This is a genomic window from Escherichia sp. E2586 (assembly GCF_005781105.1).
Classification (GTDB): Bacteria; Pseudomonadota; Gammaproteobacteria; order Enterobacterales; family Enterobacteriaceae; genus Escherichia.
The window spans coordinates 54,889-98,645 of the sequence record NZ_VATN01000014.1 but is presented as its reverse complement, the minus strand read 5'-3'; the positions used below and the strand labels follow the sequence as shown (position 1 = coordinate 98,645).

Sequence of the window (43,757 nt, the reverse complement as noted above, 5' to 3'; positions counted from 1 at the left end):
GCGCCGCCAGCTTGAGTACAAAAAGCTCTGGCGTGGCGGTCAGGTGCTTGCGGTTCCGCCAGCGTACACAAGCCAGCGTTGCGCGTGCTGTGGTCATACAGCGAAAGAAAATCGCCTGTCACAAAGTAAATTCAGATGCCAGGTATGTGGATATACAGCGAACGCCGATGTAAACGGCGCTCGTAACATTTTAGCGGCGGGGCGCGCCGTTCTTGCCTGTGGAGGGATGGGGCAGTCAGGCCGCCCGTTGAAGCAGGAACCCACCGAAATGATTCAGGCGACAGGCTGAACGTAGCAGGGATCCTCGTCATTCAGGGCGTGGAGGATGTCAAGGCGAGGAATTATTGATCAGTGCACTGACCGGGCTGTCGAAGTGTGATTTCATGGCTTGAGTCGCCGTTTCGACATCTCTGGCACACACCGCGTCGCAGATTTTCTGGTGTAGTGTGATGATGTGATTGCCATACTCTTTTTGATCGCTTTGGGCGTTTAACCCCTCCTGGATGGATTGCCGCAACTGCTGATGTAATGCCTGCAATAACATCATAAAAAGCGGATTTTTTGAGGCAACGGCGAGTAACTGATGGAAGCGGATATCATGGGTGATAAAGCTTTCGACATCATCGAACTGTTCGCGGATTTTTGCCATTTCAGCCCGTAGGTTAGCAAAATCTTCCTCTTCGCCATTACGGGCAGCCGCTTCCACAACGCCCAACTCCAGCCAGCGGCGTACTTGAAGAATTTGCTCTGTTGTCACTTGTTCGGTCGCCAGGGCAAATCCAAACACCACGCGCAGCACTTCATCATCAAATTTTTTGATTCGTGGCACTTTACCGCTATGCGTTTCCAGAATCCCCAGGGCGGCAAGTGAACGATAGGCCTCACGCACAATACCCCGACTGACGCCCAATTTCTGAATCAACTGAACTTCACTGGGAACTGGCATCCCCGGTGTCAATTTTTGTTCGGCGATCAGATTAAGAATATGATTTTTGACCTGTGACGATAACGTTACGCTGGTCAATAACGCACTCTCACTCATTTTTACTCCTGTTGTACTTTTTCCTGGTCGGTAAAATCCAGAATACCGGGACTGTATCCTTCATATTTTCCTCCAGAACCCTTGATTATCAATAGACTACTGCGCCTGTGCGCCCGCCATGCAGTGCGAATCAAAGACATATTGCGTCAAAGCGTGGCGAAGAAATAGTAAATCCCCAATTTTTTCGTGACGCCCATCGCAGTATTGTGCGCTTTTTCTCCTTACCCTGTAAACCTGTTAAACAGGCTTATAGGTAAATATGATGTGGAAGAGTGATAACGAACTTTTTGCGTTGATGAAAACCCGGCTATTTACCGCCGTGGTTGGCGATATTCTCGACACGCTGGGCTATATGCACCAGTTTGTTTCTCCGGCAATCAAGCCGCTGGAGGTGAATATGGTGGTGGCAGGCCGGGCAATGCCGGTGCTGGAGTCCGACGTTTACGAAACCAAATCGACGTCGGGTAAGACGGCGATCGGCGAAAAACCGTTTGGCATCATGTTTGAAGCGCTGGATGCCCTCAAAGAGAATGATGTTTACATCACTACGGGCAGCTCTCTGCGCTATGCGTTGTGGGGCGGGTTGATGTCGACCCGTGCCATGCATCTGAAAGCAGCAGGTGCGGTACTTGATGGTTACGCCCGTGACTCTGCTGAAATTCTTGAACTTAAATTTCCCACCTTTTGTCATGGCACTTACGCACAGGATCAAGGTCCGCGCGGCAAAGTTATCGATTTCGGCGTACCCATCGAATTTCACGGTGTGCGGGTGAATCCGGGCGATATCGTGTTTGGCGATCGTGACGGATTACTGATTATTCCTCAGACCGTTGAGAAAGAAGTTATTAGCCAGGCCCTGGAAAAAGTGGCAACTGAAAGTGAAGTGCGCAAAGCCATCAGTGATGGCATGAGCACGGTACAGGCCTTTGAAACCTTCGGCGTAATGTAAGGAGAGCAACGAATGAAGGCATTAACCATTGAGCAGGGAAGTCAGGCGCGATTTGTTGATATCCCCGAACCGGTCTGCGGGAAAGGAGAAGTGCTTATCAATGTTGAGCGTGTTGGGCTGTGTGGCTCTGACCTCAATACCTGGCGGGGGCTGAATCCGCTGGTTAATTATCCCTGTATTCCGGGGCATGAAATTGGCGGCACGGTGCTGGCAACTGGCGATATGGCGGGGGCGATCAAGCCTGGTGACCGGGTGGTCGTACTGCCGTGCACTGAGTGTGGCGTGTGCAGCTCCTGTCTGAGCGGTCGTCCTAACGCCTGTAAGAACAACCAGACTCTCGGTGTACAGCGTCAGGGGGGGATGGCGCAACAACTGACGATGCCTGCACATAAGGTCATTGTTTGTAATGCCTTAAGTGTTGATGAGTTAGCGCTGGTAGAACCGCTGGCGGTGGGACTACATGCAGCCAGACGTGCGCAAATTAATGTCGGTGAATGGGTCGCAGTTATCGGTTGTGGGGTAATTGGCCTTGGCGCTATCGCCGCGGCATCCGCGATGGGCGCGCGCGTAATTGCTATCGATATTGATGATCGCAAGCAGAACATTGCCCAGGAGTGCGGCGCGCAACGTTTTCTTAATTCGCAGCAATGTGACGTGGCGGCAGAACTGGCGCTGTTAAATGACGGTCGCGGCCCGGAAGTGGTGATTGAAGCGGTGGGTAATCAACAAACCATTGAACAGGCTACAGGGCTGGTGGCGTTTAGCGGTCGTGTGGTTTATGTCGGTTACGCCAAACAGCCAGTGAGTTATCAGAGTGCGCAGTTCCTGATGAAAGAACTGGATATCCATGGTTCGCGCAATGCCACCGTGGCGGATTTTCGTGCCGTGCTGGCATTGATGGAGTCCGGGCGTTATCCGGTCAGCAATCTGGTGAGTGCTCACTACCCGCTGGAACAGGCTGATCACGCTTTTAGCGACTGGGCAAGTGATCCCGGCGCGTATACCAAAATCCTCATTGACCTTTAAGGAGACACTTCATGAATGCTTTTTCTTTACATAACAAAACCGCGCTGATTACAGGGGCGGCCAGTGGACTGGGGCTGGCAATGGCCAAATGCATGATAGTCAGCGGGGCGAAGGTCATTATTGCTGACCTGAACGGCGAACTGGCGCAAGCGACCGCCGGAACATTAGGTTCGCAGGCCAGTTGGATACAAATGGATGTCGGCGATACCGCAGCCGCGCAGGAAAAAGTTGATGTGCTTATTAACGAACACGGGGCGATCGATATCCTGGTTAATAACGCAGGCAATCACTGCAAAAAACCGATTGAAGAGATGAGTGTCAGTGATTTTGAGTCAGTGCTCGACGTTCACGTGGTCGGTGCATTTGCGTTAACCAAAGCCCTTGTGCCGCATATGAAACAACGCGGTCAAGGTTGTGTTCTGTTTACCGCCTCTATGACCTCATTTCTTGGGCAGCCTCTGGTTACTGGCTACAGCGCTGCGAAGTCAGCCTATCTCGGCATGATTCGCGGTATGACCACGGAGCTTGCCGGACACGGGATTCGCGTCAATGGTATTGCGCCTGGCTGGATTGATACGCCGATGCTGCGTAAGGCCATTGAGGGTGATGACGAACGCCGTAACAAAATCCTTGGTCGTACACCGATGAAAAAATTCGGTAAGCCGGAAGATATCGGTTGGGCAGCGGTTTACCTGGCTTCAGACGCAGCGGCATTTGTCAGTGGTCAGGTGCTGGTGGTCGATGGCGGCGCATTGATCGGCTTCTGATGTACGGAGGAATTATGCGCAAACGTGCGTTAAAGCTACATGCCAAAGATAACTGTGTAGTCGCGCTGAATGACATCGCCAGTGGCGATATTGTCTGGTGGGATGAGGGGGAAATGGTGGCCTGTAGTTCCGTTACCCTGGGTCACAAACTGGCCTGCGAAGCGCTGAACAATGGTGATTCGATTCTGAAATATGGCGCCATTATCGGACATGCCACTCGTGATATTGCCATGGGTGAACATGTGCATTCCCATAATCTTGCCAGCAATGCCATCGCCATTTTTCATCATGATGATGCCGGCTATCAGCCAGAGGAAAAAGCATAATGGAAGGTTATGTACGGCAAAATGGCCGACCGGGTATTCGTAATACTGTGCAGGTAATCTTTATGGTGGAGTGTGCCAGCCACGTCGCTAAAAAGATTGCCGAGGGATTTCCTTGTCACGATGTGCAGTATTTTGGTTTTTCAGGTTGTTATCCCAGCGATTACGGCTATCGGCTGGTGAAAAATCTGGCGACGCATAGCAACGTTGGCGGCGTACTGATTATTTCGCTGGGATGCGAGAATTTCGATCGCCGTCGGCTGGAGCAAGAAGTTCGCGAAAGCGGGCGACCGTGTCATACGCTGGTGATTCAGGAAAATAAAGGTACGACCAACACCATTACTCAGGGTAAGCAGTTGGTCGCTGAAATGCTGGAACAGCTTGCGGATACACCGCGTTGTACTCTGAACTGGAGCGACCTGGTGGTTGGCACTATCTGCGGTGGTTCCGATGGCACCAGTGGTATCACGGGCAATCCGGCAGTAGGGCGTGCCTTTGACCAGTTGCTGGAGAAAGGGGCTACCTGCATTTTTGAAGAAAGCGGTGAGTTGCTTGGTTGTGAGCAACATATGATGTCGCGAGCGGGCAGTCCGCAGGCACGTGATGCCATCGAAGCGGCAATGACAAAAGCAGAGCGTTATTACAGTTTGATGGGGCTGGGGAGTTTTTCCAATGGTAATGCCGAAGGTGGCTTAACCACGCAGGAAGAAAAATCCCTCGGGGCATATACCAAATCGGGTGATGCGCATATTGCTGGTGTTATTTTACCGACACAACAAACACCTTTTCCCGGACTTTGGTTGATGGACGTTGTGCCTGATGGTGAGCCACGTTTTGGTTATCCGAATATTAATGACTCATCAGAAGCGCTGGAACTTATCGCCTCTGGCTGTCATATGGTGTTATTTACCACGGGGCGCGGTTCGGTTATTGGTTCTGTGATCGCACCGATTATTAAAGTGTGTAATAACCCGCAGACGTGGGAGCATTTATCTGACGATATGGACGTAAATGCCGGACGAGTTATTAGCGAAGGCGCAACGCTCGACGACATTGCGGACGATATTATGCAGGTGATTGAAAATGTCGCCAACGGTCAACATTGTGCCGCAGAACGGCTGGAACATCAGGAGTTTGTTTTAACGTATAAAGCATTTGATTACAACAAAAACGCAGTCTGTCGGGCAGATCCCCGTTAATCAATAAAGCTCTCACAGGTAATAATAATGAAGAAATTACTGACGTCATTTTTATTTCTTTTCGCTATATTAAGTCCGATGCTGAATGCCGCACCGGTAACTATCAAAATCGCCTATGAAAGTAACCCTGGCGAACCCGCGGATACAGTAGTGAAGTACTGGGCAGATCTTGTGAAGAAAAAAAGCAATGGAGATATTGTTTTCGAGCTTTACCCAAGTTCACAGTTAGGTTCTAAACAAGATATTACAGAGCAAGCGTTGATGGGGATGAATATTATCACCATCAGTGATGTTGGTTTTTTAACTGACTATGATGCAGACCTGGGAATATTATTTGGGCCTTATTTAACCGACGATCCGCAGAAACTGTTTGCGATTTATGCCAGCGACTGGTTTAAACAGAAAGAACAAAAGCTGCGGGAAAAAGGTGTGCATATTGTCATGAGCAACTATCTGTACGGTACCCGGCAGATCATTGCTAAAAAACCAATTCGTACACCGGAAGACCTGAAAGGAATGAAGATTCGCGTACCGAATAACGTCATGCAGATTAAGGCCATTGAAGCAATGGGCGCAACGCCAACGCCGATGCCGCTGGGAGACGTTTATCCGGCGCTGACGCAGGGGATGATCGACGGCGTGGAAAACCCAGTTTCTGTTCTCTATGGGCAAAAACTGCATGAGCAGGCGAAATATCTGTCAATGGTGAACTATCTGACCAATACATCATTATGGTTGGGTGGCGAAGCATTTTTCAGTACCCTGACACCTGCGCAGTTAGATATTATTCACCAGACAGCATATGAAGCTGGTTTATATAGCCAGAAAATTACCACCGAGCAGGACGCTGCAATGTTGAAAACCATGCAGGAGCAGGGCGTAGAAATTATCTATCCTGACGTGGCTCCTTTCAAAGAAAAAGCCTTAAAAGTGTACCAACAATTCCCGGAATGGACCCCGGGGTTATATGACACTATTCAGCAACAGCTGAAATAACTTCATGGCACAAGGACAGGTCGGTGTTTCGGCACCGACCGTTAAGAGCAGAGGTGTGTATGCGTCTTTTAGGGAAAGTAATTGAAGTTGCCGCAGTATTAACGCTCTTTTTATTAGTGATAATAACCATTGGCGCGGTAATCATGCGCTACGTATTTAATATGCCATTACAATGGACAGAAGAAATCTCCGGTTTATTAATGGTTTGGGTGGTGATGTTCGGTGCCGTTGTTGCTGAAAGAGATAATACTCATTTATCGATTCCATTTTTAGCTGATGCACTTACACCTCGCTGGCAACGCGTATTAACCTTATTTGTCTCTCTGATATCTATTATTTTGCTGGTTGTTATGGCCTGGTCTGCATGGAAATTAGCTGCCGGGACAGCGTTTAAAACAACACAAATATTAAAAATATCCTGGTTCTGGATCGATATTGCAGTCACGGTTGGCGCTATCGGCATTGCCTGTTTTACCGCCTTACACCTGATAAAGAAAACACCCAACAAGGAAGGTGAATAATGACCGCATTGAGTGAATTACTGGCGGGAAGTTGGCTGGATAACTGGCTGATGATCATTCCGCTGATGTTCATCTGTTTATTTATTAATATGCCGGTATGGCTGGCGATGTTTTGCGGCATTCTGACCTACTTCCTTTGCTATTCAAACGTACCGTTAATGGTGGCAATTCAGCGTTTGATTGCCACGACGCAAACTCCTTCGCTGTTAGCTATTCCGTTTTTTATCTTATTAGGTACGCTAATGAGCTATACCGGTATTGCCGCGCGTATTTTGCAAATTGCCAACGTGTTGGTTGGTAGAATGCGCGGTGGCCTGGGCGGGGCTAACATTCTGGTGAGTACCATGATGGGCGGCGTCAGTGCTTCTAACCTGGCGGATGCTGCGATGTTGTCGCGCATGATGGTGCCGGAAATGGAACAGAAAGGTTATTCCCGTGGCTTTGCCGCTGCGATAACTGCCAGCGGCTCGCTGATCACGCCTATTATCCCACCGGGTATTGCACTGATCCTTTACGGACTGGTGGCGGATGTCTCCATCGGTTCCATGTTTATGGCCGGGATCCTTCCGGGACTGCTGTGCGCCGCGATGTTGATTGTCACCGTCTGGCTGGTGGCTATTCGTCGCGATTTAAAGCCTTCCAGCGAACACTGGCCAAAACCGAAAGAAGTGTCGGTGGCTCTGGTGCAGGCTTGGCCAGCATTGTTTTTAATCGTTGCGGTTATCGGCGGCATTCGGGCAAATATCTTCACGCCAACGGAAGCCGGAGCAGTGGCGGTATTGTTGGTGATGTTTATTGGTTTTGTCATTTATCGCGAACTGAAAATCAGCCATGTATTTACTGCGCTCTCTGAGACGGCGCGTTCCACGGCTTCAGTCATGTTAATCATTATGGCGAGTGCCGCGCTGGGCTGGATATTTTCCCTTGAGCGGGCCGGTATAACAGTTGCGGAGTTTGTGACCTCTCTGACTGACAATAAATACGTCTTTTTATTGATTATTAATCTATTGCTGCTGGTGCTTGGCATGTTCCTTGAAGGCAGCGCCATCCTGCTGATATTAGTGCCGTTGCTCAAACCTGTGGTGGCGCATTTTGGCATTGATCCGGTGCATTTTGGCATCATCATGATCCTCAACTTATCGTTAGGAACGTTATCACCGCCTGTCGGAACGGTGATGCTGCTGGTGTGTAATACCGTACAGGTTTCTGTCGGGCAATTTATGCGAGAAGCGGTACCACTACTGATAAGTCTGATTTTACTTCTGTTGGTCATTACCTATATTCCGATAATATCTTTGCTGCTGGTTTAAACAATAAATGTAATACCCTTTGATTGAGTATGACCCCCGTGATTTTTTCGGGGGTATTTTACCCATAGGCTTTTGCACTATTTTCTTTCTATGGTTAACCGATGGGGTGTTTTTTAAAATAATTTAGAGTATATGCTGGTTAGAAAACGTTCTGACCAGAAGGCCAGAACGTTGATAACAATATAACGACAGTGATACACACAACGTTCTATCCGCGTGAATAGAATTTAGTTGTAGTTAATTTTGAACAGCACCACGGTATCAAAGGGGCCGGGATCAATTGGCGTGCCGCTTATAGATGACAGTTCTGCCGTAAAGTTTTTTTCGTATACCAGCATGTCGCTGGTAAAGTCGGCGTATTCAGAATATTTATTGAATGTATAGGGTGAAGAATTTTCATCCAGCACACGTAGCCGCAATCCATTCCCCACGAGCAGCGCCTGATCGCCTTCCACCAATGTTTCTTCGGTATAAAACGAAGAACTGACTTTGAAGCCATCGGTGCATTCACCATTTTGGGTTTTGGTCGTTTTGATGGAAAACGTTTTTGTTATATTGTGACGGCGAATATCCAGCACGTTAAATTTGCCAAAATCGATGACCTGATTATCAGGGGTAATGGCGAAGTCGACACTGCAGTCAAGAACGCGAATATTTTCCAGCCCATAGATGTGATATTTCAGGTTCTTGGCCGAGGGATCTTCGTTGACGCTGCCAGCGCCATCAAATTGTACGATAGTGTAATCGCTAAGGGTGCTTTGGTAATCGTGCGGCGGCATTTCGCGTAGTTTGACGTAAAGTCGCATACGCGCCATAAATGTTCGCGATTTACGGATATTTGCAGGATCACCAGAGCAAATTTTATTTTGCCATCCCATTGCGATTATTTGCTCTGGCGTATACATGTCAATTTTTTTACTGTCGATGCATTGGTTAGTATCGATACGGCTTTTTCCGAGGCTGGCGTCATAATCAGCGCCGTTATAGGTTACACCGAGTTGATAGTAGCGATCCTGCATACCGGGGTAGGGGTTTACCCACGCGTATACATGCTCACTTTCGAAATCACCGTTGGTATTGTTATCACAATAGACGGGGATTTTAATATCATCGGATTCCCAGATTTTATCTCCCGTTTTGGCGTTAGCCGGGACGGCGAATGGCATAATCGTTTCTGCTTTTTCCACCGAGCCGCCTGAGGCGCCAAAATAACAGTCCAGCGCCAACGCGTTTTTTAAGGGCAGAAATAACAAACAGGCAATGAGTAACAGTCCTTTGCTTATACTCATTGTTTATCCTCCACCACGCGCTGCATTTTGCATGGCCCCTGACAGTTGAGCGTCGTCATACGCAACGCGCCATAGTCATCCATATAACCAAGATAAAACTGGTTGCCGTTATAGTTACCCGTACTGGCGATTGCCGAAGCAAAAGGCGCTATGAGCGTACTTTTAAAGCCGGGCAGAATGCCTTTTTTATCGCGGCCAAGATAGGCGATGGTCAGGTAATAAGGGGTCGGGTTTTTCAGGGTAAGCTGATTATTCTGCTGGCTGACCTGTAACTGTAATTCCACATGCTCGCCCGATTTTTTGCGTAATCCGGCGGGCCGCCAGAACAACTTTATACGGCTCTGGATAGCAACTTGAAGAATGGCATGACCGGTTGCTTTTTCCGGAGCGGGGGGGATCTCGCGCAGATTATAGTAAAACAGCGACTCACGATCGGTCGGCAATTGGCTGGTTGAAGATTGCTTGACGATACGCGCCTGCGAGGTCGCTTTCGCTTCCAGACGTTGGATTGGCGGCAAGGCTACGAGGAAATCATCGCTTTTATCCCCTTTGTCATTTTCTATCCATGAGTATGCGAGATAGGGAAGTTTATCGCTGCGATTTTCTATCCGCAGGCTGGTCGCTTTATCTTTGGCGTTAAACACGATGCGAGTGCGATCGGGCTGTAACGCAGCATGGCTGCATAAGCTCACGATCAGCAGAATAAGGGGCATTCCTTTAAAAATTGTCATTGTCTTTTCCTTAATTAATGACAGGGGAGAATCAGACGTTTAGTCATATCTTCCAGGTGCTGAGGAAGCTGAATTAAACAACGCTGTTTATCACCCCAAAGTATTGTGAATCGCTGACTTTCACCCACACCACTTAACCAGGCGTGGCCATCTTCCCCCACCATTCCGACGCTGATTCCGCTTCCTTCTTGCCGGATATCAGCGCCGAGTGGTGGGAAATGACCGCTGGAGTCGCGGATGATGACGTTGACATCTTTTCCAGAACGTGAAGCCAGCGCTTTATAGCCGATCGCACCTTCCGTCCAGGTTTCTTTGACCACGTTTTCGGATACCGTGACGCCGTCGGGCAAGTCGTTCATATTGACCGCGACAGTCGAGGGTTGGTAACTGGAGACAAACGGTACGACCGCAATGCCAAAACGGTTGGTGTAGTCGAGATTACCCTGAATCGGAATGTCGGCTACACCGTCTGTACTAACCATAAGACGAGGTTCGTTGGTGGAGCTACGGCGATGAAACGCAGCGCCATAGCGTGTAGCAGTAAAGGAGCCACTCCAGCTGGTGCTGGCAGAGCTGTAATCATTAGCGGCGTACGTGCCAGACAGATCCCACTCGCCCGCAGAACTAAGATGCTGATAATTGCCGCTAACCTGCGCGCCATTGTCAGGGCGGTCAGATTGCAGGCCGGTCGATATTCCCCAACTGTTACGGTCATCCAGGGTATCGTTCCACGACATGCGGTGCGAGGTACTATTTTTACTGTCCTGCATGTCATAACCAATGCGGCCACCGTCACCAATAGGCAATGAAATGGACAGGTAAATCTGGTTATCACGAGCTTTGTCTTCGTAATGTGTGGTGTTAAATGAGGTTGAGACGGAAATATCTTTCCAGTCACCGATATCAACGTTAAAGCCAGCGGTAATATTGGCGGTTGTGGAGGACTCCGCATTCCACCAGGTTTGACGCAACACGTTGACGTACAGGTTGAGATTCAGCGGCGTAATGGGTTGCCCGGCGGAAAGGCTGATTGTCCTTTTTTCATCCTGAGCATCAGCGTCATTGTATTTATGATCGATATAATTGGCGTAGCTATGGAAATGGCGGTCGGAGAAACGATATGCCGCTATCGAAAGAAGACTGTCGGTGGCATCTATCCGTTTACTGTAGTTGAAGCGATAACTGTAACCTTTCTCGTCCGGTTGATTATCAAAACGACTTTTAGCCCAGGTGACGTCGAAGGAGAGCGCCCCCAGCCACAGCATATTTTGCCCTATACCCAGCGCGCCAGAATGATAATCGTCCCCGGCGAGAATCAACCCGCCATACAGTGAAGTATTGGAGAGCACCCCCCAGGAAGCTTCATTACTTAAAAACGTTTCGTTTTCAGTATGATGAGACAACGAAGGACGCGGACGACCCGCTGCAAGTTTATAACGCACCTGCCCCTGGCGGGTCAGAAAAGGCGTTGATGCTGCGGATACCTGGAAATTATTAACCCGACCATCTTCCTCCGTCACTTTGACATCCAGTGTGCCTTGAACTGACTGATTCAGGTCATCAATGATAAACGGGCCAGGCGGGACTTTTTTCTGATAAATGACGCGTCCGGTATGGCTTATGGTGACGGTAGCGTTAGTTTGCGCCACACCGCTAATTTGCGGTGCGTATCCGCGTAATTCCCAGGGAAGCATTCGGTCATCGCTGGTCAGGGAGGCACCGGTATACGAAAAACCGTCAAAAATATTGGAGCTGAGATCGGTTTCGCCAAGCGTTAATCTGGAGCCTTGTTGTGGTAGCGGGCGAAACAGATAGGTTCGGGAAATGGCCCCGGATTGATTATGCACATCACCATTGTCGGACTGGTTGAGCTGGTAATCGCTACGCAAACGCCATGCTCCGGCGTTAATACCCGTTGTACCGTAAGCATTCAGATTGGTATTACTGCTTCCTTCCTGCGGACGATAAGTGCTGGCAAACAGGTTGTAGTCCAGCAAGATACCCGAAACTCCGGCATCCCATGTTTCAGGCGGCGCCCAGTTGTCTGAATGCCATGCCAGCCAGGCTTGTGGAATCGTGATATTAAGTTGTTGGTTGGTCTGATCAAACGTAAAGACGATTTCCGGCAGGCCGCTAAAATCAAAACACTGATTAACCTGCGGCAATGTCTGGCGGATTTTTTCTTTAAGGCCAAATTTACTCAACAGGGAATCATTGATACAGGGAATTGTTTTGTCGTTGGCTTTTTGCCAGTGAATAGATTGCCCACTGCTGATTTGAATATTATTAACAACGACGCTAACAAAATAATCACCGGGGACGATAGCGCCTTTTTCATTGAGCAGAGAAATATCAACGCTATCGCGCATCGATTTATCAAGGACGTTAAGGTTAAACTCCACTGCCAATGCAGAGGGGATAGCCATTGTCAGGCAGGATAAAACAGAAACTCGGTAAATATTCACGGCATCCATACCTGATAAATATTTGAAGAAAGGCGGCTAACTTGCCGCCGTAATACGTCGCTGTCATATGTATAGATTAATCAATGACGACGCGGTGATTATTTATAATCCAGCACATAGGTCGCGTTGGCAGTGACTTCACCCGCCGTCACGGGAGTGCCGTTATCAATCTGCTCCATCCAGGCGAAGAAGTTTAGTGTTTGTTCTGTGGCTGTTGGTTCCAGCCCAATATCTGGACTTTCTGAACCCAGAGTGATGTTGGACTGGTCTTTGTTCATTAAGCGCACGCCAACACCAGTGGCTTCACCAGCGCTGGTGTTACTGAGCATTGGTGAGGCTCCCGTGGTTTTCGCCGAACTGTCAAAGGTTACTGAGACTTTTGATACTACGGAACCAGAACCGTTATCGGAATTTGGCAGGTCACAGTTAACTAAATGAATATCGACAGGCGTTAATGCACTGTGATGATCCTGGTTGATGCGGGTCTTGGTCACCTCACCAAGATTTACTTGTTTATCAATGTCTTCTTGCTTAATTTCACAAGGCGCTTCAATAACTTCACCTTTAAAGTGAATTTCACCAGAGCCTTCATTTGCAGCATAAACAGGGGCTGAAATTAACAGAGATACGGCCAGCGCCGCCAGTGTTTTTTGTCCTTTAAACATAACGGAGTCCTTTAAGGAAATAGAAAAAGTATAGCGGTACCAGAATAACTTACTTGAATATCAAATGTTTTTAGTTTTACTTAAAAACATTGTTAACTGTATTAAACACAAGGCCAATTAATTGATGCGGTGAATTAATTGCTTAATGAAAAGGATGCAGGTTTATTAGAGATTCCCCTCATTTTCATGAGGTTAAAAATGTTGCTATCTGGAGGGTGTAATAAAAAATCATCAGGCTGATCACAAAATGAGCAGTGTTATTTTTTTACAATATCTATGTTGGTCCGATAATGGATTTTATCTTTACAATTTTTTGTGTTTAGGCAAATAAAAATAACCCGCCATAGAAAAGACGGGTTAGAAGGATTTACTGTCATGCAATCAATGGTTAACGCTTGATGTCGCTTTTAAAGTCGCGTTTTTCGTAACCAGTGTAAAGCTGACGCGGACGGGCAATCTTCATGCCGTCACTATGCATTTCGCTCCAGTGAGCGATCCAGCCAACGGTACGGGCCATGGCGAAGATGACGGTGAACATGGAAGACGGAATGCCCATCGCTTTCAGGATGATACCAGAGTAGAAATCGACGTTCGGGTACAGTTTCTTCTCGATAAAGTACGGGTCGTTCAGCGCGATGTTTTCCAGCTCCATGGCCACTTCCAGCAGGTCATCTTTGGTACCAAGCTCTTTCAGCACTTCATGGCAGGTTTCACGCATTACAGTCGCGCGCGGGTCGTAGTTTTTGTACACACGGTGACCGAAGCCCATCAGACGGAAAGAGTCATTTTTGTCTTTCGCACGACGAACAAATTCCGGAATGTGTTTAACCGAGCTGATTTCTTCCAGCATTTTCAGTGCAGCTTCGTTGGCGCCGCCGTGTGCTGGTCCCCACAGAGAAGCAATACCTGCCGCGATACAGGCAAACGGGTTTGCGCCTGAAGAACCTGCGGTACGTACGGTAGAAGTAGAGGCGTTTTGTTCGTGGTCAGCGTGCAGGATCAGAATGCGGTCCATAGCACGTTCCAGAATCGGATTGACTTCATACGGTTCGCACGGCGTGGAGAACATCATGTGCAGGAAGTTTCCAGCGTAGGAGAGGTCATTACGCGGGTAAACAAACGGCTGCCCGATGGAATATTTGTAGCACATTGCTGCCATGGTCGGCATTTTCGACAACAGGCGGAACGCGGCGATTTCACGATGGCGCGGGTTATTGACGTCCAGAGAGTCATGATAAAACGCCGCCAGCGCACCAGTAATACCGCACATTACCGCCATCGGATGCGAGTCGCGACGGAAAGCGTGGAAGAGACGGGTGATCTGTTCGTGGATCATGGTATGACGAGTCACTGTAGTTTTGAATTCGTCATACTGTTCCTGGGTTGGTTTTTCACCATTCAACAGGATGTAGCAAACTTCCAGGTAGTTAGAATCGGTTGCCAGCTGATCGATCGGGAAGCCACGATGCAGCAAAATACCTTCATCACCATCAATAAAAGTAATTTTAGATTCGCAGGATGCTGTTGAAGTGAAACCAGGGTCAAAGGTGAATACGCCTTTTGAACCAAGCGTACGGATATCGATAACATCTTGACCTAGCGTGCCTTTCAGCACATCCAGTTCAACAGCTGTGTTCCCATTGAGGGTGAGTTTTGCTTTTGTATCAGCCATTTAAGGTCTCCTTAGCGCCTTATTGCATAAGACTGCCGGAACTTAAATTTGCCTTCGCACATCAACCTGGCTTTACCCGTTTGTTATTTGGCTCGCCGCTCTGTGGAAGAGAGGAAACCTGGGTACAGAGCTCTGGGCGCTTGCAGGTAAAGAATTCATTGATGACGAATAAACGGCGAATCAAGCACTTAGCAATCCGAATTATTAAACCTGTCTATCACTAATAACTGTCTCGAATGGATTGGTCAATACTTCTACACTGTTACATAAGTTAATCTTCGGTGAAATAGTGACCCCATAACTTTTACGCATTATATGCTTTTCCTGGTAATGTTTGTAACAACTTTGTTGAATGATTGTCAAATACGATGGTTGAAAATTAAATAAATGTTGTTATCGTGACCCAGATCACTGTTCCGGATAAAACCAGACAAACTATATGTAGGTTAATTGTAATGATTTTGTGAACAGCCTATACTGCCGCCAGGTCTCCGGAACACCCTGCAATCCCGAGCCACCCAGCGTTGTAACGTGTCGTTTTCGCATCTGGAAGCAGTGTTTTGCATGACGCGCAGTTATAGAAAGGACGCTGTCTGACCCGCAAGCAGACCGGAGGAAGGAAATCCCGACGTCTCCAGGTAACAGAAAGTTATCCTCTGTACCCGTAGTCCCCAGGGAATAATAAGAACAGCATGTGGGCGTTATTCATGATAAGAAATGTGAAAAAACAAAGACCTGTTAATCTGGACCTACAGACCATCCGGTTCCCCATCACGGCGATAGCGTCCATTCTTCATCGCGTTTCCGGTGTGATTACGTTTGTTGCAGTGGGCATCCTGCTGTGGCTTCTGGGTACCAGCCTCTCTTCCCCTGAAGGTTTCGAGCAAGCTTCCGCCATTATGGGCAGCTTCTTCGTGAAATTTATCATGTGGGGCATCCTTACCGCTCTGGCATATCACGTCGTCGTAGGTATTCGCCACATGATGATGGATTTTGGCTATCTGGAAGAAACATTCGAAGCGGGTAAACGCTCTGCCAAAGTCTCTTTTGTCATTACTGTCGTGCTTTCAATTCTTGCAGGAGTCCTCGTATGGTAAGCAACGCCTCCGCATTAGGACGCAATGGCGTACATGATTTCATCCTCGTTCGCGCTACTGCTATCGTCCTGACGCTTTACATCATTTATATGGTCAGTTTTTTTGCTATCAGTGGCGAACTGACATATGACGTCTGGATTGGTTTCTTTGCCTCTGCGTTCACTAAAGTCTTCACTCTGCTGGCACTGTTTTCCATTTTGATCCATGCCTGGATCGGCATGTGGCAGGTGTTGACCGACTACGTTAAACCGCTGGCCTTGCGCCTGATTCTGCAACTGGTGATTGTCGTTGCACTGGTGGTTTACGTGATTTATGGATTCGTTGTGGTGTGGGGTGTGTGATGAAATTGCCAGTCAGAGAATTTGATGCAGTTGTGATTGGTGCCGGAGGCGCAGGTATGCGCGCGGCGCTACAAATTTCCCAGAGCGGCCAGACCTGTGCGCTGCTCTCTAAAGTTTTCCCGACCCGTTCCCATACCGTGTCTGCGCAGGGCGGTATTACCGTTGCGCTGGGTAATACCCATGAAGATAACTGGGAATGGCATATGTACGACACCGTAAAAGGGTCGGACTATATCGGTGACCAGGACGCGATTGAATATATGTGTAAAACCGGGCCGGAAGCGATTCTGGAACTGGAACATATGGGCCTACCGTTCTCGCGCCTTGATGATGGTCGTATCTATCAACGTCCGTTTGGCGGTCAGTCGAAAAACTTCGGCGGCGAGCAGGCGGCACGTACTGCGGCGGCTGCCGACCGTACTGGTCACGCATTGCTGCACACGCTTTATCAGCAGAACCTGAAAAACCACACCACTATTTTCTCCGAATGGTATGCGCTGGATCTGGTGAAAAACGCCGATGGCGCGGTGGTTGGTTGTACCGCACTGTGTATCGAAACTGGTGAAGTGGTTTACTTTAAAGCTCGCGCTACCGTGCTGGCGACTGGCGGGGCAGGGCGTATTTATCAGTCCACCACTAACGCCCACATTAACACTGGCGACGGTGTCGGCATGGCTATCCGTGCAGGCGTACCGGTGCAGGATATGGAAATGTGGCAGTTCCACCCGACAGGTATTGCAGGTGCGGGCGTACTGGTAACCGAAGGTTGCCGTGGTGAAGGCGGTTATCTGCTGAACAAACATGGCGAACGCTTTATGGAGCGTTATGCGCCGAACGCCAAAGACCTGGCGGGCCGTGACGTGGTGGCGCGTTCCATCATGATCGAAATTCGTGAAGGTCGCGGCTGTGATGGTCCGTGGGGGCCACACGCAAAACTGAAACTCGACCACCTGGGTAAAGAAGTTCTTGAATCCCGTCTGCCGGGTATCCTTGAACTCTCCCGCACCTTCGCTCACGTTGATCCAGTGAAAGAGCCGATTCCGGTAATCCCAACCTGTCACTACATGATGGGCGGTATTCCGACTAAAGTGACCGGTCAGGCGCTGACCGTGAACGAGAAAGGCGAAGATGTGGTGATCCCTGGGCTGTTCGCGGTAGGTGAAATTGCCTGCGTATCCGTACACGGCGCCAACCGTCTGGGCGGCAACTCGCTGCTGGACCTGGTGGTATTTGGTCGTGCGGCAGGTTTGCATCTGCAAGAGTCTATTGCCGAGCAGGGCGCACTGCGCGATGCCAGCGAGTCTGATGTAGAAGCGTCTCTCAATCGCCTGAACCGCTGGAATAACAACCGTAACGGTGAAGATCCGGTGGCGATTCGTAAAGCGCTGCAAGAATGTATGCAGCATAACTTCTCGGTCTTCCGTGAAGGTGATGCGATGGCGAAAGGTCTTGAGCAGTTGAAAGTTATCCGCGAGCGCCTGAAAAATGCCCGTCTGGATGACACTTCCAGCGAGTTCAACACCCAGCGCGTTGAGTGCCTGGAACTGGATAACCTGATGGAAACGGCGTATGCAACGGCTGTTTCTGCCAACTTCCGTACCGAAAGCCGTGGCGCGCATAGCCGCTTCGACTTCCCGGATCGCGATGATGAAAACTGGCTGTGCCACTCCCTGTATCTGCCAGAGTCGGAATCCATGACGCGCCGAAGCGTCAACATGGAACCGAAACTGCGCCCGGCATTCCCGCCGAAGATTCGTACTTACTAATGCGGAGACAGGAAAATGAGACTCGAGTTTTCAATTTATCGCTATAACCCGGATGTTGATGATGCTCCGCGTATGCAGGATTACACCCTGGAAGCGGATGAAGGTCGCGACATGATGCTGCTGGATGCGCTTATCCAGTTGAAAGAGAAAGATCCCAGCCTGTCGTTCCGCCGCTCCTGCCGTGAAGGGGTATGTGGTTCCGACGGTCTGAACATGAACGGTAAGAATGGTCTGGCCTGTATTACCCCAATTTCGGCACTCAACCAGCCGGGTAAGAAAATTGTAATTCGCCCGTTACCTGGTTTACCGGTTGTCCGCGATTTGGTGGTAGACATGGGACAATTCTATGCGCAATATGAGAAAATCAAACCTTACCTGTTGAATAATGGGCAAAATCCGCCAGCTCGCGAGCATTTACAGATGCCAGAGCAGCGCGAAAAACTCGACGGGCTGTATGAATGTATTCTCTGCGCATGTTGTTCAACCTCTTGTCCGTCTTTCTGGTGGAATCCCGATAAGTTTATCGGCCCGGCAGGCTTGTTAGCGGCATATCGTTTCCTGATCGATAGCCGTGATACCGAGACTGACGAGCGCCTCGACGGTTTGAGTGATGCATTCAGTGTATTCCGCTGTCACAGCATCATGAACTGCGTCAGTGTATGTCCGAAAGGGCTGAACCCGACGCGCGCCATCGGCCATATCAAGTCGATGTTATTGCAGCGTAATGCATAAACCGTAGGCCTGATAAGACGCGTAAGCGTCGCATCAGGCAACCAGAGCCGGATGCGGCGTGAACGCCTTATCCGGCCTACAAGTCATTACCCGTAGGCCTGATAAGCGCAGCGCATCAGGCGTAACAAAGAAATGCAGGAAATCTTTAAAAACTGCCCCTGACACTAAGACAGTTTTTAAAGGTTCCTTAGCGGACGCAGAAAACACGACAAGTCCGCAACAAGTGAACCCCGGCACGCACATCTGATGTGAAATGTGCGTGGTAGTATCCACGGCGAAGTAAGCATAAAAAAGATGCTTAAGGGATCACGATGCAGAACAGCGCTTTGAAAGCCTGGTTGGACTCTTCTTACCTCTCTGGCGCAAACCAGAGCTGGATAGAACAGCTCTATGAAGACTTCTTAACCGATCCTGACTCGGTTGACGCTAACTGGCGTTCGACGTTCCAGCAGTTACCTGGTACGGGAGTCAAACCGGATCAATTCCACTCTCAAACGCGTGAATATTTCCGCCGCCTGGCGAAAGACGCTTCACGTTACTCTTCAACGATCTCCGACCCTGACACCAATGTGAAGCAGGTGAAAGTCCTGCAGCTCATTAACGCATACCGCTTCCGTGGTCACCAGCATGCGAATCTCGATCCGCTGGGACTGTGGCAGCAAGATAAAGTGGCCGATCTGGATCCGTCTTTCCACGATCTGACCGAAGCAGACTTCCAGGAGACCTTCAACGTCGGTTCATTTGCCAGCGGCAAAGAAACCATGAAACTCGGCGAACTGCTGGAAGCCCTCAAGCAAACCTACTGCGGCCCGATTGGTGCCGAGTATATGCACATTACCAGCACCGAAGAAAAACGCTGGATCCAACAGCGTATCGAGTCTGGTCGCGCGACTTTCAATAGCGAAGAGAAAAAACGCTTCCTAAGCGAACTGACCGCCGCTGAAGGCCTTGAACGTTACCTCGGCGCAAAATTCCCTGGCGCAAAACGCTTCTCGCTGGAAGGCGGTGACGCGTTAATCCCGATGCTTAAAGAGATGATTCGCCACGCTGGCAACAGCGGCACCCGCGAAGTGGTTCTCGGGATGGCGCACCGTGGTCGTCTGAACGTGCTGGTGAACGTGCTGGGTAAAAAACCGCAAGACTTGTTCGACGAGTTTGCCGGTAAACATAAAGAACACCTCGGCACGGGTGACGTGAAATACCACATGGGCTTCTCGTCTGACTTCCAGACCGATGGCGGCCTGGTGCACCTGGCGCTGGCGTTTAACCCGTCTCACCTTGAGATTGTCAGCCCGGTAGTTATCGGTTCTGTTCGTGCCCGTCTGGACAGACTCGATGAGCCGAGCAGCAACAAAGTGCTGCCAATCACCATTCACGGTGACGCCGCAGTGACCGGGCAGGGCGTGGTTCAGGAAACCCTGAACATGTCGAAAGCGCGTGGTTATGAAGTTGGCGGTACGGTACGTATCGTTATCAACAACCAGGTTGGCTTCACCACCTCTAACCCGCTGGATGCCCGTTCTACACCGTACTGTACTGATATCGGTAAGATGGTTCAGGCACCGATTTTCCACGTTAATGCGGATGATCCGGAAGCCGTTGCCTTTGTGACCCGTCTGGCGCTCGATTTCCGTAACACCTTTAAACGTGATGTCTTCATCGACCTGGTATGCTACCGCCGTCACGGGCATAACGAAGCCGACGAGCCGAGCGCAACCCAGCCGCTGATGTATCAGAAAATTAAAAAACATCCGACGCCGCGCAAAATCTACGCTGACAAGCTGGAGCAGGAAAAAGTGGCGACGCTGGAAGATGCCACCGAGATGGTTAACCTGTACCGCGATGCGCTGGATGCTGGCGATTGCGTAGTGGCAGAGTGGCGTCCGATGAACATGCACTCTTTCACTTGGTCGCCATACCTCAACCACGAATGGGACGAAGAGTACCCGAACAAAGTTGATATGAAGCGCCTGCAGGAGCTGGCTAAACGCATCAGTACGGTGCCGGAAGCAGTTGAAATGCAGTCTCGTGTTGCCAAGATTTATGGCGACCGCCAGGCGATGGCAGCCGGTGAGAAACTGTTCGACTGGGGCGGCGCGGAAAACCTCGCTTACGCCACGCTGGTTGATGAAGGAATTCCGGTTCGCCTGTCGGGTGAAGACTCCGGTCGCGGTACCTTCTTCCACCGCCACGCGGTGATCCACAACCAGTCTAATGGTTCCACTTACACGCCGCTGCAACATATCCATAACGGCCAGGGCGCATTTCGTGTCTGGGACTCCGTACTGTCTGAAGAAGCCGTGCTGGCGTTTGAATATGGTTATGCCACCGCAGAACCACGCACCCTGACCATCTGGGAAGCGCAGTTCGGTGACTTCGCCAACGGCGCACAGGTGGTTATCGACCAGTTCATCTCCTCTGGCGAACAGAAATGGGGCCGGATGTGTGGCCTGGTGATGTTGCTGCCGCACGGTTACGAAGGGCAGGGGCCAGAGCACTCCTCCGCGCGTCTGGAACGTTATCTGCAACTTTGCGCTGAGCAAAACATGCAGGTGTGCGTACCGTCTACCCCGGCACAGGTTTACCACATGCTGCGTCGTCAGGCGCTGCGCGGGATGCGTCGTCCGCTGGTCGTGATGTCGCCGAAATCCCTGCTGCGTCATCCGCTGGCGGTTTCCAGCCTCGAAGAACTGGCGAACGGCACCTTCCTGCCAGCCATCGGTGAAATCGACGAGCTTGATCCGAAGGGCGTGAAGCGCGTAGTGATGTGTTCTGGTAAGGTTTATTACGACCTGCTGGAACAACGTCGTAAGAACAATCAACACGATGTCGCCATTGTGCGTATCGAGCAACTCTACCCGTTCCCGCATAAAGCGATGCAGGAAGTGTTGCAGCAGTTTGCTCACGTCAAGGATTTTGTCTGGTGCCAGGAAGAGCCGCTCAACCAGGGCGCATGGTACTGCAGCCAGCATCATTTCCGTGAAGTGATTCCGTTTGGGGCTTCTCTGCGTTATGCAGGCCGCCCGGCCTCCGCCTCTCCGGCGGTAGGGTATATGTCCGTTCACCAGAAACAGCAACAAGATCTGGTTAATGACGCGCTGAACGTCGAATAAATAAAGGATACACAATGAGTAGCGTAGATATTCTGGTCCCTGACCTGCCTGAATCCGTAGCCGATGCCACCGTCGCAACCTGGCATAAAAAACCCGGCGACGCAGTCGTACGTGATGAAGTGCTGGTAGAAATCGAAACTGACAAAGTGGTACTGGAAGTACCGGCATCAGCAGACGGCATTCTGGATGCGGTTCTGGAAGATGAAGGTACAACGGTAACGTCTCGTCAGATCCTTGGTCGCCTGCGTGAAGGCAACAGTGCTGGTAAAGAAACCAGCGCCAAATCTGAAGAGAAAGCGTCCACTCCGGCACAACGCCAACAGGCGTCTCTGGAAGAGCAAAACAACGATGCGTTAAGCCCGGCGATCCGTCGCCTGCTGGCTGAACACAATCTTGACGCCAGCACCATTAAAGGCACCGGTGTGGGTGGTCGTCTGACCCGTGAAGATGTGGAAAAACATCTGGCGAAAGCCCCAGCGAAAGAGTCTGCTCCGGCAGCGGCTGCTCCGGCGGCGCAACCGGCCCTGGCTGCACGTAGCGAAAAACGTGTCCCGATGACTCGCCTGCGTAAGCGTGTGGCAGAGCGTCTGCTGGAAGCGAAAAACTCCACCGCTATGCTGACCACGTTCAACGAAGTCAACATGAAGCCGATTATGGATCTGCGTAAGCAGTACGGTGAAGCGTTTGAAAAACGCCACGGCATTCGTCTGGGCTTTATGTCCTTCTACGTGAAAGCGGTGGTTGAAGCCCTGAAACGTTATCCGGAAGTGAACGCGTCTATCGACGGCGATGATGTGGTTTACCACAACTATTTCGACGTCAGCATGGCGGTTTCTACGCCGCGCGGCCTGGTGACGCCGGTACTGCGTGATGTCGATACCCTCGGCATGGCAGACATCGAGAAGAAAATCAAAGAACTGGCCATTAAAGGCCGTGACGGCAAGCTGACGGTTGAAGATCTGACTGGTGGTAACTTCACCATCACCAACGGTGGTGTGTTCGGTTCCCTGATGTCTACGCCTATCATCAACCCGCCGCAGAGCGCAATTCTGGGTATGCACGCTATCAAAGATCGTCCGATGGCAGTGAATGGTCAGGTTGAGATCCTGCCGATGATGTACCTGGCGCTGTCTTACGATCACCGTCTGATCGATGGTCGCGAATCCGTAGGCTTCCTGGTAACGATCAAAGAGTTGCTGGAAGATCCGACGCGTCTGCTGCTGGACGTATAGTAGTTTAAGTTTCACCTGCACTGTAGACCGGATTAGACATTATCGCCTTCTCCGGCATTTGAAGCCTGATGCGACGCTTAACGCGTCTTATCAGGCCTACGGGGACTACAGATGTAGGTCGGATAAGGCGCTTGCGCCGCATCCGACAATGCCCGGAAGCGATACGAAATATTCGGTCTACGGTTTAAAAGATAACGATTACTGAAGGATGGACAGAACACATGAACTTACATGAATATCAGGCAAAACAACTGTTTGCCCGCTATGGCTTACCAGCACCGGTGGGTTATGCCTGTACTACTCCGCGCGAAGCAGAAGAAGCCGCTTCAAAAATCGGTGCCGGTCCGTGGGTAGTGAAATGTCAGGTTCACGCTGGTGGCCGCGGTAAAGCGGGCGGTGTGAAAGTTGTAAACAGCAAAGAAGACATCCGTGCTTTTGCAGAAAACTGGCTGGGCAAGCGTCTGGTAACGTATCAAACAGATGCCAATGGCCAACCGGTTAACCAGATTCTGGTTGAAGCAGCGACCGATATCGCTAAAGAGCTGTATCTTGGTGCTGTTGTAGACCGTAGTTCCCGTCGCGTGGTCTTTATGGCCTCTACCGAAGGCGGCGTGGAAATCGAAAAAGTGGCGGAAGAAACTCCGCACCTGATCCACAAAGTTGCGCTTGATCCGCTGACTGGCCCGATGCCGTATCAGGGACGCGAGCTGGCGTTCAAACTGGGTCTGGAAGGTAAACTGGTTCAGCAGTTCACCAAAATCTTCATGGGTCTGGCGACCATTTTCCTGGAGCGCGATCTGGCGCTGATCGAAATCAACCCGCTGGTCATCACCAAACAGGGCGATCTGGTTTGCCTCGACGGCAAACTGGGCGCTGACGGTAACGCACTGTTCCGCCAACCTGATCTGCGCGAAATGCGTGACCAGTCGCAGGAAGATCCGCGTGAAGCACAAGCTGCACAGTGGGAACTGAACTACGTTGCGCTGGACGGTAACATCGGTTGTATGGTTAACGGCGCAGGTCTGGCGATGGGCACCATGGACATCGTTAAACTGCACGGCGGCGAACCGGCTAACTTCCTGGACGTTGGCGGCGGCGCAACCAAAGAACGTGTAACCGAAGCATTCAAAATCATCCTCTCTGACGACAAAGTGAAAGCCGTTCTGGTTAACATCTTCGGCGGTATCGTTCGTTGCGACCTGATCGCTGACGGTATCATCGGCGCGGTAGCGGAAGTGGGTGTTAACGTACCGGTCGTGGTACGTCTGGAAGGTAACAACGCCGAACTCGGCGCGAAGAAACTGGCTGACAGCGGCCTGAATATTATTGCAGCAAAAGGTCTGACGGATGCAGCTCAGCAGGTTGTTGCCGCAGTGGAGGGGAAATAATGTCCATTTTAATTGATAAAAACACCAAGGTTATCTGCCAGGGCTTTACTGGTAGCCAGGGGACTTTCCACTCTGAACAAGCCATTGCATACGGTACCAAAATGGTTGGCGGTGTAACTCCAGGTAAAGGCGGCACCACCCACCTTGGCCTGCCTGTGTTCAACACCGTGCGTGAAGCTGTTGCTGCTACTGGCGCTACCGCTTCTGTTATCTACGTACCGGCTCCGTTCTGCAAAGACTCCATTCTGGAAGCTATTGATGCAGGCATCAAACTGATTATCACCATCACTGAAGGCATCCCGACGCTGGATATGCTGACTGTGAAAGTGAAACTGGACGAAGCAGGCGTTCGTATGATCGGCCCGAACTGCCCAGGTGTTATCACTCCGGGTGAATGCAAAATCGGTATCCAGCCGGGTCACATTCACAAGCCGGGTAAAGTGGGTATCGTTTCCCGTTCCGGTACACTGACCTATGAAGCGGTTAAACAGACCACCGATTACGGCTTCGGTCAGTCGACCTGCGTCGGTATCGGCGGCGACCCGATCCCTGGCTCTAACTTTATCGACATCCTCGAAATGTTCGAAAAAGATCCGCAGACCGAAGCGATCGTGATGATCGGTGAGATCGGCGGTAGCGCTGAAGAAGAAGCGGCCGCGTACATCAAAGAGCACGTTACCAAGCCAGTTGTGGGTTACATCGCTGGTGTGACTGCGCCGAAAGGCAAACGTATGGGCCACGCGGGTGCGATCATTGCCGGTGGTAAAGGGACTGCGGATGAGAAATTCGTTGCTCTGGAAGCCGCAGGCGTGAAAACCGTTCGCAGCCTGGCGGATATCGGTGAAGCACTGAAAACTGTTCTGAAATAAATATCTGTAATAAGAAATAGCCCTCGCCGCTTCCCTCTACAGGAATGGCGAAGGGCTGTCGGTTTCGACATGGTTGGCCATCGTATGATGGCCTTTTTTATGCCTTAAATGTTAACCACGGTCGAAATCTGACCGCTGGCTGAATTAATCCGGCTTCTTGTTGGGCTTCGATAACCGGACCAATATCTTTATAAGCAGCAGGCGCTTCTTCAAGACGTCGTTCTTCGCGCAATGTGACGCATTGCCACGGCAACGTTGACTCTTCAGTCGCGCGCGAGCGCATGGCCTGCCGACGCTGGCTGCGTCCAGCTCCGTGACTGCAAGACCACAGCCACTCCGGGTTGCCACAACCTACCGCAAGCCACGAATAATCGCCCATTGAACCGGGGATTAACGCCAGATCGCCCGTGCGTGCCGGTGTTGCACCTTTGCGATGAATATTCATTTCATGCTCGCGAAGGATGATGTTATGCGGCACATCCACCACCAGATGTGAATCATCCTGATGGAATAAATCGGCAAAACATACGCGAACCATTTCCGCAATGGTCACGCGATTTAACCACGCGTAACGCGCCACCATTCCCATAGCCTGCAGGTATTCCTCCGCCAGCTCACCGCCCAGAGCATATAATCCGCTTTGTGGATGTTTATGCCCGGCGGGCCAGGCTGCACGGGCGCGATCCATCCAGCGTCGTCCGACGTAAAATCCGACATCTCGCGATCCGCTATGGATCATCACCACGATATCGCCCATTTTCAGCCCTTGTTGCCAGGCCACATGGCGATCGACCACGCTATCAACCACCTGAAGTTCAATAAAATGATTACCTGAACCCGGCGTACCAAGACAAGGATCGCGGAGTAATGCGCGGTCCGTTGCCAGCAGGGCGGGTGGGGCATAACGCGAATGACTGTCATGCTCGTTCAGCCCAATGCAGCGGTCAATTTCTTGCGCCATCCGGGGGATATTCGTGCGTGTCCAGAGACCCGCTGATGGCAAGGCCGACACACAATTTGCCGGTCCGCCATCAAAAAGCGCGGTGAACGCTCGTGCAGATAACGGAACATCGCGCTCATTTTGCAGTAACACTTGCGTTAACCGCTGAGTGATGACGTCTTTATGCGCTTCGGCTTGCGCAAGTGTTAATCCAGTCGTCAGCAGTCGCATGCCACAAGAAATATCGGTGCCGATGGCGGCGGGAATGATTAAATCCGGCGTTGAGGCCACCACTGCGCCAACGGGGACGCCATTGCCGGGGTGAAAATCTGGCGTCGCGCACGTCTGGCGTACATAACCTGGATGATCTGGTAGCTTCACTTCTGCAAAATCAAGCAGTTGTGTCACTGCTTTTTCTTCTAGCGGCAGTTCGTCCGGCAGCAGTACGCGGGCACTGGCACCTGATTGACGAGATAATGAAACAATATTGTTGGCGCGGGAAAGTTGGATCCCTTTGCGCAGAAAGGCTTTATCAAGCCTCGAAAGATGATGCATAACGCTGTCCTGAAATATAGACGTTAATCAACCCCCTGTATTGCGAGGGTAATTTTGTCTTTCCGGTCAGCAGCCAGCAAAAAGGAAAGAAAACGCGCGTAGTGTATTCAGCAATGACGATGAATACAAGATAAAAATGCCGATTGCCAAAGAGGATTGTTGTTATAAAGGAGGTGAATTATCGACACCGGATTGTAAAATATGAAAAATGATAACTCCCAGAATATATATTTTAAGAGTTATTTTTACGCCTGTTCTTACGGCGGTAACTATCCATTGCTTGCCGTTTTTTAATTATCAAAGCGGGAGTGAAATAAATGAATTATTGATGATAATACAACATGTTTTTATGACAAATAATGAAGATCTTATTTTAAATATCATCGTGTTATGCGCACTGCGTGGTGTCGGGTTACCTGGTGTTATGCTAATGTCTGGTTGTTATTAACGCATTTCTTAGATAATTAAATTATAGACATCTTGCAATCTCATCATATTCATATGTTCAAATGAGAAAATATTTTGCCAACAATATCACTTTTTCCAAAAGTTAAATTAAGCATATTGAAATCGCATACAAAGCGTTGGCAGTTTTTTTGAATTTACATTCAGGGTGAATATTCCAGAACAAATGAAATTCACCAAATGAATTGATAATGCGAAATCATAAACGGAGATTATATAAACCGTTTCTGTATTCCTTCGCTCATTTTTTTCTGGGCGATGACAGCATTTAATTTTATCCAGTAACAGGAGAAGATTCATGAGTAAGCCTTCAGACCCTCGTATTGATACCAGCCGCGTTATCCATGCGCCACAAGGAACTCAACTGCATTGTAAAAACTGGCAGATCGAAGCTGCCTATCGGATGTTGCAGAACAACCTTGATCCCGACGTAGCCGAAAATCCACAGCATCTGGTGGTATACGGTGGCATTGGCCGCGCGGCGCGTAACTGGGAATGTTTCGACCAGATCCTCGAATCACTAAAAAATCTCGAGCCTGATGAGTCGCTGTTGGTACAGTCCGGTAAACCCGTGGGCGTGTTTAAAACTCATACTGATGCGCCACGCGTGCTGATTGCCAACTCTAACCTGGTGCCGCAATGGGCCAACTGGGATCACTTCAATGAACTGGATCGCAAAGGTCTGTTCATGTACGGCCAGATGACCGCTGGCTCGTGGATCTACATTGGTAGTCAGGGCATTGTGCAGGGGACGTTCGAAACTTTTGTCGAAGCAGGTCGCCAGCACTACAACAATTCGCTAAGTGGAAAATGGATCCTGACCGCGGGGCTCGGTGGTATGGGCGGTGCACAACCGCTGGCGGCGACTCTGGCGGGGGCTTGTTCATTAAATATCGAGTGCCAACAAAGTAGCATCGACTTCCGTCTGCGTACCCGTTATGTCGATAAACAAGCGAAAGATCTTGATGATGCACTGGCGCTGATTAAATACCACACCGAACGCAAAGAAGCCGTTTCTATCGCGCTGCTGGGCAATGCGGCGGAAATTGTTCCTGAATTGGTGAAACGTGCACGTCAGGGGGCGATCAAGCCGGATCTGGTGACCGACCAGACCTCCGCTCACGATCTGGTCTATGGTTACCTGCCAATGGGCTGGAGCGTAGAACAATGGCGTACTGCACAGCAGGAGCCACAACAGCACGCCAGACTGCAAAAAGAAGCGGCACAGAGTTGCGTGGCGCATGTTCAGGGGATGCTGGACTTCCAGGCGATGGGGATCCCGGTTGTCGATTATGGTAACAACATCCGCCAGGTGGCTTTCAACGAAGGTCTGCAAAATGCCTTCGATTTCCCGGGCTTCGTTCCTGCTTACATTCGTCCCATGTTTTGTGAAGGCAAAGGCCCGTTCCGTTGGGTGGCGCTGTCTGGTGACCCGGAAGATATCTATAAAACCGATGCCAAAATTAAAGAACTATTCCCCAATAACGTACTGACCCATCGCTGGCTGGATATGGCGCGTGAGCGTATCGCCTTCCAGGGGCTTCCATCACGTATTTGCTGGCTGGGGCTTGGTGAGCGTCACCTGGCGGGGCTGGCATTCAACGAAATGGTGCGCAACGGTGAACTAAAAGCACCGATTGTGATTGGTCGCGATCATCTTGATACCGGTTCTGTCGCCAGCCCGAACCGCGAAACTGAAAGCATGCTCGATGGCAGTGACGCGGTTTCTGACTGGCCGTTGCTCAATGGTCTGCTCAATACCGCAGGTGGAGCAACGTGGGTGTCTCTGCATCATGGCGGCGGCGTCGGGATGGGGTATTCACAACACGCCGGGATGGTTATTGTTGCCGATGGTAGCGAAGAAGCCGAAAAACGTCTGGCGCGTGTGTTGGTAAATGACTGTGCTTCCGGGGTTATGCGTCACGCGGATGCGGGTTATGAAGCGGCAATTGAATGTGCCAAAAATTATGGTCTGAAATTGCCGATGATTCGCTAAATATTAACGCTGTTATTTAATATTTGCGCTAATACAGGCGGGAAGTTATCCGCCTGTATAACAATAATTATCAAAAATATTCATTACATCGTCGAGAGAAATATCTCTCGACCCTCTATTGCTGTTTCAAAAAATGACCTCTCATTTTGCAGGAGACTTTTTCATGGAATCAAGCAGCCCTATCCGCAGTAAAAAACCAGTATTAGAATCAAATACGATTAACGCCGTTCCTGAGTCCGCTCGCCACGGTGCGCCCTCCAGCCAGTTTACGTTGTGGCTAAGTGCTAACTTACAAATTACCGCCGTGGTGGACGGCGCGTTAGCGATTATTTTTGGCTCTGAAGCCATGTCAGCAATAATTGGTTTATTAATCGGTAATATTATTGGTGGCGCAGTTATGGCATTGCACTCGTCACAGGGGGCAAAGCTGGGATTACCACAGATGATCTCCAGTCGTATCCGCTTTGGCGTCAAAGGAGCGGCGCTACCGTTACTGATGGTGATTATTATGTATCTCGGGTTTGCTGCAACTGGAACGGTATTATCCGGTCAGGCGATTAACCGGATATTTGGTTTTGAGTCAGCATCGACCGGAATTATTATTTTCGGCATGCTTACCGCGATGATCGCATTGGTCGGTTATAAACTTATTCACGTCGTTGGCCGTGTTGCAGGGATATTAAGTATTCTGGGGTTTATTTACCTTGCCACTCAACTTAGCGGTCACTACGACGTGGCTGCGGCATTTGGTCAAAAGCCATTTAGCTTATCGGTGTTCTTATTAACGATTGCACTCTCAGCCGGATGGCAATTAACGTTTGCACCATACGCCTCTGATTATTCCCGCTATTTACCCTCTGATACACCAGCAAAATCAATCTTCTTTGCCACCTTTCTGGGAACCACGCTTGGCGCGCAATGTGCCATGACTTTTGGCGTTCTTGTTGCTGCTTGCGGTGCTAACTTCCTGAAAGATCAGGTTGGTTTTATGGGCGATTTAGCCGGGCCAACGTTTGCCATTCTGATTTATACGGTGATTGTTTGCGGCAAACTGACGGTTAACTGTTTGAATGCCTACGGCGGCTTTATGTCGATTCTGGCGACCGTCAGCGCCTTTAACAATCGCAGCCAGGTTTCACAGCGTGTTCGTGCTGCCTACGTTGTAGGGTTTGTGCTGTTGTCGATGGTCGTCGCGCTGGCGGCAAGCGCAGACTTTTTGAATAATTTCAAAAACTTCGTTCTGCTGCTGTTGACGGTATTTGTGCCGTGGAGCGCCATCAATCTCATCGACTACTACTTCATCTCACAAGGTAAAACCGATATTCCAGCACTTTATACCCCGGAGGGACGCTATGGCGCATATAACAAAACCGCGTTGGTTTGCTACGGAATTGGTGTGCTGGTGCAGATCCCCTTCCTGAATCAAAAACTGTATCAGGGACCCATTTCTGTACTGATGGGCGGGGCGGATATTTCCTGGATTATCGGCTTGTTAATGACTGCCGTTATTTATTACCCGTGGGCAAAACGTACTACCAGCGTTCCTGCCCAGACTATTTATCCCGAGTCGTAAAATGGAACCAATGCTGATATCTGCAATGGATAAGCCCTTGCAACCGTGGCGCAACGGCGGGGGTTTTACGCGACAACTGCATGCCTGGCCTGATGATGAAAACTGGCTGTTACGCATCAGTATGGCCAATGTCAGCCAGGACGGTCCTTTTTCGGCGTGGCCTGGCGTGGTACGTGGCCTCGCCATTCTCGATGGGGAAGGGGTGAGGCTGACGTTTGCCGATTCGATAATCAACCTGCAACGTCACGATCCCGCCTTAATTTTTCCCGGAGAAGCCAGGCCAGATTGCCAGCTGATGGGCGGTGCAGTTCGCGATCTCAATGTCATGGCGCGGGAAGGCGATACGGGGATGTTGCGGGTGCAAAGTGCCGTTGACTGGCTTCCGCCATCACTTGCGCAAGCCGGCCTGTTCACGCTGTGTGAAGGGGAGTGGATAAGCGGCGAGAAAAGGGTGTTTGTCGCGGCAAATATGTTGTTATGGCTGGTTGTGACTGATGGCAAGCCCTGGCGTTTCGTACCACGGAAAAAAGTCTCCGTCGGTGAGCTGGCGGGCTGGTGGCTTTATTATCTACGAGGGGAAAAATCCTTATGAGTGCATTAACGCTCTGGCGAAATACCACGCTGGCGACGCTTTCCGCTAACGATTGGGGAGTGATTGAAAATGGTGCATTAATCAGCCGTGGCGACACTATTGTCTGGCTTGGCAAGGCCACGCAGATCCCTCGCGAACTGATGGCGGACATTACAGAGGAACACGACCTGCAGGGTAAGTTGCTGACCCCCGGTCTGGTGGATTGCCATACGCATCTGGTGTATGGCGGCCAGCGGGCGAATGAGTTTGAGATGCGGCTGCAAGGCGTGGCTTATGAAGATATCGCCAGAGCGGGCGGCGGGATCTTATCTACCGTCAATGCCACGCGGGCGGCCAGCGAAACACAACTGTTTGAACTGGCGGCGCAGCGACTACAAAACTGGTTGCGTGAAGGCGTCAGTACGCTGGAAATAAAATCTGGTTATGGCTTGACGCTGGAAGATGAAGCGCGCTGTTTGCGCGTTATCCGCCGCTTACAGGAATCTACAGGATTACGTATTCAGTCTACGTTTCTTGGGGCGCACAGCTTGCCGCCAGAGTTTGCCGGGCGCAGTGATGATTACATTACGGCGCTTTGCGACTGGATGGGCGTCTTACATGAACAGGGGCTGATTGATGCGGTTGACGCTTTTTGTGAAAACATCGCCTTTAGCCCAGACCAGGTACGGCGCGTTTTCAGTAAAGCGCAACACTATGGATTGCCTGTAAAACTGCATGCCGAACAGCTTTCTGACCAGCAAGGCGCGGCGCTGGCGGCGGCGTTTTCTGCACTCTCCTGCGATCATCTGGAATACCTTAGCGAGTCGGGGATCGCCGCCATGAAAATGGCTGGAACGGTGGCGGTACTGCTCCCCGGCGCTTATTACTTCCTGCGCGAAACCCATCTGCCGCCGATTGCCGCTTTGCGGGCAGCGGGCGTGCCGATTGCTATCTCCACGGACCATAACCCCGGAACGTCTCCCAATATGTCATTGCCATTGATGATCAATATGGCCTGTACGCTGTTTCGCATGACGCCGCTGGAAGCCGTTCAGGGCGTTACGCGTCATGCGGCAAAGGCACTTGGACTTATTGACCGGGGTGAACTTGCACCGGGATTACGGGCGGATATGGCGGTCTGGGATCTTAACCATCCACGTGAACTGGCTTACTGGTTTGGGCATCAGCCTTGCCAGGGGCTTATTGTCGGCGGAAAAAGGAGTTGGTAATGAAGCAAACATTATTGCCGTGGAGTGGGCGTGTTGACTCGCAGGAAATCGGCATCAGCACTCGCTGGCATCAGCATGTGCAACCGTTTAGTGAACAAAGCCACGGCGGTTGTACGCTGATTGGTTTTGCCGTTGATGACGGGGTGCAACGTAATGGTGGGCGAGCGGGTGCAGCAGGCGGACCGGGCGCGTTGCGCAGCATGTTGGGAAATATGCCGGTGCTCAGTGAAGGCGCTATTTTCGATATGGGCGATGTACAAAGCGAGGACCACGCGCTGGAGTCCGCACAAAATCGTCTGGCGGCCAACGTATCTACAGCCATTGCGCGCGGCAGTTTACCGGTGGTTCTGGGCGGTGGTCATGAAGTGGCGTGGGGAACGTTTCAGGGGATTATGCAGTCGCGTCCTGATATTCAGCGGTTACTGATTGTGAACCTTGACGCGCATTTTGATTTACGGATGGCGGAAAAAGCCAATTCAGGTACGCCGTTTCGTCAGATGCAAGAGTGGAACGCGCAGAATGGCAAACCGTTTAATTATCGCGTGCTGGGAATAAGTCGTTTTGCCAATACTCAGGCGTTATTTGATCGCGCTGATTGTCTCGGTGTGCGTTATTGGCTGGACGAATCTCTGCAATTTGAACGTGGTTTGCATGAGGTCGCTAATGCGCTCTCGGCAGATATTCAGGCGTGTGACGCCATTTATTTAACGATTTGTCTCGATGTTTTACCTGGTTATCAGGCGCCCGGCGTTTCTGCGCCATCACCGTTAGGCGTGCCGTTAAATATTACTGAAGCCATTGTGAATTTAATCGCCGGTAGCGAGAAGTTGATTGCGGCGGATATTGCCGAACTTAACCCGGACCTGGATCGCGATAATTTAACCGCGAAAGTTGCCGCTCGCCTGGTGACCAGTATTGTCCGGCGGGGGAAAACAGATAGAACAAATTAAAACGTTGTCGCAGTAACCCGTTGTTAAACACATCATGATAAGGAAACACAATGAAAGGATTGATACGAAGAGTCACTGTCACCGTTGTGCTCTGGAGCGTTTGCTCCATCGCGATGGCGAAATCAACCATTACTCTGGATGGCGAACATCTTTCCATTGACCAGGCCTGGTCAATTGCGTTAGGTGATAACGACGTCAAAATCGCGCCGAAAGCGCTGGACAGAATGGAAAAAAGTTATGAGCTGGTGATGACCGCCGCGCATTCTGGAACACCCGTTTATGGTTTAACCGTAGGCGTGGGGCTAAATAAAGACCAGCCGATATTTGATGCCAAAGGAAATTTAACGCCTGAGGTGATTGACGCGTCGAAAAAATTTAATGCTGCCGCGCTGCGCGCCCATTCTGCGGGCGTTGGTCCGATGTTACCGGATTATCTGGCACGCCTTTCAATGGTATTACGTTTAAATACCATGCTGCATGGGCAAACCGGCGCGCAGCCTTATATTGCCGAACTGTATGCTGAATTTATTAATCGCGGCGTTACGCCTTTAATTCCGGCGCGGGGAAGCATCGGCGCAGCGGATATTATGCTCGCTTCGCACGTTGGTCTGGTGATGATGGGGGAATGGAAAGCCCGAGTAAATGGCGTGCAAATGAGCGGTGGTGACGCGCTGGCGAAAGTGGGACTTAAGCCACTGGTGCCGCAGGGTAAAGATATGCTGGCGATTTTGTCGAACAACAGCGTCGGGACAGCCTACGCTATCGAAGCAGTTCGTTCGGCACGTCAGTTGTTGAATGTCAGCCCGGTGGTTTTCGCTATGAGTCTGGAAGCGTTGAATGGTAACGTCGCACCGGTACTGCCGCAGTCAATTGCCGTGCGTCCTTTCCCGCAGTTGGCTGACTCGGCAAAAGAGATTCGCGATGCGTTAAACGGTTCATATTTATGGCATAAAGATGACAAACGGGCATTGCAAGATCCGTTATCGTTCAGAACAACGGTATACACCATTGCTGAATCAGTACGCGCTTTGCATGATGCTGAAGAGGTCATAACCGTACAAATCAACAGTTCCGATGACAACCCGGCAACGGTGCTGAATGCTGACAAGGCATATCAGGACTCCAGCCAGGTCGCGCAATATTTTGTTAAAGATGGCGCAGTCAGCGGTGGGATCTTCCCGACGGCGAATTTCGAATCGTTACCTGTTGCGCTTGCCACTCAGCGTCTGACCGTGGCGTTGGTGCATGTTTCGCATAACAGTATGCGTCGCTCGCTGCACCTGGAAGATGAGCACTTTACCGGTTTAACGCGCTTCCTGTCGGCATCCGGTAATAAAGGTCACGGCTTCGGTTCGCTGCATATTCCGTTTGTCGCGCTGCATGCAGAAAACGTCGATCTCGCCAATCCTGTTTCTTTCGATATTCAACCGGTTGCCGGAGGTATAGAAGATACCGGCGCCAATAATGACCACGCGGCCAGAAGATTGAAACAGGTTGTCGATAATCTGAACGTGATTTATGGCATTGAACTGATGCATTCCGCACAGGCTCTCGATTTACGGTTGCAGGCCGATCCGCAACTGGCATTAGGGAAATCCACCAAAGCAATGTTTACCGAATACAGAAAAGTCGTGCCTTTTGTCGACCAGGATCGGGTCTTTACCCCAGATATTGCAGCTTCGCAAAAATTCTTAGAAGGGTATGCTATAAATCAAAAATAAAATTTTTGTTGATTGTTTATCATAATATCCATAGATATGATAATTGCTATCAATTTAATAATCTTCACTTAACTTGAATCATAATAATCCGAAGGGCGCTTTGCTTTTCGGATTATTATTATCTGATTGAGACAATTGTCACGCCGGGCTTGCTGGGTTATAAATATCGATCATGATTTTTATAAAATATCTATTGCTGCTTTGGTTGCCATTACTTAGCAATAAGTAATGGTTTTTTGATAGTTTAAACTATTTTTAAGGGACGGCATTATGAGAGGAAAAATACCCAAAACGGAATTGTTGGTAACTTTTGAGGTAGTCGCACGCCATGAAAGTTATACCAGAGCGGCAGAGGAGTTAGCGTTAACCCAAAGCGCAGTATTCAGGCAAGTTAGCGCACTGGAAGATTTTTTACATATATCATTATTTGCGCATTCTAAAAAAAGAATATTTCTTAATGATGCCGGAAAGCATTATCTGGGCATTGTTAAAGAAACATTGAATAAGCTTGAACGTGACACAAATACTATCATGACCTGGCAGCCTACGGTTCAGGTTATTGAGCTTGCTGTCAATCCTACTTTCAGCACGCACTGGTTGATCCCCAATTTGCGTGAGTTCAATAAATTGTATCCCGATATTATTGTCAATATTCACTCATTAGCTAATAACGGGGATTTCCTTAATCGGGAATACGATGCCGTCATTATGCGCGAAAATTTTTGTGCGCCCTGGTCGGAGGTAGAATATCTCTTTGAGGAAGAGATCTTGCCGGTATGCAGCGGCAGTTTACTTTCACTTCCTGACCAAAAACTGTCTGTTGCAGAGCTATTAAGTGAGCTACCACTGCTGCATCAAAGCACCCGTATTACTGGCTGGGAAGAGTGGTTTGCATTGTCTGGCGTTAGTAGTCCGTTGGTGAATAACGGGCCACGTTTTGATTTACTTTCAATGCTGATTGCCGCCGTGCGATCTAATCTCGGTGTGGCGCTCCTGCCTCGGTTTGCAATTCAACACGATTTAGATAGCGGTGACATGGTGATTCCGTGTGATGTGCCTATTCGTACCGGCAATCGCTTTATTATGACGTGGCGGGAAGAGAAGGTTGATTATCCGCACTTGCAACTCTTTCGTGAGTGGTTGCTGGCAAAATCGGTCGTACCGGAGGAGATGTAAAATCTGCGCCTGGTGAGATGCCAGGCGCAGTCATTACCAGTCGATACCAGGCTGTGCCTGAATACCGTTATCAAAAGCATGTTTGACGGGGCGGATTTCGCTTACCGTATCCGCCATTTTTACTATTTCACTATGGCAGCCGCGTCCGGTGACAATGACGTTTTGCTGTGCCGGGCGATTTTGTAGCGAAGCGATCACTTCTTCGGTATCCAGATAATGGTAAGCCAGCATGTAGGTCAGCTCATCGAGCACCACTAAATCGTAACGCTCATCAGCCAGCATTCGCTTGCATTCAGACCAGACCTCTTTCGCCGCGTCGATATCCGCTTGCCGATTCTGTGTCTCCCAGGTAAAACCTGTTCCCATAATATGAAATTCAACGCCCAGTGGATGGAGAAGGTTATATTCGCCGTTGTCCCACAGTCCCTTGATGAACTGCGCAACGCCAACCGTTTTGCCATGACCTACGGCGCGCGTCACGGTACCAAAAGCGGCGGTGGATTTTCCTTTTCCGTTACCAGTGAAAACAATCAATATTCCTTTTTTCTCCGTCGCCGCCGCGATGCGTGTGTCGACCTGTTGTTTCAGTTTCTGCTGGCGCTGAATATGCCGTTCAGTTGAAATCCGCGCTTCCATTCACTTTCCTTAATGCCCGGCGGGGCAATTGGCGCAACGGTGTTGCTGCTCAAACTGACTAAAGAAATTATTGCCTTTATCATCCACCAGAATGAACGCGGGCAAGTTTTCAACCTCCATCATCCACACTGCTTCCATGCCCAACTCCGGATATTCCAGGCAATGCAGGCTTTTGACATATTCTTGCGCCAGTAACGCCGCTGCACCGCCGATACTTCCCAGATTAAAGCCGCCATGTTTGTGACAGGCATCGGTAACCTGCTGGCTGCGGTTGCCTTTCGATAACATTACCAGACTGCCGCCAGCCGCCTGGAAGGCGTCGACATAACCGTCCATTCGACCGCCCGTGGTGGGCCCAAGAGAACCACAGGCCATATTTTCCGGTGTTTTCGCGGGGCCAGCGTAATAGACGATATGATTTTTCAGGTAATCCGGCATCGGTTCGCCGTTATCCAGTCGTTCTTTTATTTTGGCGTGGGCGATATCACGCGCCACTACGATGGGGCCGCTTAACGACACACGGGTGCCGATCGGTAATGTGGCGAGATCCTGCATTACCTCACGCAATGGACGATTTAGATCAATCTGTACGTTATGCGTGTGATTGTCTTCCCGCATTGATGCTGGAATATATTGCCCCGGATTATGTTCGAGTTTTTCCAGCCAGATGCCGTGCTTGTTAATTTTGGCTTTAATATTACGATCGGCGGAACAGGAGAGTGCCATAGCGATCGGGCAGGAGCCGCCGTGGCGCGGTAGACGAATAACACGAATATCATGAGCGAAATATTTGCCACCAAACTGAGCACCAATGCCAAATTGTTGGCTGGCGTCGAGCAAGGTTTTTTCCAGCTCAACATCGCGGAAGGCTTGTCCCTGCTCGTTTCCGCTGGTGGGCAGATTATCGTAGTATTTTGTCGACGCTAGTTTGGCGACTTTTAACGCCTGATCGGCAGAAAGTCCCCCGACGACAAAGACGATGTGGTAGGGCGGACAGGCGGCAGTTCCCAGCGATTTCATTTTTTCGATTAAAAACGCAGTCAGTTTTTCTGGTTGCAGGAGAGATTTAGTTTCCTGGTAAAGCGCAGCTTTATTGGCGGAGCCACCCCCTTTATTGACACACAGAAAATGGTACTCGTCGCCGGGGACGGCGCTGATATCAATCTGCGCCGGAAGATTGGTTTGTGTATTGACTTCGGTATACATATCCAGTGGCGCATTTTGTGAAAAGCGCAGATTATTTTCCTGGAAAGTGATGTAAATACCTTTGCTTAAGGCTTCGGCGTCATTGCCCCCGGTCCAGATGTGTTGCCCTTTACTGGCGACAATGGTGGCGGTGCCGGTGTCCTGGCAGTTGGGTAATATCCCTTTTGCTGAGACTTCGGCATTGCGCAGTAGCTGCAAGGCCACATATCTGTCATTACTGCTGGCCTGCGGATCGTTCAGAATGCTGGCGACTTGTTGCAGGTGAACGGGACGTAAGAAAAAAGAGGCTTCATAAAATGCCTCCCGGGCAAGCAACGTTAATGCTTCCGGAGCGACTTTTATCACTTCTTCGCCGTCTATTTCCGTTACTGTAATATATTGATCGCTGATTAATTTATATTCCGTTGCGTCTTTATATAGTAAAAACGGTTCTTGCCAGATAAATGGTTTGGACATGATGTGTTCTCACATTGTGGTTATTTTTACCGAATGATAAGGCAGTCTTTTTTCCAGCAGAGATTCGGTATTGACTTAAGTATTTTTTGTTTAATTACGTGTGATTGTTGTATGGTTTTTGGGAGAACGTAGACCACCAGTTATTCCAGCTGTGAAAATCCTGGTAGCATCGTAATCAATTTTATTGATACGTTTAGATAAATGTACCTGACATAATGGAATCTGTGCAGGTACATTTATGGGGTTGATAATCTAAACAGTATTAAATATCAAAATGAATGCTTAATAAAGGTGCGTGCTGCTGCGCACCATAAACATCATTATCGCCTACATTCCCAGAGATAATATCTCGTGGCATGACGATTTTTACTGCATTAGAAGGATCAAACCAGACAATACGATGAATAAAGTTAGGTTCAACATGATATAAGCGCGCAATCAGCTCTGGAGTTAATTGCCCTGATGATTTAACTCGCTCATAGTTTTCTTTCGTTTTAAATAAAATATCTAAAACCAGTTCGTAGGGTCCGGCATTTTTTGAACGAATGACTTGCGCCAGTGAGACAATTGACTGTTTCATGCCTGAACTCCTTCTGGCGTCACCTGTTCAATATGGAAATCAAACCGCAGTGCGTCGTTGGCTTCAATCAGGTGATAGATAGAAAACTCGTATACGGGTCCGCTCTGGATATCAGAAGGGGAGAACGGGAACGCCAGGTTGCCCGCAGTGGCGATGCGATTTTCATAACCGTAGTGCAGCATAGTGGAGCGCACCAGTGAACAAACACTGTTGGCGATTTCTTGCGTCGGCGCGACCACATCCAGGACGATCCCCAGTTCATGTCCGGCAGTTTCCATGGGCTCGTGGTCGCCCATGACACCATTTTTACCGTACAGGTGGAATGTCATTCGAATGCTGTTATCGGTCAGCGACAGGTTGCGCGTTACGCTGGCTTTGACATCTTCAATGATTTTGTCGATCCCGGCGATCATTATTGGGTCGCGAGTGCCTGCGATGGTCAGGCAGCGGAAGCCCACCTGCCGCGCACCTTCCAGTTTCAGGGCATATGGCGTTTCTTCATGCTTAGAACCGCTGACATAAACTTCACCGTCGTTCACGGCTTTGAAGGTGCAGCCTTTCAGATTCAGAACACCACCTGGTCCCGGCAGGAAGTACGGGTCCGATTTCTCATACAGCGTATGCGCGGCTGCGGATGTTTCGGTGAATTTACGCTGCGGATTGAACGTCTTCAGCGTGAAGCCATTATCGTCGATGATGCCCATCGCACAGTCAGAGCCGGAGCCTGGTGTCGCGGCAATTGCTGCACATTCGAGAATTTTCCCACAGTGCAGCGCCAGCCCTTCGTCAAAGCCTTGCATGATGGGTAGCGCTGCAAAGCAGGCCGGATCATAAGCCCGGCCGCCCAGCACCACCTGTGCGCCTTCTTTCAGCGCCCGCTGGAAGGGCTCGATGCCCATTTGCGCGACGATATAGGTACTTTCGTCAATCGCGTCGTGCGTTAACGGCGGGACAAAATCCAGCGCCGTGATTTTGCCGTTATCCAGTGCCTGGTGGACGATGGCTTTGTCAACGTCCGCCGGGATCAGCGCCATCGAAAACGAAAGTTTTTCCTCTTGCGCAATCTCGTGAATAATTTGACGACACCACTCCAAATGCGGGGCTGCGCCAGAACCACCTGCCGTCCCGATCACCACTGGAATATTATTTTGCACGCCAGCGGTGATCATATAGCGTAGATCGCGTTTAACTCCCGCGCGGTCGGTAAAGGGCTTACCCGCCCCCAGATAGTGCGGGCCAGGATCGGAAGAACCGGCATCAACGGCGATCAGATCGGGAGATTCCGCCATCGCTTTGCGGAAGCTCTCTTCAGGGAAGCCGTAACCGAGGATCGCAGTAGGTGATAAGACTTTAAAAGAACGAGCCATCTGTTAATCCTTAGCCAGCATCAGCGCGATAGTACGATTCATTTCGTTGAACACGATGTCGAGGCCCTCGTCAAACCCCATCCCCGGTTTTACCAGCATCCGCATGGGACGCGCGGCAAGAGCTACGTGGACACAAGTTCGGGCGCTGACATCGGTTTCGTTACAGGTGCCACCCTGATAGGCTTCCATTCCGTGGCTGTTGCAGTACAGAACCGCATCGACGATGTTGTGAATACTGCCCAGATCAGGCGTTTTGATTTGCACCATGTGGCAACTGGCTGCATCAGTGAAATCAACGATATCCTGGTAGGTGTTACACCATTCGTCGGCGACAATTTTCACGCCGGAACCGAGGCGCGTCAGCTCTTTGGTGATGGCAGTCAACAGGCGAATTTGGTCAGGTTTGTTACCGGCATCGACCGGGCCTTCAATGTACAGCGGCAGACCTTGTGTTTCTTCTTCCAGGCTGGCGATGTATTGCGCGCAGCGAACGGGATCCATGTCGAAGATCAGACCGATGGTGCCGTATACATCGATGTGCAGCGTAGGGTGGTAGCGAGCGCTGGTACGTTTGCTCAGAATGCGATCTGACAGCCAGCGGATATATTCGCGCAGTTTTTCGCCCTTAAAGCCCAGCTTCTCTTCGACGTTATTAATCAGCGCATGGGGCAGTACGTCGATCCCTTTAAGGATCATCTTATCGACGGCGATATACCGATCGTCGCCGCTCTGACCAAATAAAGGAATGGATTTCGCCACGCGCGGTAACTGCCATTCATCGCAAACTACTTCAGTTTTCAGACGGCCCGTTGCCAGCGCGGTAGCGTCAAGCAGCGCCTGCGATAATCCATAGCGCACGGCGGTATGCAGCAAGTTGCCGTCAATACGCAGCTTGTCGAAAAAACGGGCGTTCGGCACAAACGCATCCACATCGCGGCCTTCCAGTAACGGTTTGATATGGTCATTAAGGAACGGAATAAAATGCTCGGCGAGGAACAGCGGATCGCGACCGCCTGCCCCGGAGTACTGTACCGCAGCACAGTCACCAACCGCGACCGCGCCATTTTCCAGAATCAACTGAACTGAAACGCACTCCCCAGCCTGACGTACTGCGCTAAAACCTGACGTAACCGGCTCCCCGGTATAAAAAAATCCGTCGTGGCCCGCTCCGTTTTTTATCGCCTGCTGGTCATCGAAATAGAATGAGGAGTAGCCAGCGGTGAACAGGGCCTGTTTTATTTTCATTATGGTCTTCCTATTAATTTACTGTGGGATACAGCATTGATGTCATCAACAACCATCTGGAATGTCGGTTGGCGTCCTTCAAAGCGTGCGCGTTCAGCAACGTAATCGTGGTGAAGGTCGAGAATGTCTTTTGGCAACGGAACGGCGCCGGCTTCCAGCACGCGTATCGCGCCAGTGTTGTCGCGAACCGGAAGAATTTTGCCCGCGTTGCAGGCGGCTGGCGCAAACGGCACATCCAGTACGCCCGCTTCAAATGCCAGCACTGTACCGCGCGCGATATCCCCATTCCCCAGTTCGAACACTTTATTCAGCACGGCGCGAACTTCACTCTTAATCAGCTCAACTTCCAGTTCCACCGCAGGACACGGTGGGAATTTCTGATCGCTAACCATATTGAGCATTTGGCGGGAGGCTTTCAGTCCCTGCACGTTGGCGGCAGCGGTAGGGATGCCCCAGGCTTCATGCGGACTCTTGGTGATGACTTTGGTCGCGCCCGACATTCCAGCAACCGCCGCGCCCCAGGAGATAATCGCGAACGCTTTTGACTCGTCTTCCGGAAAACCGCCCATCCACTGGTGGAACACCGTACTTAATTCGTACTCTGCATAGCCATGATTCTGGAAGTATTCGTGAGCGAGTTCCCGCAGAGACTGGATCGCCGCAATATCTTGCGTCAGGCTTCCGACCTGACCATAACCGACGGTGATAGATTTCACGCCCTGTTCCAGTGCCAGCAAGCCTTCGATTATCGCAATAGAGTGCGAGATAAACGGTGGAATCAAGGTACCTGTAAGCGGGCCAAACGGTTCACGGTTGATGCGAATTCCGTGCTCTTCATACAGCCCCATTAAACGGTCGCAGTACTGCCAGTCGCGGATCGATTTTTCCAGCGTTACGCGTTTGGCATACGGAATATTGTAGGAAATGCCGCCGCCTTCATAGCTGGTGAAGCCGCTGGCCATTGAGATTTCAGCCAGCAGCCGCGCATCTGGTGTGCCATGGCGGATCTGTAGCGGTTTTTGCAAGGTTTCGGTCAGACGACGGCATGCTGCGACGCCGTGGTTAACCACCGGTAAACCGTTCAGTTTAGAGGTTCCGGCTTCGATAGATTTTTTAATCCCTACCGCGGCTTCTTCGTAACGATTCAGACGGGTATAGGCATCGATGGTGCTCGGTAGCAAATCGCACTCATCTTGCAGTGTTTTCAGTAGTTCGATGTGCTCGTCCATCAACGCCACGCCTGCGCGCGGTTGGCTAAGCGTTTTACCTTCCAGGTCTGCTTTCAGTAGGGCAAGGGAGAAGCGTTTGTGATCAGGAATAGTTTGTTGATATTTAACGCCATCTTCGAAGTTTTCAACATCCTTGCCAGTTTCCCAGGTTTTCAGTACCTGTTGCCGCTCGGTCATGAATTCGTCATGGGTTAATTTCTTATTTCGAAGTTCCATTGATTGCTACCTTAATTGTTATAGGGTTAAGCATTGAATACTGGTACGCGCGGCGGCCTGCGGATCGACTCTGGCGACGTTTGCCAGCAGTGGAAATAGCCCCCGTGAATCGCGGTAATATTCAAATTCGGTCGGTAAGAGAATGCGTTTGCC

39 protein-coding genes (1 of these 39 running past the window's edge) are annotated in these 43,757 nt (G+C 50.3%); 24 read left to right on the top strand and 15 right to left on the bottom strand.

What is annotated here, in order from left to right; translation table 11 throughout:
- Positions 1 to 289, top strand: a 289-nt coding sequence (locus tag FEK50_RS15380) for a zinc ribbon domain-containing protein (protein WP_131161657.1), incomplete at its 5' end; no start/stop codon positions are given.
- Positions 290 to 328: 39 nt separating this feature from the next.
- Here FEK50_RS15380 and FEK50_RS15375 read toward each other — a convergent pair.
- Positions 329 to 1,042 carry a FadR/GntR family transcriptional regulator gene (locus FEK50_RS15375; RefSeq protein ID WP_130209844.1) on the bottom strand — a complete coding sequence of 238 codons (714 nt, stop codon included), beginning with the start codon at positions 1,040 to 1,042 and terminating at the stop codon, positions 329 to 331.
- A gap of 259 nt (positions 1,043 to 1,301) precedes the next feature.
- On the opposite strand from FEK50_RS15375, the gene FEK50_RS15370 reads away from it, so the two are divergent.
- Genes FEK50_RS15370 through FEK50_RS15335 form a run of 8 tightly spaced genes read left to right on the top strand, consistent with a single transcriptional unit; the run spans position 1,302 to position 8,133 of the window.
- Positions 1,302 to 1,991 (top strand): RraA family protein, encoded by a 690-nt coding sequence (locus FEK50_RS15370; protein ID WP_240780257.1) that lies wholly within the window; start codon positions 1,302 to 1,304, stop codon positions 1,989 to 1,991.
- Positions 1,992 to 2,003: 12 nt separating this feature from the next.
- Complete coding sequence (locus FEK50_RS15365; RefSeq protein WP_131161658.1) at positions 2,004 to 3,017, top strand: zinc-binding alcohol dehydrogenase family protein; 1,014 nt, start codon at positions 2,004 to 2,006, stop codon at positions 3,015 to 3,017.
- 11 nt (positions 3,018 to 3,028) lie between these two features.
- Entirely contained in the window at positions 3,029 to 3,784 is a 756-nt protein-coding gene (locus tag FEK50_RS15360; protein ID WP_131161659.1) for an SDR family NAD(P)-dependent oxidoreductase, read from the top strand.
- A gap of 14 nt (positions 3,785 to 3,798) precedes the next feature.
- On the top strand, positions 3,799 to 4,110 hold the full coding sequence (locus tag FEK50_RS15355) for a UxaA family hydrolase (RefSeq protein WP_001361279.1): 312 nt from the start codon (positions 3,799 to 3,801) through the stop codon (positions 4,108 to 4,110).
- Entirely contained in the window at positions 4,110 to 5,306 is a 1,197-nt protein-coding gene (locus FEK50_RS15350) for a UxaA family hydrolase (protein WP_130209848.1), read from the top strand. Before FEK50_RS15355 ends, FEK50_RS15350 begins: the two co-directional genes overlap by 1 nt.
- Before the next feature lie 27 nt (positions 5,307 to 5,333).
- Positions 5,334 to 6,302: a C4-dicarboxylate TRAP transporter substrate-binding protein gene (locus FEK50_RS15345; protein WP_130259817.1), complete on the top strand. Its 969-nt coding sequence runs from the start codon at positions 5,334 to 5,336 to the stop codon at positions 6,300 to 6,302.
- A 59-nt stretch (positions 6,303 to 6,361) separates the two neighbouring features.
- Entirely contained in the window at positions 6,362 to 6,823 is a 462-nt protein-coding gene (locus FEK50_RS15340) for a TRAP transporter small permease (RefSeq protein WP_130209852.1), read from the top strand.
- Positions 6,823 to 8,133: a TRAP transporter large permease gene (locus FEK50_RS15335; RefSeq protein ID WP_130209854.1), complete on the top strand. Its 1,311-nt coding sequence runs from the start codon at positions 6,823 to 6,825 to the stop codon at positions 8,131 to 8,133. The genes FEK50_RS15340 and FEK50_RS15335 overlap by 1 nt, the downstream gene beginning before the upstream one ends.
- Positions 8,134 to 8,360: 227 nt before the next feature.
- Here FEK50_RS15335 and FEK50_RS15330 read toward each other — a convergent pair whose 3' ends face one another.
- The 6 genes from FEK50_RS15330 to FEK50_RS15305 form a co-directional block, all read right to left on the bottom strand.
- Positions 8,361 to 9,422, bottom strand: a complete 1,062-nt coding sequence (locus tag FEK50_RS15330; RefSeq protein ID WP_131161660.1) for a fimbrial protein — start codon at positions 9,420 to 9,422, stop codon at positions 8,361 to 8,363.
- Positions 9,419 to 10,153: a molecular chaperone gene (locus tag FEK50_RS15325; protein ID WP_130259814.1), complete on the bottom strand. Its 735-nt coding sequence runs from the start codon at positions 10,151 to 10,153 to the stop codon at positions 9,419 to 9,421. The genes FEK50_RS15330 and FEK50_RS15325 overlap by 4 nt, the downstream gene beginning before the upstream one ends.
- A 14-nt stretch (positions 10,154 to 10,167) precedes the next feature.
- Positions 10,168 to 12,627: a fimbria/pilus outer membrane usher protein gene (locus tag FEK50_RS15320; RefSeq protein WP_165488989.1), complete on the bottom strand. Its 2,460-nt coding sequence runs from the start codon at positions 12,625 to 12,627 to the stop codon at positions 10,168 to 10,170.
- 89 nt (positions 12,628 to 12,716) lie between these two features.
- Positions 12,717 to 13,283, bottom strand: a complete 567-nt coding sequence (locus tag FEK50_RS15315) for a fimbrial protein (RefSeq protein WP_130209862.1) — start codon at positions 13,281 to 13,283, stop codon at positions 12,717 to 12,719.
- Between the two features lie 388 nt (positions 13,284 to 13,671).
- Positions 13,672 to 14,955: a citrate synthase gene (gltA, locus tag FEK50_RS15310; RefSeq protein WP_064528891.1), complete on the bottom strand. Its 1,284-nt coding sequence runs from the start codon at positions 14,953 to 14,955 to the stop codon at positions 13,672 to 13,674.
- 204 nt (positions 14,956 to 15,159) lie between these two features.
- Positions 15,160 to 15,267 carry a hypothetical protein gene (locus FEK50_RS15305; RefSeq protein WP_130209864.1) on the bottom strand — a complete coding sequence of 36 codons (108 nt, stop codon included), beginning with the start codon at positions 15,265 to 15,267 and terminating at the stop codon, positions 15,160 to 15,162.
- A 380-nt stretch (positions 15,268 to 15,647) separates the two neighbouring features.
- Here FEK50_RS15305 and sdhC point away from each other — a divergent pair, with 380 nt between their 5' ends.
- The 8 genes from sdhC (at position 15,648) to sucD (ending at position 25,493) form a co-directional block, all read left to right on the top strand.
- Positions 15,648 to 16,052, top strand: a complete 405-nt coding sequence (sdhC, locus tag FEK50_RS15300) for a succinate dehydrogenase cytochrome b556 subunit (protein ID WP_165382759.1) — start codon at positions 15,648 to 15,650, stop codon at positions 16,050 to 16,052.
- Complete coding sequence (gene sdhD, locus FEK50_RS15295) at positions 16,046 to 16,393, top strand: succinate dehydrogenase membrane anchor subunit (protein ID WP_131161662.1); 348 nt, start codon at positions 16,046 to 16,048, stop codon at positions 16,391 to 16,393. Before sdhC ends, sdhD begins: the two co-directional genes overlap by 7 nt.
- A complete protein-coding gene (sdhA, locus tag FEK50_RS15290) occupies positions 16,393 to 18,159 on the top strand; it encodes a succinate dehydrogenase flavoprotein subunit (protein WP_131161663.1) in 1,767 nt (588 codons plus the stop codon). Before sdhD ends, sdhA begins: the two co-directional genes overlap by 1 nt.
- Positions 18,160 to 18,174: 15 nt before the next feature.
- Entirely contained in the window at positions 18,175 to 18,891 is a 717-nt protein-coding gene (gene sdhB / locus FEK50_RS15285) for a succinate dehydrogenase iron-sulfur subunit SdhB (protein WP_064528883.1), read from the top strand.
- 311 nt (positions 18,892 to 19,202) lie between these two features.
- Entirely contained in the window at positions 19,203 to 22,004 is a 2,802-nt protein-coding gene (sucA, locus tag FEK50_RS15280) for a 2-oxoglutarate dehydrogenase E1 component (protein WP_130259811.1), read from the top strand.
- A gap of 14 nt (positions 22,005 to 22,018) precedes the next feature.
- Entirely contained in the window at positions 22,019 to 23,236 is a 1,218-nt protein-coding gene (gene odhB, locus FEK50_RS15275) for a 2-oxoglutarate dehydrogenase complex dihydrolipoyllysine-residue succinyltransferase (protein ID WP_131161664.1), read from the top strand.
- A gap of 221 nt (positions 23,237 to 23,457) precedes the next feature.
- Positions 23,458 to 24,624, top strand: a complete 1,167-nt coding sequence (sucC, locus tag FEK50_RS15270; RefSeq protein ID WP_001048608.1) for an ADP-forming succinate--CoA ligase subunit beta — start codon at positions 23,458 to 23,460, stop codon at positions 24,622 to 24,624.
- Complete coding sequence (sucD, locus tag FEK50_RS15265) at positions 24,624 to 25,493, top strand: succinate--CoA ligase subunit alpha (RefSeq protein WP_131161665.1); 870 nt, start codon at positions 24,624 to 24,626, stop codon at positions 25,491 to 25,493. Before sucC ends, sucD begins: the two co-directional genes overlap by 1 nt.
- A 97-nt stretch (positions 25,494 to 25,590) precedes the next feature.
- On the opposite strand, the gene FEK50_RS15260 is transcribed toward sucD, so the two are convergent.
- Positions 25,591 to 26,988 (bottom strand): RtcB family protein, encoded by a 1,398-nt coding sequence (locus tag FEK50_RS15260; RefSeq protein WP_131161666.1) that lies wholly within the window; start codon positions 26,986 to 26,988, stop codon positions 25,591 to 25,593.
- A 763-nt stretch (positions 26,989 to 27,751) separates the two neighbouring features.
- Between FEK50_RS15260 and hutU the strand changes: the two genes are divergently transcribed.
- The 7 genes from hutU to FEK50_RS15220 all read left to right on the top strand — a co-directional run bounded on the left by hutU (position 27,752) and on the right by FEK50_RS15220 (position 36,669).
- Positions 27,752 to 29,449 (top strand): urocanate hydratase, encoded by a 1,698-nt coding sequence (gene hutU, locus FEK50_RS15250; protein WP_131161668.1) that lies wholly within the window; start codon positions 27,752 to 27,754, stop codon positions 29,447 to 29,449.
- 163 nt (positions 29,450 to 29,612) lie between these two features.
- A complete protein-coding gene (locus tag FEK50_RS15245; RefSeq protein ID WP_130214974.1) occupies positions 29,613 to 31,022 on the top strand; it encodes a cytosine permease in 1,410 nt (469 codons plus the stop codon).
- A 10-nt stretch (positions 31,023 to 31,032) separates the two neighbouring features.
- Positions 31,033 to 31,614, top strand: a complete 582-nt coding sequence (locus tag FEK50_RS15240) for a HutD family protein (RefSeq protein ID WP_240782328.1) — start codon at positions 31,033 to 31,035, stop codon at positions 31,612 to 31,614.
- Positions 31,611 to 32,822 (top strand): imidazolonepropionase, encoded by a 1,212-nt coding sequence (hutI, locus tag FEK50_RS15235; protein ID WP_131161670.1) that lies wholly within the window; start codon positions 31,611 to 31,613, stop codon positions 32,820 to 32,822. The genes FEK50_RS15240 and hutI overlap by 4 nt, the downstream gene beginning before the upstream one ends.
- Positions 32,822 to 33,772: a formimidoylglutamase gene (gene hutG, locus FEK50_RS15230; RefSeq protein ID WP_131161671.1), complete on the top strand. Its 951-nt coding sequence runs from the start codon at positions 32,822 to 32,824 to the stop codon at positions 33,770 to 33,772. The genes hutI and hutG overlap by 1 nt, the downstream gene beginning before the upstream one ends.
- A gap of 50 nt (positions 33,773 to 33,822) precedes the next feature.
- Positions 33,823 to 35,493, top strand: a complete 1,671-nt coding sequence (locus tag FEK50_RS15225) for an aromatic amino acid ammonia-lyase (protein WP_131161672.1) — start codon at positions 33,823 to 33,825, stop codon at positions 35,491 to 35,493.
- A gap of 270 nt (positions 35,494 to 35,763) precedes the next feature.
- Positions 35,764 to 36,669, top strand: a complete 906-nt coding sequence (locus FEK50_RS15220) for a LysR family transcriptional regulator (protein ID WP_131161673.1) — start codon at positions 35,764 to 35,766, stop codon at positions 36,667 to 36,669.
- A gap of 33 nt (positions 36,670 to 36,702) precedes the next feature.
- Here the strand turns inward: FEK50_RS15220 and cobO are convergent, their stop codons facing one another.
- The 7 genes from cobO to glmL form a co-directional block, all read right to left on the bottom strand.
- Entirely contained in the window at positions 36,703 to 37,305 is a 603-nt protein-coding gene (gene cobO / locus FEK50_RS15215) for a cob(I)yrinic acid a,c-diamide adenosyltransferase (RefSeq protein ID WP_131161674.1), read from the bottom strand.
- Positions 37,306 to 37,314: 9 nt separating this feature from the next.
- Positions 37,315 to 38,967, bottom strand: coding sequence for a class I fumarate hydratase (locus FEK50_RS15210; RefSeq protein WP_131161675.1), 1,653 nt, complete (start codon positions 38,965 to 38,967; stop codon positions 37,315 to 37,317).
- A gap of 262 nt (positions 38,968 to 39,229) precedes the next feature.
- Entirely contained in the window at positions 39,230 to 39,547 is a 318-nt protein-coding gene (locus tag FEK50_RS15205) for a DUF4387 domain-containing protein (RefSeq protein ID WP_130209894.1), read from the bottom strand.
- Positions 39,544 to 40,914: an acyclic terpene utilization AtuA family protein gene (locus FEK50_RS15200; RefSeq protein WP_131161676.1), complete on the bottom strand. Its 1,371-nt coding sequence runs from the start codon at positions 40,912 to 40,914 to the stop codon at positions 39,544 to 39,546. The genes FEK50_RS15205 and FEK50_RS15200 overlap by 4 nt, the downstream gene beginning before the upstream one ends.
- A 3-nt stretch (positions 40,915 to 40,917) precedes the next feature.
- Positions 40,918 to 42,159, bottom strand: coding sequence for a methylaspartate ammonia-lyase (locus tag FEK50_RS15195; protein WP_130209898.1), 1,242 nt, complete (start codon positions 42,157 to 42,159; stop codon positions 40,918 to 40,920).
- Positions 42,159 to 43,604, bottom strand: coding sequence for a methylaspartate mutase subunit E (locus tag FEK50_RS15190; protein WP_130209900.1), 1,446 nt, complete (start codon positions 43,602 to 43,604; stop codon positions 42,159 to 42,161). Before FEK50_RS15190 ends, FEK50_RS15195 begins: the two co-directional genes overlap by 1 nt.
- An 18-nt stretch (positions 43,605 to 43,622) precedes the next feature.
- A protein-coding gene (gene glmL / locus FEK50_RS15185) for a methylaspartate mutase accessory protein GlmL (RefSeq protein ID WP_131161677.1) crosses the window boundary here: on the bottom strand, positions 43,623 to 43,757 show its 3' portion. The gene runs 1,254 nt beyond the window's last position; only the last 135 of its 1,389 coding nucleotides appear in the window; the start codon falls outside the window, past its right edge — the gene reads right to left on this strand; its stop codon occupies positions 43,623 to 43,625.

Coding starts and splice junctions, on each gene's coding strand:
- sdhC (WP_165382759.1), top strand. CDS start 15,648: ATGTGGGCGTTATTCATGATAAGAAATGTGAAAAAACAAAGACCTGTT.
- hutG (WP_131161671.1), top strand. CDS start 32,822: ATGAAGCAAACATTATTGCCGTGGAGTGGGCGTGTTGACTCGCAGGAA.
- FEK50_RS15375 (WP_130209844.1), bottom strand. CDS start 1,042: ATGAGTGAGAGTGCGTTATTGACCAGCGTAACGTTATCGTCACAGGTC.
- FEK50_RS15195 (WP_130209898.1), bottom strand. CDS start 42,159: ATGAAAATAAAACAGGCCCTGTTCACCGCTGGCTACTCCTCATTCTAT.
- FEK50_RS15260 (WP_131161666.1), bottom strand. CDS start 26,988: ATGCATCATCTTTCGAGGCTTGATAAAGCCTTTCTGCGCAAAGGGATC.
- FEK50_RS15305 (WP_130209864.1), bottom strand. CDS start 15,267: ATGCGTAAAAGTTATGGGGTCACTATTTCACCGAAGATTAACTTATGT.
- cobO (WP_131161674.1), bottom strand. CDS start 37,305: ATGGAAGCGCGGATTTCAACTGAACGGCATATTCAGCGCCAGCAGAAA.
- sucA (WP_130259811.1), top strand. CDS start 19,203: ATGCAGAACAGCGCTTTGAAAGCCTGGTTGGACTCTTCTTACCTCTCT.
- FEK50_RS15225 (WP_131161672.1), top strand. CDS start 33,823: ATGAAAGGATTGATACGAAGAGTCACTGTCACCGTTGTGCTCTGGAGC.
- FEK50_RS15330 (WP_131161660.1), bottom strand. CDS start 9,422: ATGAGTATAAGCAAAGGACTGTTACTCATTGCCTGTTTGTTATTTCTG.
- FEK50_RS15220 (WP_131161673.1), top strand. CDS start 35,764: ATGAGAGGAAAAATACCCAAAACGGAATTGTTGGTAACTTTTGAGGTA.
- FEK50_RS15200 (WP_131161676.1), bottom strand. CDS start 40,914: ATGGCTCGTTCTTTTAAAGTCTTATCACCTACTGCGATCCTCGGTTAC.
- odhB (WP_131161664.1), top strand. CDS start 22,019: ATGAGTAGCGTAGATATTCTGGTCCCTGACCTGCCTGAATCCGTAGCC.
- FEK50_RS15335 (WP_130209854.1), top strand. CDS start 6,823: ATGACCGCATTGAGTGAATTACTGGCGGGAAGTTGGCTGGATAACTGG.
- FEK50_RS15350 (WP_130209848.1), top strand. CDS start 4,110: ATGGAAGGTTATGTACGGCAAAATGGCCGACCGGGTATTCGTAATACT.
- FEK50_RS15240 (WP_240782328.1), top strand. CDS start 31,033: ATGCTGATATCTGCAATGGATAAGCCCTTGCAACCGTGGCGCAACGGC.
- sucD (WP_131161665.1), top strand. CDS start 24,624: ATGTCCATTTTAATTGATAAAAACACCAAGGTTATCTGCCAGGGCTTT.
- sdhB (WP_064528883.1), top strand. CDS start 18,175: ATGAGACTCGAGTTTTCAATTTATCGCTATAACCCGGATGTTGATGAT.
- FEK50_RS15210 (WP_131161675.1), bottom strand. CDS start 38,967: ATGTCCAAACCATTTATCTGGCAAGAACCGTTTTTACTATATAAAGAC.
- FEK50_RS15340 (WP_130209852.1), top strand. CDS start 6,362: ATGCGTCTTTTAGGGAAAGTAATTGAAGTTGCCGCAGTATTAACGCTC.
- FEK50_RS15365 (WP_131161658.1), top strand. CDS start 2,004: ATGAAGGCATTAACCATTGAGCAGGGAAGTCAGGCGCGATTTGTTGAT.
- sdhA (WP_131161663.1), top strand. CDS start 16,393: ATGAAATTGCCAGTCAGAGAATTTGATGCAGTTGTGATTGGTGCCGGA.
- gltA (WP_064528891.1), bottom strand. CDS start 14,955: ATGGCTGATACAAAAGCAAAACTCACCCTCAATGGGAACACAGCTGTT.
- FEK50_RS15370 (WP_240780257.1), top strand. CDS start 1,302: ATGATGTGGAAGAGTGATAACGAACTTTTTGCGTTGATGAAAACCCGG.
- sucC (WP_001048608.1), top strand. CDS start 23,458: ATGAACTTACATGAATATCAGGCAAAACAACTGTTTGCCCGCTATGGC.
- hutI (WP_131161670.1), top strand. CDS start 31,611: ATGAGTGCATTAACGCTCTGGCGAAATACCACGCTGGCGACGCTTTCC.
- FEK50_RS15190 (WP_130209900.1), bottom strand. CDS start 43,604: ATGGAACTTCGAAATAAGAAATTAACCCATGACGAATTCATGACCGAG.
- FEK50_RS15325 (WP_130259814.1), bottom strand. CDS start 10,153: ATGACAATTTTTAAAGGAATGCCCCTTATTCTGCTGATCGTGAGCTTA.
- sdhD (WP_131161662.1), top strand. CDS start 16,046: ATGGTAAGCAACGCCTCCGCATTAGGACGCAATGGCGTACATGATTTC.
- FEK50_RS15205 (WP_130209894.1), bottom strand. CDS start 39,547: ATGAAACAGTCAATTGTCTCACTGGCGCAAGTCATTCGTTCAAAAAAT.
- FEK50_RS15345 (WP_130259817.1), top strand. CDS start 5,334: ATGAAGAAATTACTGACGTCATTTTTATTTCTTTTCGCTATATTAAGT.
- hutU (WP_131161668.1), top strand. CDS start 27,752: ATGAGTAAGCCTTCAGACCCTCGTATTGATACCAGCCGCGTTATCCAT.
- FEK50_RS15355 (WP_001361279.1), top strand. CDS start 3,799: ATGCGCAAACGTGCGTTAAAGCTACATGCCAAAGATAACTGTGTAGTC.
- FEK50_RS15360 (WP_131161659.1), top strand. CDS start 3,029: ATGAATGCTTTTTCTTTACATAACAAAACCGCGCTGATTACAGGGGCG.
- FEK50_RS15315 (WP_130209862.1), bottom strand. CDS start 13,283: ATGTTTAAAGGACAAAAAACACTGGCGGCGCTGGCCGTATCTCTGTTA.
- FEK50_RS15245 (WP_130214974.1), top strand. CDS start 29,613: ATGGAATCAAGCAGCCCTATCCGCAGTAAAAAACCAGTATTAGAATCA.
- FEK50_RS15320 (WP_165488989.1), bottom strand. CDS start 12,627: ATGGATGCCGTGAATATTTACCGAGTTTCTGTTTTATCCTGCCTGACA.